Origin of the sequence: Rhodopirellula sp. UBA1907 (assembly GCF_002337565.1) — a bacterium.
GTDB lineage: Bacteria > Planctomycetota > Planctomycetia > Pirellulales > Pirellulaceae > Rhodopirellula > Rhodopirellula europaea.
Genome location: NZ_DDGH01000053.1, coordinates 57,672 through 104,780, shown reverse-complemented (window position 1 = coordinate 104,780; position 47,109 = coordinate 57,672). Strand labels below are relative to the sequence as shown.

Below are 47,109 nucleotides of genomic sequence, written 5' to 3'. Positions count from 1 at the left end.
ACATGGTTTTTACGCTAGGCCTTTGGCACACCGCTGTCGATTGTTCTAGTCGCCTACCGTTGGCGCAATTTCCGTAATTCAGACATCTCTCGCTTCGTTTAGGGCGGTGTCGTAGAAACCTTCCGTTAGCCCTCTAGGCAATAATCCAATGAGCATAGACCTATCCGATCTTCGTAACCTTCCGGTTTCGGAAAAACTCCGCATCGTCGAAGCCCTCTGGGACGACATCGGTGCTTCGGAAGAACCTATCGTGTTGCAACCCTGGCAGCGAGACGAGGCTCGACGCCGCAGCAACGAATTGAAAGCTGATCCTTCCATTGCAATTGATCGCGTTGAACTTTGGCGCCGGGTCAATGGCTGAACCACTTCGTTTCCACCCGCTTGTTGCCGATGACCTTGAAGCTGCAGCGAACTGGTGCGACGACATTTCGATCGAACTGGGTGACCGATTTCGGGCGTCGGTTGATTCTCGTTTTGACGCGGTAGAACTGAGACCGGAATCGTTCGGTATGGTCGATCCGCCGCTACGCGCCGCACGCGTCAATCGATTCCCTTACCTCATCGTTTTTGAACACTCTTGGAATGCCATCGATGTGCTCGGCGAATTCCATTCCGCATCCGACCCCAACAAATGGCGAAAACGCAAAGAATAACGCACGGGCACACAATATGGTTCTTACGCTAAGTCTTCGGCGCACCGCTGTCGTTTGTTCAAGCCTCCAGCTGGTGGCAGAATCTCTGGTAATTCATGCATCGTTCGCTTTTCTTAGGGCGATGAAGTAAAAGTCTTCCGTTGTGGAGGGCAGTTTCTCAGAAAGCAGAACGGTTATGTCCAAACCTTCGTTTCAATCCGCATCGCCTTACAAGGATGATGTTCTCGCTTTGCCGGTCGTCGATTTGAATGCTGCGTCCGATTGGTATTGCGAACACTTCGGAATGACCGAAGTTGAACGCGTTACCACGCCGAACCCTGCTGTGATCCTTGAACGCGATGGTGTTCGAATTGGTTTCGCGATCAATGGCGGTGACCCAGCTCAAGAGGGCGCAGCGATTCGCGTCAGTGATATCAATGGAATCAGACGTGAACTGGAATCCAATGGCATCGATGTCGCAAGCATTCGCGTGGATGAACGCGACGGCGAGAAGTTCAATCTGTTCTTTGTCGTTGCCCCGGATGGACTTTGCTACTATTTCAACGAACCGATCGTCGGCTGAACGTATCCGAGTAAGGCCTTCGAAAACGCCCCGTTGCATTTGAAGTCCGCGTTTTAAAGGGCGTTGTGAGAGACCGTAGTCCACGCTTTCTGACTACTGCGCGGAGGACGCATTGGTTTAACGATCAATCAACGGGAGTGTTCGCTGTTGAGCGGCACTTTGAATCGCGGTTTCGATGATTTGCTGGCCGATTCGAGCAACGGTGGGTGAAAGCGGGCCTTCGACGGGCAGGTCTTGGTTGAGCCGCGAAAGCGTGTATTCGATGCCGTTGGCTTCGCCCGCCGGGAGATCAGCGACTGGATGATCGTAGCCCTCCGGTCGCTCGTTCGTTTGGACGCGAAGGGTTTCTGCGTAGTCGTAGCTGGCAATTGTTCCGTGCGTGCCGCGAACGACGTAACCGCATTTCGGTTGCGGTTGATGGACCCACGGATCAGTGAAAGTTCCCCAGCGTGTTTCAAATTTGGACATGCCATCGGCGTAGCGTGCGATCGTGATGCTGTGTTCGTCGACCTCCAGGCCCTTTGTCCCGGTGGTCACGCAAGTCACGTCGATCGGTTTCTTGCCACCGTTGAACCAAGTTCCCATCGTGACGCCGTATCCGAGGTAGTCACGGAGCGAACCGCCTCCGGTTTCGAGGCTGTACCACCAACTGTTTTGTTTCTCTTCCGCGGTCGGTTCGATCTCGATCTTGTCGGCACCGTGGTAAAGAGGTCCGCGGTTGCCGCCGTAGTGATGCACTTCAATCACATCCCCGATCGTGTTGTCGTTGATCAAACACCATGTCGCGTAGTGGGATCGATCCCATCGAGCGGGCCAATTGATGATCAATTGCTTTCCGGTGGGACGCATCGCATCGATCATGCGATCGGCATCGGCCAGCGATGCGGCGAACGGCTTTTCGACCAACAGATGCACGTCCAGCGGAGCGATGCGTTCAACCCAGTCCGCGTGTTCGCCGGTGGGCGGGCAGAGGATCACCAAATCCGGTTTGGTGGCTTTGACGCATTCCAGTTCGTCAGTGAAAACGTTGTCCCCGGGGACGTTCAACGCATCAATGGTTGGTTGCATTGCTTTGGGATCGGCGTCGCAAATTCCCACCAACGCCCCGTCGGTGTGCTCGGTGACTTGCCGAAGCAGATCCCCCATGTGCATGTGTGAAAAATTGATTCCAGCGATGCGCCACGGTTTCATCATCGGTCACTCGAGTTCTGCGTTCCTGCGGGAAGCCGGCGAATTGCTTCGGCTTTTGTCAGGCGAGTTTAACGAACAGCGAGGAATTCGACACACCCGGTGGGAAAGCTACCGGTGAGTGACGCGGCAACCGGACGGGCTGCCAGTGTGTTGTGACTACGCTTTGCGATCGTTGCGACCACGTGCTCCGGCCACAAACTTTTCCATCGCACTGGGAAGTGGCGTGTCAAAGTTGACTGGTTCGCCAGAAACGGGATGAAAGAAACCCAGGGTGCTAGCGTGCAACGCCATTCGCTTGCGATGCCAACGTGCGTGCGTTGCTTCTTTGGGTTTGTAGCGCGGATCGCCGAGAACCGGATGACCCGCGTTGGCAAACTGCACGCGAACTTGGTTTCGCTTGCTGGTTTCCAACTGGGCTTCGATCAACGTTGTGTCTTCGCCGTGACTGGATTCTCGTTCCGCCAAGCGACGCACGACCTTGTAATGCGTGATGGCTTGGTCGGTGTCTTTCCCCGGTCGGGTTTCGTAACGATCCAGGTTGCTGCCGGTGGCCAAATGCGATTCGAACGTGCCTTCGTCTTCCGCAACGTTTCCAGCCACGATCGCGTGGAAGACTCGTGTCGGGCGACGATCCTTGAACTGCTCGATCAGCAAATCTGCAATCGGCTCATGTTTGCCAAAGACGAGCAAGCCCGATGTTTCGCGATCCAGGCGATGAACGACGAACGCTTCCTTCTTCGATTTGGAATAGCTCAAGTAGATCGAGACTCGATCGACAAGACTGTTGGGTTCACCGCGATCCGTCGGGACGGTCAGCGTGCCCGCCGATTTGTTGACAACGATGATGTGGTCGTCCTCGAACACAATTTCGAACGTGCGATCATCCCACTGACGCTTTTTCTCTCGATAGCGTTGATGCTTGTCGTATCGAATGGCGACGAGATCGCCGGGTTTGACCGTCGTTCCAACGCTCTTGCATGGCGAACCGTTGATCATCACGCATCCGTGATCGATCATCCCGCGAGCTTGGCTGCGGGAGGTTTCGGAGAGTTCTCGGACGATGATGTCGACACGTCCCTCGTTGGTTTCATCAACGGTGGTCGAAACGCTGGTCAGCGGCATGAAAGGATTTCAGAAGAAAGCGGCATCGGGATGAGGTCTGCGAAAGACGTTGTGAAAGTTTGCTAAACCTCGTTGTCGCCACAGTCTATTTCAGATCCGCAATAAATTGGATGGCCTGATTGGGCAAGATTGCATCGCTTTCGATTCGGATGTCACTCCCACTGACCGGTCCGCTGACGTTTTTGACCGTGAATATCCTTGTTTCACCGGGCAATAGGCCTCGAAGGGTTTGCTGAGAACGTTGGCCACGGGCCGCGAAAAAGGCGTCGCGATAGAGCGGTGCGACGCCTTCGTTGGTGACTTTTAACCCGATTGTCGAGCTCGAGTCCGATTTCACGAGGACAGCGTCAATCACGCGAAATCGGTAACCCATGGCCATCCCAGCCTCACGGATGCGTTCCACGGGCTGAAACTCGGGTTGGTCATTTCCGATCATGAACGAGACATGGAATTCGCGGCTGGATTCTTCGACCGAGACGCCATTGGGCCCGGATTCGGCCAAAGCCAGCTTTTGGTCGCGTCGGTTGTAGTAGCTGAATTCGCCACCGCCCGCGGTCCGTTTCCAGCGGTCATCGCCCATCGCGGCCCAGTTCTTCGCGTTCCATTTGGAATGCGATTTGGAAAGAAAAGAATCGTCGAACAAGCCGAAGTCGAGGGCCAATAGGGAGTCGTCGTCGGCGATGGGAGTGAACTCGTCATCCGCCGCATCAATGCTGATCATCCACGGAAGGGAGTCAAACTGCTGGTCGAGATGACGCAGGAATTTGGATTGGTACTCTGCCGACGGAAACGTTTTCCCGAGTTCCATCGGGCCGTCATAGATGTGGTATTCCGACCACAACCCGAATCCGGTTTGCAAGTACGCGATGCGTGGGTCGGAGTCGTATCGTTTGGCGAACTTGGTGTAGAAGTCCAGTGTGAATTGCTGCAGTTCGCCGCTGGACCAATCGCAGAAATGAGTTTTCTTGCCTTCGCTCTTGGCGATTGTCTCGTTGTATCCGTCGGAATTGCGAATGAATGCGGGGACCGTTGTGGTTTTGCCGGGGTACACAAACCGGAAACGCAGAACGGCTTGGTGTGACCGCGAGGCGATGTCGTCGAGAATTTCTTCGACCTTTGAAAAGTCCCATTTTCCGGGGGCCACGGCCACCTCGTCGTATCCGCAGTATCGAAACTCCAATGAGATCGCATCGGTGGCGGCTTTGTCATGGTCGTGCCACAGGACGACACCGGTCATCGGTTGAACCTGATCAATCGTGGACTGGATCGGCAAACGACCCTTTGACGTTTGTGCTCGTGCGGATTGGTCAATGCTGAAGAGGCAATGGATTAGGCAGGTGAAGACGAGGCAGTGAATCCATTGTCGTTGACGCATTGAATCCGTTGGGTTGGTGGTCGGGAGCATCTTGATAGAAGGAGCAGGGGCATTCGTGTTGTGGGTTGTGGGAACCGTGGCTAACGCCAATCGGCTAATGGGGTGGCCGTGGGTGACGCCGGGCGGCTGAGGGGTGCTGGTTGTCTGTGGTTGCTCAGGATCCTGGCCGCCTGGAAATCCCTGGCAGCTTAGAAGTCGTGTGGTTCTGCTTTAATCTGAGCGATGATCTCACGGGCCTTCTCGGCATCTCGTTCGAACGTTTTGACTTGGACCCATCCTGGTGCTTCCGCGACGAAGCCCGCCGTGAAGCCACCCACAGCGACGGCTTTGATGCCAGCGTCGGCGAGGATGTTGACCAACATCGTTGCGGCGGGCTCGGTCGGACGTTCCGCCACGGTGACCAATGTCGCGTCGTCATCCGAAGGCGGTGTGCCGTCCGGTGTTTGGGGGCTTTCCGGTGGAATCGATTGAGTCATCGGCTCGGTTCAGCTTGGGAGACAAGAGTTGAAAAATTGGCGAGGACGGCGATGTGGGCCATTCGCCAATGTCACTTCGAGGATACTCGATCCGGTCCAGTCGGTTCGTGTTCGTTGACGGTGTATCTTGAGCGATCCCGAGTAGCCGGAAGACCGTTTTCCTGCGGTGGCAGTGTCGGTTTGTGCAAGGTGGATGCGAGTTGATGAAAACTTGATGAGTTGCTTTTGACGACACCTTGGCCAGTGGTCGGGCGTGGCATGAGCACGATACAATTCAAGGATGAACAACGAATCGACCATCATTCTGGCTGGCACTGACAACGACATCCCATCGCCACCGCCGCACGGGCTGAAGCGGTACACGGGATTGCGTGAAATGGCGCGGGGTGCCACCGCGGTTTTGCAGGCCGGTGTCGACTCGGTGATTGGTCGCACCGTGGCGATCAAAAAACTGCTGCCGGAAATTCGAACGGATCGTTACGAACGTCGGCGTTTGCTTCGAGAGGCTCGCGTGACGGCCCAATTGCAGCATCCCAACACCGTGCCGGTTTACGAAATCGGCGACGATGATCTGCAAGGCGTTTACTTCACGATGAAGCGAATCTCAGGTGAAAACCTGTTTGAGTCGTTGAAACGAATTGCTCGCAAAGACGAACACGCGGTCGCGGCATTTCCGCTGCAGCGACGGTTGGAAATCGTCGCGGATGCTTGCCAAGCCCTCGCCTACGCACACGCTCGCGGCGTGATTCACCGTGATGTGAAGCCCGAAAATATCTGGGTCGGTAACTTCGGCGAAGTCATCTTGCTCGATTGGGGCGTCGCCAAGGTTTGGGGGCATGCGGATGATGCCCAGACGCTTCACCGCCAGCACATGCAGCCAGACCACGAAACGAAGACCGAGACCCAATTGCAAACGTTGACCGGTGGCGGCCAGCGTCCAGGCACGCCGCTTTATATGTCGCCGGAGCAAGTCAACGGGAATCGCGGCATCGACGAACGGACCGATATCTTCAGCGCAGGAGTTGTGCTTTATGAGTCGCTTGCGATTCGTGAACCATTCCGCGGTAAAACGATCGACGAGACGTTCGACAACATCAAGCATGCCGATGTGCCGCCACCGAGCGAGAAGTCGCCGCAGTACGAAATTCCCAAAGAAGTCGATGCGGTGGTCATGAAAGCAATCGCGAAACGACCGGCAGATCGTTATCAATCGATGCGTGAGTTGATCGCGGATATTCGGGCGTTGGCCGTTACGGTGTCGTGAGCGGACGGTACTTTGCACCTTACGGCAAAGCACCGGTGCACTATCCGATCGATGATCCGGCTCGGACGGGTGTGACGCCCGATCAAACGGAACTGTTGATTGTTGAGGGTGACAGTGCGGCGAAGTCGGTCAATCAGGTTCGAGACCCGACGCGGCAATCGATCCTGGCCTTGCAAGGCAAGCCGATGAACGTTGCCAAAGCAAGCCGATCGGTTGCGCTTCGCAATGAGGTTTTGATTCGGTTCGCATCCACGCTGTTGGACCAAAAGCTTTCCCCAAGCCAAGACTGGATCGAAGCTTTAAGGAAGGCAGATCAGTGTCGCTATGCCAAGCTGGTTGTCTTGATGGATCCGGATGCGGACGGCATTCATTGCGGCGTCTTGGTGCTCGGGTTTCTGCTCCGTTTTGCGCCCCAATTGTTCAAGGAGCGACGCGTGTGCGTGGTTCGCCCGCCAATGTTTCTGTTTCGCATTCGCGGCACCACTCCGGGGCAGACTGGCGTGCAAACACGAACGTTGGTTGCATCCAATCCGGATCACGCGCGGCGGATGGAGGCCAAGTTGACCGAGGCGGGCATGTTCGACTACGAACGTTTTCGCCATCGAGGTTTGGGCAGCATTCCGCCGGATGTCTTGCGGAATTGTTGTGTGGAGCCCAGTACACGTGCAGCCGACGAGATGAGCCACGAAGAAGCGGCGGACGCGGTGCGTCTATTCAGCGGCGGGTGAAGTTTCCGACGCCTCCATCTCCGCTTTGGGAAACGCTTCGTCTCGAAGGGCTTTGAGTTTCTGGCCGGCAACGTCCAGCGTCTTGGTTGGCAAGCGGTCGTTGTGGAACATGTTTGGTAGTTCGATCCAATCACGGTGTTCCAACGCCAGCGAATCGTAGAGGGCTCGGCCGTTCTTCCGAGGGACAATGCGATCGGGAGAGCCATGGATTTGCAGCAACGCTCCGTCGAAATTCGCGAGTGCTCGCACGCTGTCGTATTGGTTTTTCATCAGCCAGCGAACAGGCAAGAAAAAGAATCGGTCCGCTCCAACACTGGCGGCACTGTCAAAGGTGCGATCGAGACACAGTGCTTCGACCGAATCACCTCGTTCGTGTAGAGCAGCGATCAATCCGCAAGCGACACCGCCGCCGAGCGATCGGCCGTAAACCATGATGTTCGAGATGGGCGTGTTTGTGGTTTCTGAGAGCGTGTCGATTGCACTGACCGCATCTTCGATGGTGCTGGTTTCAGTGGGCGTGAATCCGTCGGACTGGAAGCCTCGGTATTCAGCGGTCAGGACGGTGGCGTTCCAGCTGTCAGACAATCGGCGAGTCCATCCATCCATCTCGTCAGCGTGTATCCCGTTGCCATGCAAAAATAGGATCACGTCTTCCGCCCCATCACGGATCAGCAAGCGGCCTTCTAAGTCAGAGCCATCGACCGCGGCATAGGTGATCGTCTCCACCGTTCCCGGCGTGGGGCGATCGGGTTCGAAACGGTTTGGATCCATCAAGATGCTCTTCTCCATGTATGCACCGGGGAAGAGCAACCGTGTTTCCATCACGACCAGTCCCACGCATACACCGACATAAATGATCGCCAGCAAACCCGTGGTGCGAAGGATGCGGTGACGAATAGTCGGTTTCGGTTTCGATGCACGCTGTGACCCGGCAGACGCCGCTCCGTCCGTTTCGCGATCCGCCGGGTTGGCTTGTTCGGGATGTGCGGCTGGTTCGTTGGGCATCGTGGACTCAGCAACGTGGTGAAGATGGCATTCAAGCGGAACAACTGGATCCGCATGCTATGTTTGATTGGACTCTCGTGCAGCCGTGTGGGATAGGCTTCCAGCCTGTCGTTTACATGACTCATACCCAACGCAAACGGGCTATTGGTTGAATGAGCCGCACCGCGTTAGCGGCGGTCGATCAGACGCCAACCGGGGCTAACGCCCATCGGCTAATTGTTCTCATTCGATATACGGCTAAATCAACAGTCTGCAAACGACAGGCTGGAAGCCTATCACACTTTTGGATTGTTGCTGGTCGGACACTCGTGTGTCCAGGACGTGATTCCGAGTCGCTCGTCACTAGAAATCGCTCGCCATGTGGATTCGCCGTTCGTTCTCCCAGCTCGATTCCAACGAGAACGCGATTTCGCGAATTCGTTGCGGTCGGATTGTGATGCGCGAAGGGCGACTGGAACGAATCGAGCAACATTGGCTGCGAAGCCCGGTCTCGGTGGCTCAGGTTTGGTGGCAAGCCAAATTTGCAGCGTTGGAAGGAGACGTTTGTTGTCTCGACTACCACGTGCCTCGCGGGATGAGTGCATTTGTGACGCTGGACTATGTGCGTAGCGGCGATGCAACTCGGTATGCGACCGCAATCGGAGCGTTTCAGGTGCTCGACGAAATTGCGAGGCTGCGGAAGTCGTACGCCATTGTCGCGCACGTGAGCAATTCCCGGATCACCGACCGTCATCTCAAACGAGCGGGATGGGAAAGACACCTGTTGGACTGGCCGGGCCGACACTTCATCCGGCGGATGCAGCCGTCGGTGTCGGTGTTCAGTTAGGTTCTTTCTGACACCCGAATGCCGGTGAGACATTTAGGGCGACGAATCAGAGGCGAAACTCGGAAAGAACTTCGCCTGGCAAAGACATCAGGATGCCCTAGAGCACGCCACCGTGAGTACGGATGGGGGTCATGTGCGAAGGCGAATCGAGGAACCAGAAGCGTTCCCACTCGTCTACCAATGAACGCAAGTCTTCCGAGGTGTAGAGCAATTGCTGCACACGGCGTTCTGGGCGGCTCGAGTAGATCGGCACGAAGCAGCCAACGGAGGTGGCAAGGCCGGCCATCAGAACGCATCCCAGAACCAAACGGCTCATGACGGATCGTTGGCCGTGACGGGCTGCGGAATCAGTTTTCGCGGTTGTTTGTGAGCTCTTCATCGTCAGTTCCTCCGTGAACTTGTCGGTGCGTTCTATTGCCAACTGCCCGACGGGCTGTTGGGGGGGCTTTTTGGCGGACGGTTCGGGTCGTCGGTTTCGTTCGGACGCTCGGCAGAACCCTCCTGAGGCACGTGATCCAGTGGCATGACCCAGGTGTCAGGCAGGTTGTCGCTGGACAGTTGCCGGACGCGTTGTTCCATCACCTTGCCGGGTTTGAACGTGACGACGTACTTTTCGGGCACGTCGACTTGCTGTCCCGTCTTTGGATTGCGTGCTTTTCGAGCAGCTCGCGGTTTGACTTCAAACACGCCGAAGTTCCTCAGTTCAATGCGGCCTTCCCGCACCAAGGTTTCGACGATCGAGTCAAACGTCCGCTGCACGACCTCTTTGGTTTCCTGCTGAGTCAGCCCGAGTTCTTCGGAAATGACGCGCACGATTTCTTTCTTTGTCACCCCGGATGGCTCCGTAAACCATTGTGATTGGTGGACTTACAGAGACAGCTTAGGTTTCAATGTGGGGCCGGTCAAGCCGCCGGGGCGAGCGTAGAACGGTCCACGTAGAACCGTATCGACCGTCATAACCGTTACACTTCAATCAAACCGACTTTTCTTTGCGTCGAATTTCGATTTCATCAAAACTGTACAGTTGTCCTTTTCCGGCCCCCGGGCAGACCTCGCAGGTTTCCGCCCAATCAGTGGGCCCGGCCAACGTGCTGTCCCAGAACGGCCACGTTCGGCACTGAATCGGTCGGGCGTTGTAAACCATACAACGTCGCGACTTCGGGTCCAGGAAAATGCAGTCTCCGTCGGGATATTCCAGCAAGCTGAACTGCTTTCCGACGCGGCGCAAAAATTTATCTTCAAACGCGTCGCGATCGAGCTTCATCTCTTTGGCCAAATCCGCGATTTCGTTCTCATCGACGAAGACATAGCCGGGGTCGCCGCTGCAGCATTCCCCGCACTGGGTGCACTCGAAACGCAATCCGTCCGCGTACCAGGGAGCGGACTTGGGTTTGGAAGCAGATTGAACGGGACGTTTGGCCACGGCGATCGTATGGAGATAAGATGCGAGAGAAGCAAAAGGGAAGCTTACCCGGTCAGATGCGTGTTCGCCAAGTTCGCCTGCCGCAGTCTGGTGTCATCCCCGGATGATCCCGGTAAACTCATCGCCGTCGTTTTGTGGGGCTCGCAGCAGTCGGATTCACCGAGCGACACGCCGTGTTGGAAAACTTTTGCATCGGAGTCATGAAATTGGCGGTTCACATTGTCTGACGCGTTGACCCTGGATCGCTTGTGCGTGTCGGCCGGCAAGCGAAACCTTCTGCGGGATGCCCATCTGGCGTTTCCGGACGGAAAGATCACGGTGCTGGTCGGCGGCAGTGGTGCGGGCAAAAGCGTTCTGCTGCGAGTCTTGGCGGGGATCTTACCGCGTCACGGCGATGCGATTCAGTGGAGCGGTGACATCCACTGGCGCGGCGAAGCGATTGATTCCGAATCGATGCCGCGAACCGGGATCGTGTTCCAGCAATTCGCTTTGTTCGATGAACTGTCGCCGACCGCGAATGTGCAATTCGCGATTGATCATCGTGCGGATCGAGATGACGAACCTCAACACAGTGCCTCGGATTGGCTTGAGTTTCTCGGTGTTCCCGCTTCGACGCCGGTCGCGGCTCTGAGCGGTGGTCAAAAGCAGCGATTGGCGATCGCTCGCACGTTGGCGTCGGCGCCTGAGATCATTCTTTACGATGAACCGACTTCCGGTTTGGATGCGGCAACGGGGAAACGCGTCGCCGAACTGATTCGCGAAACGCAAACGCGGTTTGGTCGAACCAGCATCGTTGTCACCCATGATTACGAGACGCTGCTGCCGATCGCCGACGAAGTTTTGTTGTTTGATTCGGCGGCGCAGACGATCCGCCGAATTGAACGAGCAGATTGGCCCAATGTGGCCGAGCAAATGGAGGCGGTCGCTCTGTCTCCTTCCCAATTGAATGACGCGGGATCGCAGCACTCATCCGGACCGCTTGCGATGCTGCGTCGTGGTGCGGAGCGTTTTCTCGATTCAACCGGACGCAGCTTGGTCGCGGCAGCAAGACTTCCTTGGGATGCACGGCCGGTTGTGCCGCGAATGAAGTGGGCGGGGCGGTTCTTGGCTCACTATCTGCGATTGGTCGGCGGGCCTTCGGCTTGGGTTTACTTGATCATCGCCGGTTTGATCGCTGGGTTCACGACGACCTATTTCACGCTGCGTTTCTTGCCGTTTCGGTTGTACACTCAGCCTTTGTTGATTGACGAATTGCTTTCTTCGATCGGGTTTGCGCTTTATCGGATTTTGGTGCCAGTCTTGGCGACCGTTTTGATCGCGGCTCGGTGTGGTGCCGCGGTGGCCGCTGACGTGGGTGTCAAACAGTATGGCGGCCAAGTTGACGCGTTTCGAACGCTTGGGATTCGAGCCCCGGCGTATTTGTTGATTCCCATTTTGGCGGCGTTCTTGATCGCAACTCCTATTTTGGAATGGATCGCTTTCACCGCGTCGCACTGGATCAGCCGGGTGACGTTCAATTTCTCGCATCCGGAAATTGGCGTTCATTTCTGGCAGCAACACTTCTTTCGCGCCATCACGCCCGATACGACCGGCGGATCCATCATCACATGGTGGAAAGGTTGGGATTGGGTGCTCGCAAAGAACTTGCTTTGTGGTTTCGGCACCGCGGCGATTGGTTACCATCAAGGGATTACCCCCAAGCATTCAGCCGGTGATGTCAGTCATTGCATCACCGCGACGGTACTTTGGACGACCTTGTATGTCTTGGTTGTTCACTTCATTGTCGCCTTGCTGGAATTTTGATTGCCCCGCAGGAGAAACCATGGACAAGAAGGCGAAGAAACGTTTGGACGTCATCAACAAAAAGCTGCAGACATTGCGTCCGCGACTGGCTGGTTCGAAAGAACAGGCCGATGACTTGGAAGAGCTGAAGGAACTCGAAGACGAAATCAAATCGCTCGAGGAAGAAGCCGCGAAACTGCGAGCATCTTAAGATCACGGCGAGTGGTCACGGAATTCACCCGTGATGCACGAAGCGGACTGTTGCGAGATAGCAAGATGAACAGCGTGTGGCGGCCGTATTGCCAGATGAAGACCGCTCCTCCGCCGATGAAAATCGTCGCGACGGAAGGCTGTCATCTGATCGGCAAAAACGGTGAACGCTGGATCGACGGAATGGCATCGTGGTGGTCTGCTTGCCATGGCTACAACCATCCGCACGTTCGCGAAGCGGTGACGGCGCAGTTGCAGCGAATGCCTCATGTGATGTTTGGTGGGATCACGCACGATCCGGCCGAACGTTTGGCAAATCGACTGGCCGAGTTGGCTCCTGATGATTTGAACCACGTGTTCTTCTCGGACAGCGGGTCCGTCGCGGTGGAGGTTGCGATGAAGATGGCGATTGGCCATTGGCGTCGTCACGATCGCCCCGGTCGCACTCGGTTCTTGGCTTTTGAAAACGCCTACCACGGTGACACCACCGGTGCGATGTCGCTGTGCGATCCTCAACGCAGCATGCATGCTCGCTACAGCGGAGCGATCACGCAGCAATTTCATGTGCCGCTTCCGCGGGATGAAACGACCGAGGCGAACCTGGACCGCGTGCTTGCGGAACATTCGGATTCGATCGCAGGTGTGTTCGTCGAGCCTTTGGTGCAAGGTGCGGGCGGGATGCGATTCCATGATGTCAACACACTCACCCGAATTCGCGATGCTTGCAGGCGGCACGATGTGTTGTTGATTGCCGATGAGATTGCAACCGGGTTTCAACGTACCGGCAAAATGTTCGCGGTCGATCACACCGCGGATCTGCATTCACCGGTTGTGCCTGACATCTTGTGTCTCGGCAAAGCGTTGACGGCGGGGACGATGTCAATGGCGGTCACGATTGCTCGGTCGCACGTGTTCGATTCGTTCTACAGCGACGATCCCGGCGCGGCATTGATGCACGGGCCGACGTTCATGGCGAACCCCTTGGCGTGCTCGGCCGCAAACGCTTCGCTGGATCTGTTCGAGCAGACTCCTTACGAAGTCGGCAACATCGAGAGCATCCTTCGCGAAAAGTTGTCCGTGCTGCGAGACATTGACAACGTTGCCGACGTGCGATGTTTTGGAGCGATCGGAGTCGTTCAGTTCCGTGATCCGCCCAACATGCAAACGGTTCAGGACGAGTTGGTTCGGCGAGGTGTCTGGCTGCGTCCGTTTGGCGATTGCTTGTACACGACTCCGCCGTTGTGCATCGGCGATGAATCGTTGCACCAAGTCTGCGACGCGATGGTTGAGGCAACCCACTCGGTCATGCCACAAAACAATTCGCGTGAAGTCAATCAGTTGCGGTAGCGTTCGTGGCATTGATTGCAGGCCTGCTTGAGTCGAGCCATCGACCCTCGCAATTCCTGCCAGTCCTCTCGTTCGACTTGGGATTCCATCCCATGAACCAAACGGACGGAATCGTGCATCCACGGACGCATTTCTTCGTTGCAAACGCGATGTGACTCTCGCAATGCCTCTTGCAGCAACCGAACGTCGCTCACCTTCCATTCGTTGGTCTTCATCGAATCCAACAGGACTTCGTACTGCAACGATGTATCGACCATGTGAGAGGCCAGCGTGCTGATCTCGGCGACTTCGACTAACTTGGGCAGTTCAGCCGAAGTTGGTTGCGGTTGAAAGCCATCGACGTCTCGCCAAAGACCTGCGTACTGCGATCCGGTGCCCGCTTTTTTAAGAAGTTCGACGGCTTGTTTGCGGTCCAGCCAACCGGCCGACTGCGCGATCACGGCGGCCATCGCCGGCCCGCGGTGTTTGCCGTGATGACAGTGCACGTACATGGGATCTTTGATCTGTTTGGTCAATGCTGCCGCGGCTTTGCAGGCATCTTCGTGGACGCCGTCATACCCAATCGGAATGTGGATGTAGCGCAGTCCGTGTTTGCGAGCGATTTCGATCTCGGGTCGTTGTCCATCCACGCTGACGACGACCTTCACGCCCAACTTGGCTAGCTCAGCAAAAGCTTCCTCGCCGACCGGCGCAGCACCAGACATCAGTTGCGGATGAATCTCGATTCGGTTCTCAAGTACGGATTCTTGTGACTTTGCTGGATCGTCGGCGATGGTGTGGACCGTGCCCACGAAGAATGCAAAGAGAAGGAATGCGACGAGCGTGCAAGACCAACCCAAAACCCGAATGATGCGACTTTGTGAATGAAACATGCGACATAGAATACCGCATATTGAAGCGCCGGTGAAAGCTTGCACATGCAAAGAGGAACGACGCACCAAGGGCGCCTGAGAACGTGTGTTCTCAGGCGTCATCGGTGCGACTTGCGATGGATCGCTTACCGTTCTCTTCCGTTGATAGACGCCATGGCGAGGCGGCTACTTTCGGTTCATCGGTCTTTTCGGCAAACGATGTGCTCACAGTTTCAACGAGCAATCGAGAGCTTTGGTGCCTATGATTTCATCAGTTCGATGGTGACGCTGTTTTCGCCTTCACTGACAACCGCTTGGATATCGGTCGTCGTTTCGTTCCAGTACTTCTCTGGAACGGATTCGTCAATTTTGACGGCTTCGGGGGAACCTTCTTCCATCGGAACGGTCTTCGGCGCGAGGTACACGTTGTAGGTTCCGGTTGGAATGGGATCCTTGAGTGCGAATTGGCCTCCGTCGCCAATGTCAGTTCCGGCGGCTTGGCCTGTGGAAGAGTCCAAGAACATCACCGCGGCGTCATCGTATGGCTTGCCATTCAAGCTGACGGTTCCTTCCACCGTGCCGACGGGAGGTGTGTCGCTGCATCCGAGTGAAAGTGTTGAGAGACAAGCTATTGCGGAAAATAGAAATGTGGATCGGATCGACGTGAACGTTTTTTGAGTCATCTGAGGAATCGCTTTGCTTCGAAAAAGTTGGTTTGGTTGATGGCGGTCGCGGGATCGCCGGTTGAGTCGACGAGTCCCGCGTGAAGTTCCGCCGGCTGAACATGTGTCGTGCGAAAACTATTGTGGGAAGGTGGTGACTTCACCGTCGTAGCGGCAACACAGTTGTTTCAGCAGCAAGAAGTCGATCGAATCGGTGATGAATTGCACGCTCGCATCGCCCATCACCACATTGATTCCGCCGGTGTGCATGGAGTTGATCACCGTGTTGTTTCGGTACATGCGATCGGTCGCCCCCGTTTGCACGATCTGCGAGTTCGGCGCAAACCGAACGCAGGTTGTTCCGGTTTGCCAAAGGTCCCAGCTGCTCGGTCCGTCAACCGGGCGAGGGTGCCTCGAACCCATCCAACCGCCGTAGTAGTTGGATGTTCGATTGACTCCGTCGACCCAGCCTGATTGCTCGGCAATCATGATTGCGTTGGTCGTTCCATCCACGACGTCTCGCATTTTGATTTTGCCGTTGGCGAACAACATTCCGTTGTTGGATGACCATCCATGTCCAAGGTCAGCGGTCCCTTTGTTAGGGTCACCGCCGGGAACAGGGCGAGCGGCACCTTGAATTCCGACATACATGACATTCATCGCACCTTCGGAATTGTTTGACACCGGTGCGTTCTCAAACATGTCGATGGCGGACGAAGGGCACGCGTAAGTTGGCACGGCGAGATACTTCAGGATTTCGTTGCCGAGAAGTGCATCTGCACCGGCGGCTCCACCGGCCATGAAGTGGGACGAATAGCTGAACTCAAGTTGTTCGTGGATGTTGCCTTGTTCGATGAATGGCAGAATCAACGCGCGCCAGTTCGATCCGCTGGCGGGCCATGCTTCTCGAAGGTTATAGGAACCAAGAGGAAAGCTTGACATCGTGTCGTGATAGTTGTGCATCGCTAAACCAAGTTGTTTCATGTTGTTCGAACAACTCATTCTTCTGGCGGCTTCTCGCGCAGATTGGACTGCGGGAAGAAGGAGTCCAACCAAGACACCGATGATCGCTATGACAACCAATAGCTCGACCAAGGTGAATCCAGAGTTTCCATGTTGCTTCTGACGCATCGACAATTCCTTAGGTGAGAGATTCGATGCCGTGATTGGACACGTGCAATCGAAACATAAGGTGAAGGAGGGAAGAATCCTTCCCGAAAGATCGCTTCGTCGAGTGAGTTTTGGACTCCGCCCATTCACTTGCACCACTCAGGCGAAGAGGTTGCGAAGGCAAAGGCAATGCCAAAGCACCACGGAGCTGGTCAGAACCAACGGAAGAGGTATGCGGCGGGAAGATGAGGCGCGGTGCGGACGCGCAATGCTGTCTCAGGGACCGTTAGCACTGAGCGGACAAGGAAGAAAGCAAGCGTGTCGCGAATCGTTTGCTGCCTATGACATGCGCACGGTCGTAGCATGCATGTCTTAATTGTGAGCAGCCCCCCGTGTCGGCCGGATGCATCTGAACAGTATGCGTCAAGGTCGTCGTCGGACGACTGAGTTGACTTGGCGTTTTAGGTAGATTGTGAACGCTCGTTTCAGACCACTCGGTTGCTTTGCCGGACATATACAAGCAATCAAAGCGTTAACATTTCCGCTTGCTCAGACTTGTCCAGTCGCGGCTGACTCAAACGCATCAAAGAGGCTCAATTGGACGGACTTGGGACGCAATCGATCACGCAGTCCAAGGCTGTCCAGGCTGAGTGGTTCCGGATGACGATCGGCGGTGATCAGAAAAGGGCGAGCCTTTTTGTACGACACGCCGATTCGAATCAAATCTTCATCTCGGATGGCGTGGTGACGGCGTGTGTTGAGAATTCGTTTGACGCCTCGTTCACCAATTCCCGGGACGCGTAGCAGCATCTCTCGCGAAGCACGATTGACATCGATCGGGAACCGTTCGCGGTTGCGAAGTGCCCAGGCGAGTTTGGGGTCGATGTCCAAGTCCAAGTTCTGCGATTCCGGGGTGGTCAGTTCCGAAGCATCGAAACCGTAGAACCTCAGCAGCCAATCGGCTTGGTACAAACGATGTTCACGCACCAACGGAGGCGACATGCCCGGCAGGCGTGCGTCCGCGTGCGGGATTGGGCTGTACGCTGAATAGTAGACCCGCCGCAATTGATGTGTGCCGTATAGCACCGACGAAGTGTTCAAGATGTCTTGATCGGTCGAGTCGGTTGCACCAACGATCATTTGGGTGCTTTGGCCCGCGGGCACAAACTGCGGCACGCGTAGGCCTCGTTTGCGATCCGATGTGATCTCGTCCCGTTTGACTTTGATCCGATCCATCGATTGTTCGATCGCCGGACGCTTCTTTTCTGGAGCGAGCGTTTTCAAATCGCCGACGGTTGGCAGCTCGATGTTGATGCTCAATCGGTCGGCGTATTGTCCCGCCGTTTCGATCAAGTCATCCGCCGCGTTCGGAATGGTTTTCAAGTGGATGTAGCCACGGAACGATTCTCGTTCGCGAAGAGTTTTCGCAACCTCGATCATTTGCCCCATCGTGTAGTCGGAGTCCTGAATGATTCCGCTGCTGAGAAACAAACCTTCGATGTAGTTGCGACGGTAGAAATCCATCGTCAGCTTGACGACTTGTTCCGGTGTGAACCGTGCGCGTGGGGTGTCGCTGCTGATTCGGTTGACGCAGTACTGGCAATCGTAGATGCAGTAGTTCGTCAGCAATATTTTCAGCAAAGAAACACAGCGTCCGTCGGGTGTGTAGGAGTGGCAAATCCCCATGCCTTCGGTGCTGCCCAGGCCGCCCTTCGACTCTCGTTTGGATCCGCTGCTGGCGCAGGAAGCATCGTATTTTGCTGCGTCGGCGAGGATCGCCAGTTTTCCGTTGATGTCCGATGGTGACGGCATGAAGTCTCGCGTTGAGTGGATACCGCAGGATCGTTTCCGCGGCGGATTCCGTTGGCACGGAGAACTTGCCAAACCCCGCGCCTGATGGTCTGATCAAATGTATCGGAGCGTCGAGAGTCGAACGCCGTCCATCCCGTAAAACCGTTAAAACCGGGCCGAGTTGACAGTTCGGGATGGTCGAAGTGGCGGTTTTTTCGAGAATCCTTTGACGCCGTCGAAAAGATTGGGTTTGCTGATGACTGGCCGCTGAAACTACGACGGCCGGTGCTCAACGAACAAGGATTCAATTTGTCTTTCTACGTCTTTTTGCTGGTCTTGGTATCGCTCTGCTGCGGTTCCGCCCCTGGTTGGTCGGAACCGTCGTTCCGGTCGGTGATGGCCAGCGTCGCGTTGGTTGCGGGATGGACAATCCTTTGTCACACGGCCGCTCGGATGATGGTTTTGCAGGTCAAGCGAGGACACATGCGAATTCGCGACGCGAGCCGGATGCTTGAGATTCAGCTGGACATTTTTCGCTGGCTGGGACTGCCCGTCGTGCTGACTTGCCTCGGTGCGTTTTCATTGGCCGCTTGGTCTCGCGAACAACCGATTTTGGAATCCAGCATGATGCTGCAATCCATCGTTTTGTTGATGCCTGGTATCACCATTCTGCTGGCGACCTGGTCCGCCGAGCATGTCTTCGGGGCTCGGCTGAGCCTGACTGACTCGTCTCTACGAAACTACTTTGTTTCGTTGTGGTCTGGACTTCGTGCCGGTCCCGTTTGGTTGATCATTCCAACCATGCTCTTTTTGTTGCTGGGTGATTTGGCAGAATGGAGCCAACCGATCGCGACGGGCAACGCGGTAGCAATCGGTATCGGCGTCGGCATCGCGGTGATCGCATTTGTGCTGCCGTGGATCGTTGGCCGAGTCATCCGGCAAGAAACAATGTCGACCACAGATCGCGAATCGATCACGTTGTGGCTCAACCGAGTCGGCGTAAAAACCGAAGGATGGACTGCGATGCGGATTGTCCGTTGGAACACAAGCGGACGTGTCTTCAACGCGTTGGTGGCTGGTTTGTTTCGTCCCGGTCGCATGCTGCTGTTGTCCGATCGCGTGTTGGATGAATTGCCCCGTGGTCAGTTGTTGATGGTCGTCATGCACGAAGTGGCTCATGTGCGTCGCTGGCACGTTCCAATTCGGATGGCTGCTGTCGCTCCAGCATGGTTTGTTTCGATCTGGGTTGGATCCTTGTTCACAAATGAATCTTTGGGAGCAACCGTTGGCGGGCTGACTGGATTGTTGTTGACCGTGGGAACTTTGAGTGCCGTTGCGTATTTGACGGAATGGGACGCCGACGCGGTCGCTTGCAAGTTGGCCGTCAAAGCCGGCGGGCAGGCTGAGGGGATGCCGGCGACGGAAGCCGAAGCGGCGGGAATGATGGCTGCGGCCTTGGGACGAGTCACGGCCGGACACCCCGCGGCACGTCGAGCGAGCTGGTTGCACCCCAGTTTGGCGATGCGAGTCAAACGGCTGGCCAAACCACCTCGCATGCATCTGATTTGATCGAAACTTGCTCGCATCTTCATGATGGTCGAGCTCAGATGGGGAAGGACTTGTAGAGGGCTTTGAGTTAGAATCGTGGTCCCCCACACGTTTCCCACCTGAAGAAGAGCCCTTTGCATGCGTTCCCGCCATCTTCTGTGTTTGTTCGTTGGACTGATGGCTTGGTCCAATTCGCTCGCACCCATCCCAGCCAACGCGGCAGACTCCGCCCGCCAGCCAAACATTCTCTTTGTTTTGTACGACGATCTTGGTTGGGGCGATTTGGGGTGCTACTACCAGAACGAATCCAAGCACGACAGGACGCACCAAACACCGCATTGGGATGCGATGGCGGCAGAAGGCTTGCAGATGCGGAACCACTACTGCCCGGCCCCCGTGTGTGCTCCCAGTCGCGCGTCGCTGCTGACCGGTGTGCATCAAGGCCATGCGTCGATCCGAGACAACCAGTTTGACAAAGCGTTGCCAGACGTTCCGACGGTCGCATCGGTGTTGAAAGACGCTGGTTACGCGACGGCTCTGGTCGGAAAGTATGGTTTGCAGGGCGAAGGCAGCAGTGCCGGCAATTGGCCGGCGTATCCGACCAAGCGTGGGTTTGACGAGTTCTTTGGCTACGTGCGTCACCGCGACGGGCACAATCATTATCCCGCCGACAAATGGCCGATCGCCAATGGCGAAGCCCACGCCAACCCGGTTGAATTGTGGCACAACGACGACGAAATCTCATCGCAACTGAAAGGCTGCTACACGGCCGATTTGTTCACCGCGAAAACGAAAAAGTTCTTGGTAGAACACAAATCGCAATCGGCGGACGAACCGTTCTTCGTGTTCCTTTCCTACGACACACCTCACGCATCGATCCAGTATCCATCGGCGCCCTATCCAGAAGGCATGGGCGTCAACGGTGGCGTGCAGTGGCTCGGCGAGACCGACCGGATGATCAACACGGTCGGGCCGATTGATTCGTACAAGCACCCTGACTATGCCAACCAAGGTTGGACGGATGCCGAAGTACGCTTCGCGACCAGCGTCCGACGGCTCGACGACTTGATGGGCGACCTGCTGCAAACGCTTCGCGATTTGGAACTCGACGAAAACACGCTGGTGGTCTTCTCCAGCGACAACGGTCCGCACAGCGAATCGTATATCCAAAACGTGAATTACGACCCGGCATCGTTTCAATCGTACGGTCCGTTTGATGGGATGAAGCGAGATTGTTACGAGGGTGGGATCCGTGTTCCGACCATTGCCTGGTGGCCCGGAAAGATTGCACCTGGAATCGATCAAAGCCCAAGCCAATTCCACGATTGGTTGACCACGTTTGCCGATTTGGCGGGAGCGACCGTTCCAGCCCGAGCAGACGGTGTTTCGCTGGTTCCCACGCTGTTGCAAGATGGCGAACAAGCGACGCCGACGACCTACGTTGAGTATTTCAACGGCGGCAAGACTCCGAACTACAAAGACTACGAGCCATCTCGCCGGGGAGCTCGTCGCGGTCAAATGCAAGCGATCTTCATGGACGGCTACAAAGGCGTTCGGCACAACATTCAATCGCACTCGGATCCGTTTGAAATCTACGACGTCGCGAAAGATCCCGGCGAAGCCAATAACTTGGCCGGAACGTCGCCCGAAATGAAAAAGCTGCAACAACGGATGCACGACCGCGTGCTTCAGCTTCGTTCAGCCAACGCGACCGCCGAGCGTCCCTACGACGGCGAACCCATTCCCGCGGACGATTCCCTGAATGCGGACGACGCGATGGTGGTCACGTATTGTCCAACCAAGACATCCTTTGTTTCGCGTTTGGATCCTGCTCAATCGACCAAGGTGGATGTCGAAGGATTGGATCTCGCCGACGCAGTTCGCTCCGCCGGCAAGGGCAACGCACGCGTGCAAACGGTTTTGAATGTCGCGAAAACTGGGCGATACGAGTTGCGATTGACGGCGACCGGCGATGCTGTTTTGCGTTTGCACGACGCGGCTTTGATCGACACGACCGGTCAGGACAAGACGGATGCATCGGTGGAAGTCACGCTGCAAGCCGGCACGCACCCGGTTGACATGATCGTCCGTTTGGCGGGCAATGATTCCGTTCCCGCATTGGAACTGAACGAGCTGCCAGACGCTCCGAAAAAGTCACGCAAACCAGCAAAGAAGAAAAGGAACTCCAAATGAATGCTCCCGCCGAACCACTTCGTTATGCAATTCTAGGAAGTGGTGCGGTGGGCGGTTTGTATGGAGCCATGCTGGCCCGATCCGGATGCGACGTGCACTTCTTGTTGCATTCGGATTTTGACCACGTTCGGGAAAATGGGTTTCGAATCGACAGCGTGCTCGGCGACTTTGTTTTGGAGTCGCCTCAAGTCTACGACTCGGTTGAAACGATGCCGAAATGCGATGTTGTGATCATCGCGTTGAAATCGACTCGCAATGCGTTGTTGGACGAGTGGCTGCCGCAAGTGGTCGCTGACGACGGCGTGGTGTTGACGCTGCAAAACGGGTTGGATGTCGAAGCCGACGTGCGACGGACGGTTCCCGCCGGACGAGTTCTCGGTGGATGCTGTTTCCTGTGCAGCAACAAGGTCGGACCAGGGCACATCCATCACTTGGATTACGGGCGGATCGCGTTCGGTGCCTACCAAGAAACCGGCGTCGATCCCTCGTGTGCCAATGAGGTGGGGCGCCGCATTGAGACGGACATGCAATCAGCGGGGATCGACGCGAATTGGAGCGACGATCTGGCCAAGACTCGCTGGCGAAAGTTGATGTGGAACATCCCTTTCAACGGATTGTCGGTGGTACTCGATGCGTCGACGGATCGAATCATTGGATCTCAACCTGGTCGCGACTTGGCGAACCAACTGATTGCCGAAGTTCACGCCGGCGCCGCTGCTTGCGGCGTTGAGATTGATGAAAAGGCGATTCGGGCGACGATGGAACACACCGAGACGATGGTTCCGTACGACAGCAGTATGCGGTTGGACTTCTTGGCCAAACGCCCCATGGAAGTCGAAGCGATCTTTGGTAACCCGCTGCGAGCGATCGGAGATCGTGCGAGCGAGATCGCCCCGTCGATTTCAATGCTGTATCAGCAACTCGCGTTTTTAAACGAAGCGATTTGCCAAGACGCGTGAAGGTCAACCAAGAGCCTTCTTGGAGACCGCGATGCGTTTGCGATCCAGGTCAATCTCGAGGACTTTGATTTTGACCACGTCGCCGACCGAAACGACCTCGGAAGGATCGCTGACGAATTGGTTGGCCAACTGAGAGACGTGGATCAACCCGTCTTGGTGGACACCGAGATCGATGAACGCACCGAAGTGCGTCACGTTGGTGATGACGCCTTCCAGCACCATTCCTTCGCGAAGATCTTCCATCGATTGGACGGAATCATCGAACTGGGCGACCTTGAATTCGCTTCGAGGGTCGCGACCGGGTTTGCCAAGTTCCGCGATGATGTCACGGATGGTTGGAATTCCGAAGCGGTCGTCCACAAACGAATCAGGTTGCAGTTTCTGGCTGAGCGTCGCATTGCCAACGAGCGTTTTCACATCGGCATGCAATTGCTTGGCCATGCGGCTGACCAGCGTGTAGCTTTCGGGGTGCACGGCTGAATTGTCCAGCGGCTCATCACCGCCGCGAATTCGCAGAAAGCCGGCTGCTTGTTCGAATGCCTTCTTTCCAAGTTTGGGAACCTTCGTCAGTTCCTTACGGCTGCCGAAACGCCCGTTCGTGTCTCGGTATTGAACGATGTTCTCGGCCAATTTCGGTCCGATGCCGGCGACTCGCGACAGCAATGGTACGCTGGCCATATTCAGGTCCACGCCGACGTGGTTCACGCAGCTTTCGACGGTTCGGTCAAGGCACTTGCGAAGCTGAGGTTGGTTCACATCGTGTTGGTACTGTCCGACACCGATCGATTTGGGGTCTGTTTTGACGAGCTCTGCCAACGGATCTTGAAGGCGACGTGCGATGCTGATGGCGCCACGAACGGTGACGTCCAAATTGGGGAATTCCTTCCCAGCCAATTCGCTGGCCGAATAGATTGACGCCCCCGATTCGCTGACCATTACCTTGGTGACATCCAACTTGTGATCGCGAATCAGTTGGCCGACAAAGGCATCGGTTTCTCTGGAGGCGGTTCCGTTGCCAATCGCAATCAGTTCAACATGGTGTTTCTGTACCAGGGCCAAAAGCTGCTTTGACGCTCCGGCGGTGTCGGATTTGGGAGGCGTCGGATAGATCGTTGTGTTGGCCAGGAACTTTCCAGTGCCATCGACCACGGCGACTTTGCAACCAGTGCGAAAACCAGGGTCGATACCGATCGTCACGCGAGGTCCGGCGGGAGGCGACATTAGCAGTTCGTGCAGATTCTTGCCAAACACATCGATGGCTTCTTCGTCGGCCTTCTCCTTCAACATTTGCAGCACGGTCGACTGCGTTGCCGGTTGAAGCAAGCGTTGAAAACAGTCTTCCGCGGCTGATTCAAGTTCTCGAGCGAATTCGAACGATCGGTTTTGGATGAACGTGGATTTGACGTGCGAGATGGCACGGTCTTCTTCCATTTTCAGCCCAACACGAAGGATGCCTTCCGCTTCGCCACGCAACATTGCGAGCAATCGGTGACCGGGAATGCGAGCGGCTGATTCGGCACGATCCAGGTAGGCTTCGTATTTGTCCGCTTCGTCCTTCTTGCCGCGTTTGACCGCTGAAGTGATCTGCCCGAACTTGGTTCCTTTCTCGACCATCCACTCACGAACCGACGCATCTTCGCTCCATTGTTCAGCAACGATGTCGAGTGCGCCGGCCAGAGCCGCGTCGGTGTCGGCGACATCCAAATCTTGATTGACAAATCCTTGGAGTGTTTGCTGTTTCGATTGAGGCAGCTTGGTTTGTTTGAGAAGCAGATCAGCCAGCGGTTGAAGCCCTTTTTCGCGTGCGATCGTTGCTCGCGTGCGGCGTTTCGGTTTGTAGGGCAGGTACAAAGCCTCGAGTGATCGCAGATCCGTGCAGGCGTCAATCTGTTTGCGAAGCTCAGCGGTCAACGCACCTTGTTCTTCGATCGTTTTGAGAACGGTTGCCTTTCGAGCCAACAAGGCGTTGTGCTTTTCGAGAGCGTCTTCGATCGCGCGCAGAGCGATTTCGTCCAAACCGCCGGTGACCTCTTTGCGATACCGGGCGATGAAGGGAATCGTGTTGCCGGCTTCGAGTAGCTCGATGACCGCGGCGACTTGTTTCTCTGGAAGATTCAGTTCACGAGCGATGGATTGCATAGGACGAATTGTCAGTGCTGCGAAAGGTTGCGAAGTCGATGGTGGATCGGTGAATCATTTCGGATGAAACGATCGAGCGGCAGTGATACTCAAGCGTGTCGTCGTTGTGCCATCTCAAAATGGTGTTTCACGGCGCGGCCGCTGATGGTTGTCTTTTCTAACAGCTCATTGGTGATTGCGCGGATCGCTTCGAGGTTGGCTTCGTCGTTGAGAATGTGTTCTGTTTTGGAAAGCATGCGTTTGAGCAGTGTTTCATGCTGTCGCTGGGACGCGGCTCGTGTGCACAACCGTGCCGAGACCTCTCGCAAGTCCTGCGACGCACCCGCCGCGCAATAGACTCCTGTGAAACGCGATTCGGAAACCATCCCGGCCAGCAAAACCAGCACGTCGTCTTCGAGTTGGTCCTTGCTGCCTTTGGATCGGCCCTTTTTGATTTCGCAGGTGCCAAGACGTGATCCACCGAACTGCAGCTTGCCGGGAGCAATGGTGACCTTTTGAATGCTTCGTCCGACGGCCATCGCCATCACCGCGTGGCCGGCTTCGTGATACGCGGTCGCGATGGTTTCTTTGGAAGCGGTGGGGGAGGGAGGTGATTCCCCGTTTTCGGTCGTGTCTTCGTTCGGTTTCATCGCGGCAGTATAGGTGAGATGAAGCACAGCAGCGATCACCTAATCATTGGCCTCATTCTTGCCACGGCCGCCAAAGCGAGGAGCTTTTCGAAGTGTTGTGAATTGAGTTTCAAACGAATGCGCTGTGGTGGGGTGTTCCGTAGGATTTGGGATCAATCCTCCCTCGCAATTTTCTGGGGCGACGTTGGTTGCAACGCCGGGCTGCTCCGCTCTGTTAAAATGTGCGGTCCAGGGGATCTGCCACGTGCCGATTCCCCCGCGTCTGTTTGGTCGCTCCCATCCCCATCCCCACTCAGAAGATTGCCATGGAACGCCGTTCTTTTCTTGCCGCCACTGCCGCTGCTGCCACCGTTGTTGCCACTCAATCAAATCCCGCTCAAGCAGACGAAAAGCGACGACCTCGCCGCGTCGCCTTGATCGGATGCGGTTGGTACGGCAAATGTGATTTGCTGCAGCTGATCAACATCGAGCCTGTTGAAGTGGTTTCGTTGTGCGACGTCGATCAAAAGTTGCTGGATGAATGTGCCGATCTGATCGCCTCTCGACAGAAGTCCGGCAACCGTCCCGAAACATTCGCGAATTATGAACGCTTGCTTGCCAAAAAGAACGTGGACATCGTTTTGGTTGACACGCCGGATCACTGGCACGCGCTGCCGATGATCGCCGCGGTCGAAGCAGGCGCCGACGTCTACGTGCAAAAGCCAACGGGTGTCGACACGCTCGAAAGCAAAGCGATGTTGGACGCGGCACGCCGGACCGGACGCGTTGTGCAAGTCGGCACCCAGCGCCGTAGCACGCCGCACTTGATCGATGCGAGGAAGAACGTTGTCGATGCTGGGTTGCTGGGCAACGTCGCGTTCGCCGAAGTCTGCTGCTATTACCACATGCGAGCAAATTCGAATCCGCCTGCGATCGATCCGCCTCCGCACTTTGACTACGAAGCTTGGACAGGTCCGGCCCCGATGCGTCCCTACACCGAGCTGACTCATCCACGCAAATGGCGAGCGTTCATGGAATATGGAAACGGCATCGTCGGCGACATGTGTGTCCACATGTTGGACTTGGTACGTTGGCAATTGGATCTTGGTTGGCCCAAGCGAATCAGCAGCGTGGGTGGCATCATGGTGCAGAAGGATTCACTCGCCAACATCACGGACACACAAACGGCGACGTTTGACTTTGATGGCTTGGACGTGGTCTGGACTCACCGAAGTTGGGGCAGTGCTCCCGATCCCGAGTACCCGTGGGCGGCCAAGATCTACGGCGACAAAGGCACGCTGAAGTTGAGCGTGAACAAGTTTGAGTTTGAACCGCGCGGTGGCGGCAAGAAATTGTCCGGCGAAGCAGTCATTGAGACTGACAAATACCCGACCGATGTCACCGACAAAGAGAAGTGGGCACTGGAACTGCACGTTGCTTCGGCAATTCGCGGTCACATGCGAGACTTTCTCGACGCGATTGACAACCGTTCCAAACCGGTTGCTGACATCGAACAAGGTCACATCAGCAGCGCGTCATGCTTCATGGCGAACGTGGCAATGGAACTCGGGCGAACACTTGAATTTGATCCGGAAACGCACACGATCGTGGGTGATGAAGAAGCAACCAAAAAACTGAAAAGAAACTATCGGTCGCCTTATCAGCACCCCGCCGATCGGGCATGATCGTCTCGCGGATCAAGATCGCCTGGATGGTAGACGCGAGCCACTGAATGGTTTCGGTGTCTTGCATTCGTCATGGTTGTCGCATCAAACTTGGTGCGAATGCTGAACTTCTAAACGCTTAATGTTTCCTTGAGGGTGTGTGATGAATCGAAAATGGATCCGAGGTCTACTTGGCATCGTGGTTGTGGTTTCACTTGCGGCGGATCGTCACGCGGCAAACGCTGATGATCCGACACCTGGGTACAACCACAAGATCCCTAAGAAAATTCTCACGCCAGATGTGGTCGAAACCAAGTTGCTCGGCGAATTGAAGTTTGATGATGGACGACCTGACGAAGCGACCAATGAGAAACTTTATGACTTCCTCACCGTGATACGCGGCACAGAAGCCTTCCTGAACGGGATCCCCGCCACTTCCATCGAAGGGCTTCGGTTGGGGCATGTTGAAATGGGACTGGAAACATCCAACCAGTTCATGATTTTGGATCGCCTTTTAGATTCCAACCCGCTCTTTTTGACCGGCAACACCGACACCGTGTACTGCTCGGGATTCTTGGATCTCAAGCGGGATGGGCCGACCGTCGTGGAGGTGCCCGCCAAGTGTGGTCCTGGCACAGTCAACGACGCGTACTTTCGGTTCGTGGTTGATATGGGAGTCCCGGGGCCAGACCGAGGAAACGGGGGAAAGTACCTGATTCTGCCACCCGACTACGACGGCGAATGGGAGGGACCGATTGGAGGAAAGGCAACCGAAATCGATGGGGAAAACTACTTCGTCGTTCAGTCAACCAGTTGGGTGAACTGGGTGATTCTTCGCGGCTTTTTGGTTGATGGAAAACCGGATGCTTCCGCCGAGATGTTTCGCAACGGTCTGAAGGTTTACCCGTTGTCGAAGAAGTCGAACCCACCAGCGATGAAATTTGTTAGTGGGTCGGAGAAGAGTTTCAACACCATTCACGCCAACACCTTCGAGTTCTACGAAGAGTTGGCGACGGTGATCCAACGAGAACCGGTGAGCATGCTCGATCCCGAGCTGCGTGGGATCTTTGCCGCGATCGGTATCGAGAAGGGAAAGGAGTTTTCTCCAGATGAGAAGGAGAAACGACTGTTGACAGAGGCGGTTGCGATTGGCAATGCCACCGCTCGGTCAATTGTTTTCCGGCCGCGATTGACTGGCGTCAAATATTACCCTGGCAGCGCGTGGATGACCGCATTCATTGGGGGCGACTATCAGTGGTTGAAAGACGGCGGTCAGGGTGGACGCAATCTTGATGCAAGAACGCTTTTCTTTTACCAGGCAACGGTCAACACGCCGGCGATGGTTTTGAAGATGACCGGCAAGGGCTCACAATATGCCTACGCTGTCGTCGACAAGGAAGGACGATATTTGGACGGGAGCAAAACCTACAAGCTTCATCTTCCCGCCAACGTCCCAGTGAAAGACTTTTGGTCCGTGGTCATCTACGATCCGCAGACTCGGTCCGAGTTGCAAACCGGGCAACCGTTCCCCAGCAAGAATAACAAGCGGGACAATCTGCAGACCAACCCAGATGGTTCGGTTGATCTCTATTTCGCACCGGAGAGCCCAGCCGGAAAAGAATCGAATTGGATTCAAACCGTCTCTGGAAAAGGCTGGTACACGCTGCTTCGTCTGTATGGACCGTTGGATCCTTGGTTTGAAAAGACTTGGCGTCCCGGCGAGATCGAACTCGTCGATGACGCCGACTGAGTTTTCGATCTGGATGCTATTTGTCCGACCATACACCGAACTCGTTTCCGGACGGTTCGGTGAAGTGGAAACGGCGGCCTCCGGGAAAGGAGAAGATGTCCTGGATCACGGTTCCACCCGACGTCTGGACTTTCGCCATCGTTGCTTCCAAATCATCGCTATAGAATACGACGAGCGCGGCGCCGTTCGACGTCAGCGATGATTTGTCGGACTGATAGAAACCACCGTCCAGGCCTGTCGATTTGTCGAAGGCGGTGTACTCGGGTCCGTAGTCGGTGAACTTCCAACCAAAACAGGTTTCAAAGAAAGCCTTGGTTTTTGCCATGTCTTTGGCGGGGATCTCGATGTAGTTGATCGATTCGTGTTGGTTGCTCATGCGAAGTCCTCAGGCGTGAAAGGGAAACGACGCCGCAAACCTAGCAGGTGGATTGCCGACAGGGCACACCGGATTCATTCGACATGCATCAAGTAAGCGATCAGGTCGGCCATCGCCTGCGGATCGAGTTGTTCTTCCAGGCCTTCCGGCATGATGGACATCCCGGTGCTTTGCAATCGTTCGATGTTGACTCGAAGTAGCGAATCTTTGGCCGATTCGGCACGCTGCAGCGTGATCGAAGTCGCTGATTCTTCGGTGATCATCCCTGTCAGCGTTCGTCCATCGACGTCCAAGGCAACATAGTTCAGATACTGAGGGTTCACTTCGCGGTTGGGATCCAAGACGTTGGTGAGGATGAAGTCGGCTCCGCGAGTTTTGACCGTCGCCAAATTCGGACCGATCTCATGACCGCGATTTTCGAGTCGATGGCAATTGGCACAATGTGTCGAGAAGAGCTTGCTGCCACGAGCGACATCACCTGACAATTGCAGTGACTCTTGGTAGGCCTGAACGACTTGTTCGCGGTTCTTTGATCCGCTTGACTCGAGCAGCTCGGACGCGAGTTTCTGAGTCGATGAGTCGGTCGATTTGGCAGCGAGTTGCAAACGCGATCTGGAGACTTCGCTGAGAGGGATATCTCCCGATTCGATCGCGTTTAACAAACCAAGCAAACGGTCAGGCCGCGAAAACAGGATTTCGCTGGCCGTTTCGCGAAGGCTGGGGCTGAGGCTGCTCCACTGCGACAACAAGGTTTCGGTGATGTCGCTGGAATCAAAACGGCCCCAAGTGATCATGGCCGCGCGTTGGATCGCGATGGGATGACGGCTGTCGATCAAGTTTGGCAAAACAGCTGACGCCCGAGACGCGGAGGCGTAACGCAAATTCTCAACCGCGCGAACGCGAACATCGACGGGTTCGGATTCATCGAGTGCGACTCGCTCAAGTCGTTCGAGCATCTCGCTCATCACGCGATCAATCTTTGTGAGCTCACCGGATTCTTCGAATTGATGAAGCAACGTGTCCTTGCGTGAGCGAGATTCCAGTAGCTTGCCGAGAATCGGAAGAGCAAAGTCGCCATCATCGGGTGTCAGGTCCGACACCGCTGCGATTGCCATGCGGATATCGGTTGGACTGTTCTGCTGAGTGATCTGAGACGCCAAACGACCGACAAATTCGCTGAGTCGGTGTTCAAACGGCGTTGTGAGTAGCTCGGCAAACAATTCACCAGCACCGTCGGCAACGGAACTTTGCACCGCCGTTTGCATCCATCGGTCAGTGGGGTTTCGGCGAATGATCTTGGCAAGCGTTTGTGTCTTCTCGAATCCGGCAATCGATCCCGCGGTGAAAGCGAGCTGGTAGCGGACTTCAATCGATGGATCGTCGGTTTGTTCCGCGAGTTTGTTTCGCAAAGCTTCGCTCGACGGCAGTTTCTCCGTCAAGCGAATCGCTTGTTTTCGAATGGAAGGATGAGGATCGTTCAGTCTCGGAATGATGGTTTGTTCATCGAGTTGTTCGAGACCGTCCAGGACTGCTAACGCGTGCAAGCGTCCCAGCGGTGTTTCGGGGTGGTTGGCCATCTGTTTCAGTTCGGCGATGCACTTCGATTGTCGTTCGAACAACAGACGGCTTGCCGTTTCGCGATGCCAAGCGTTGGGGTGAGCAAGTATATCGACCAATTCGAGATCGCTTGCACGATTCAGATTCGGTGTTGGGCGATGTTGGAATTCGTTTGGCACGAGTCGGTACAGACGGCCTCGATCGCGTCCCGAGGTCAGGTCCAAGTGCTGCTTGATTTCAGCAGGCAAACTTTTGGGGTGTTCAATGACTTCGCGACAAACATCGATGATGTGCAGCGAACCATCCGGCGCATTTGCGAACTGAGCCGGCCGGAACCAGATGTCGGTGGAGGTGACCAGTTCGCTGTTGGTGTCGACTCGTTTGCCGATCCATTTCAATCCGCTGGGATGGAGTCGTTTGCGATGGATGAGGTTGCTTCCCACATCGCCGATGATTGCCATACCTTGAAAAGCCTCGGGCCAAGCGTCTCCGCGCACAATCGTGACTCCGGTTGCACCGGTGAAGTAGCCCGCCGCTCGACCGCCACCTTCAATCGGTCCGCGTGCCTTGCCGCTGACTCGCAAACGCGTGCGGACAATCCGCCAAGGTTCCACGGGGCTGGTTCGAAACACTTCGGCTTGCGGTCCATCTTCGGCAATCGACACCCTCGCTGCAGCGGGCTGCAGAAGTGGATTGCGACCGATGTAGTGATCTTCGTACATGACCTGCTGAAGGTGATCGCTGTTGGACGAAACAAATTTGCGACCCCAATCATCGAAACACATTCCGTGTTGAGCCGCACCGCTGGTCAATTCAAATTCACCCGTCCGGGGATCCAACGCGATGTCACGGCCTCGAACATTGATCGCGTCCGATTCAGGTTGCCCCGGCCGCAGAATCATTCCGCCCGTGCTGCTGCACGCGATGTGAATACGATTGTCGAGTCCCCATCGAAACGAGTTCATGAGGCCCTGGACGTTGGATGTGCCGAATCCGGTCAAGACAGTGTCGCGCTGATCCGCTTTTCCGTCGCCGTCCGTGTCGCGAAAATAGTAGAGGTTGGGTGCATCACCGACGAACAGTCCACCGTCCCACGGGAACAAACCGGTCGGCCAAAGAAGCCCTTCCGCGAAAATGGTGCTCGAGTCATAAACTCCGTCTTGGTTCAAATCCCGCAAATGGGAAATTCGCGAGATGCCTTTGTCACGATCTTCGCTGTAGCCTCGCATTTCGCAAACGAAAAGCGATCCATCCGCGGCCCATTCCATGGCCACGGGGCTGGTCACCAACGGTTCACTGGCGATCAATTGGATTTGAAAACCATCGGCAACTTGGAAGTTTTGCAGTGTTTCCGAGGGAGGAGTTGGTGGTACACGTGGGAGCTCGTCGGAGTAGTCATCCTGCGTGAATGCTGAAACGCTCACCAGCGAGAACGCGAGGGAAAGGCTGGCGATGAACGTGCGAAGTATCAAAGAACGATTGGCTAGCATCATCGTGTTTCAACCTCTACTGGCGACGAGGTATCGGTCTCGACAGTTGACTCTTCGACTGATTCTTCGGCGTTGACTTCCAGAAGCTCTCTCACGCCATTGATCAGGACAGTCTCGACTTCGGGAGCCACCTTTGATGCGCGCTGGCTCGTTTCGTAGCCGCCTTGTCCATACGCTTCCTCGGTTCCGATGTATCCCGGCCCGTAGTCGCCGTACGCTGCCATAGCAATTTTTAAGTCTGGTCGCATTGCCTTCGCGGCCAACTGGTATTCGACGAAAAGCTCGCCTGGCATGTGCAACAGACGAACGTCGGCGATCGACAGACAACTCAGTTCAACCTTGTGTCCGTTCTGGCAACGCAGCAGCCACGCCAAGTCATCGGGACTGCCCCAATAGTCGGTCGTGTTCCAATCACCCAACTTTTGTCGCAGTGTATCGGCGTCCAAGTGAGGAGCCGGCGGAAGCGAAACTGGCGTGAACGTCCAGTCAATATCATCTGTCGTGATGGCAAACTTCGTTGTGTTGTCGGCTGATTCTTCCATCGCATCCGCGACACGGTGAGCCAGCCTCATGCGGTTGGCAGGCGAACCATCGTTGTACTTGCCCGCGCCAATGTTTCCGCCGGCACCATTGAAATGAACGTGAAGCACATTGGGGCGTGCTTGACCACGAATGAATCGAGCCAGTCCGGGGAAATCAGGGCTGGGAACACCCGTTCGATAGTAGCTTTGTGGATGACACGCGTAGTGCGTGATCACCGCGAGGGCTTTGTCGCCATTGAAAAACGTCAGCGAAGTCAGTTCGGGATCGATCGTTCCAACGGGAGCGGCGATCATCTTGGGATCACGGCAAGCGGTGCAGCGAGTCGCGATGACCTTGCCCGTCTCGTCTTGTAGACGGCGGTTGGATGCGACGTCCTTCACTTCAGCCGATCCCCAACCCGCGTGCGTGACCTCGGTCGCTCCGTTGATTCCTTCCTTGACCGCATCGGACAAACGATTCAAAACTTCACGCGCGAGTGAACTGTCATATGGGCCCAGGTCGGACTTTCCCGCTTCGTTGACCAGCCGTTCCGCAGTGAAATCACAACGAGGTGCGTCGTGTTGATGGAGCGTGTGCACGGCGACTCGTTCGGGAGTTGTACCCGCGGCTGCCGCTAATCGACTGCGAAATTGGTCGTGTCCTTCGTTGCCAATCCCGATCCAATCAACCGCACACAGCACGATTGGTTCATCGGCACCGAGTAGGACGATGCCGCGAGCCCGAAGTGTCATTTCCTCCACCCGTTTGACGCGGTCGTAGGCCATCATTGAGCCGACCGTTGGCGTCGCATCGACGTCGAATCTCGCCAACCGAATTGTGGAAGCTTCGGTCACCGGGTTCGGTGCTTCGTCCTGTGCCGACACGTTGTTCGGAACGATTAACGCGGTCACTATCCAAGCGACCAGTACGTTGGCGACAAGGACGCTCAATGGAGGACGGGATGTCATGGTGGGTCTCCGGGCATGTCGCCGAGCACTCGTGGTAGACCGACTAACTCCGCAGCGAGCTTTTCAACACAACTAAGCTCAATTGAGATCGTGTGTGTGTTGAGGGTGCCAAACTGACGAGCTTCGTCGTTCCATTGGAGATGGATGGCGATCAGGGGTGGGACTTGAGGCGGGAGCCACCGCTCGAACAAATGGAGTTCCATTGCACCAGCGGGCTGGTCTTATAGTAGCAGATCGCACCCTATGAGATGGGGCGATGTACGCAACTTTGCGTTTGCCGAACGACTGCTCAGCCAATAAAGGGAGGTGCGTCACAAACGGAGGCTGCAGTGGCATTGATGATCGATGAATGCGAATGCAACGTCACCAAATACGAAGGAGCGGCCAGATTGCCGCCCCGATGAGCAGTTGATGACAACTGCCTTTGGCATGAGTGAAGACTGACAAGCAGACATAGCACGTTGATATGGCAATGCCTCGACTAAGTCTGCTCGATCGTTCTTGGAACGAGATCAGATCAGTTTCGTTTTGCCTGGGATGGCGTAGCTAGGCTCAGGACGACTGCCGTCCCACTGCAAGTCTTTGGGGAAGAGGTCCAGTTCTGATTCGTTGGCGACGAAGTCCCAAGTCACCTTCTTGCCGGTGTAAGCAGCCATGCGGCCCATGACGGCAGTCAGCGAACTCTTGGCGGTTTCGAGCAACTCGACGATTGGTTCGCCGCTTCGGATCGAATCGATCAAGTCCTTGTGCTCTTGGCGGTAAGCATCCGCGATGCTTCCTTCGAGTTTCAAAGTTTCCTTGCCGTTGCGGTCCAGGAAGGTTGATCCGCTGCTGCCGGCACCGATGACGGCGAAGCCCTTGGTTCCGCGAACGGTGCTGCCGTTTTCGGCGGTTGAACCAGGGATTTGGCGACACATGAACGAAACCGGACGCTCGTCGGAGTACATGTAGTCGATCGACATGCTGTCCCACATTTCGCTGTCGTCGGGACGGGTGAAGCGTCCGCCGGAACCGTAGGCGCTGACCGGTGGTCCTTGCATGACCCAGTTCATCAGGTCGATGTTGTGAACGGCTTGCTCCGCGATTTGGTCTCCGGACAACCAAATGAAGTGCATCCAGTTGTTGAGTTGGTATTGCGTGTCGCTGACGCCTTCGGCTCGGTTCTTATACCAAATGCCTTGGCTGCAGTATCGCGAGGTCATGCCGATGATGTCACCAATCTCACCGTCGTGAATCCGCTTGACCGCTTCCATGTAATTGGATTGGCGACGGTACTGGGTTCCGGTGACGATAGCCGTGCCATTCTTCTCGGCTTCTTCGTGTGCGGCGACGCAGATCCGATATCCGGCGGGATCGACGCAGGAGGGTTTCTCAGCGAAGACATGCTTGCCGGCTTTGACAGCTTCGGCGATGTGAGATGGACGGAAGGCTGGTGAAGTCGTCAAGAACACAACTTCGACTTCAGGGTCTTCTAGAACCGCCTTGTAAGCATCCAAGCCTGAGTGAATGCGATCGTCGGCGACATTGATCTTGTCGCCGTGACGACGAGTCATTCCCTTGCGAAGTCGTTCCGCGTTGCCAGGATCCAAGTCCGCGATGGTGACCAATTCGATGTTATCGTTGATCGAAAACGAGTCGTTGACCGCACCCGTTCCACGTCCGCCCGCTCCGACGATTCCGATTTTGATCTTGCGATTGGGATCAGTGGACGCGGCGTGAGTGTGAACCATTTGGCTGGCACCAACCGTTGCTGCCAACGCGGCGGAAGCGGAAGCACCGCGACGCAGAACTTCGCGACGGGAGGTGGTTGGTTGATTAGAAGTGGTGCGGTTCAGCTTGTCATTCATATCAGGCTCACTCGGAAACAATCACAGGGAAGAACTGCGGGACGCAATTCGGAAGGTTGGAAATCAGGTGGGATGAAGGCGGAAAAGAATCTGGTGGGAGGGAAGTAATGCGAATGGGAATCGGACGAGGCCACCGGTCATCTTCGGGCGCAAATCAAGCTGTCTTGGTGACCTCGTCCATCCCATCCGATTGGTCCACAAAGTGGGCCAACCGAAGTTTAGTTTAGTTGGGGTGTTTGGTTGGATTGGCTGTTCGGGCGTTCGGTATGGTTTTGTTGCTGGAACCGGGGCTAACGCCCAAACGGCTGACTCGGTCGAGATGCTGGCCCGCTAAGTCGTGCGTCTAAGTACTAATGGTTTCGTTGGTTTCTAGTTCGATGGTTTTGCCCGTTCGGAAGGATTCGTCCGCAGCCGCGACAATTTTCATTGAGTTGACGGCGTCTTGCAGGTGAGCAGTCAAATCGTTGTCTTGTTGTATCGCGTCAAGGAAGAACTGTTGTTCTCGATGGCACAGACCGTCGTGATCGGGTTCGTCTTCCAGATGGATCCATTCGTCGTCGCGGGCGAAGTTGCCTTCCGCGTTCAACTTTCCATGGTGCAAACGAATGGACTCTGTTTTGGTGTGAGCATCCACGTTGTCGCTTTGTCCCGTTGAAGAGGCCGATTCAGCGACGATGGAAACCGAACCGTTTGGTCCGACAACGTCTTTCACGAAGAACGCGGTCTCGCTCATCATTGGGCCCCAACCGGCTTCGTACCAACCAACTGAGCCATCTTCGAATGTGACCTGGAGTTGGCCGTAGTTGACCATGCCTTCGGGGAGTTCATCGGTCAGTCGCGCGCCGATTCCGGAAACTCGCACTGGACGCGAACCAGTCATTTGGCACATCACGTCGACGTAGTGAACACCGCAGTCGACGATGGGCGACACGGTCGACATCAATCGTTTGTGTGTTTCCCAAGTGGCACCCGATGATGATTGATTCAGGTTCATCCGCATCACCAACGGTTTGCCCAAAGTGTGAGCGATCTCTATGAAACGGTTCCAACTCGGGTGATGTCGCAGGATGTAACCCACAACGACTTTGCGATTGGTCGCCAATGCGGTGGCTGCGATTTCTTCGGCGGCTTCGACGGAATCGGCCAAAGGCTTTTCAACAAACACGTGGCAGCCCGCTTCCAAAGCCGTTGTCACGAAGCGTGCGTGGGTGTCGGGCCAAGTCGAAACGCAAACGGCGTCTGGTTGGGTTGCCTGAAGTGCTTCGTCGAAGTCTTGATAGGTTGGATAGTCGCTGCCCAATTCTTCGTTCAGCTTTGCACCGGACTCTTTGGACCGAGTGCAGATGCCGACGATTTCAAACCCATCGATGGCTTGGTAGGCCAACGCATGAGACCGGCCCATGTTTCCGGCACCGACGCACAGGATGCGAATGCGTTCTTGGTTCGTAGCAGAATCACTCATCGGATTGTTTCTCCCAGCGTGGCCGAGGACAAACAATCAGCCGCCGCGTCGTCGAGCAGGTATTGCACGTCGCCGTGTGTTTGCAAGTAGGTGGCAGGAATGGTGGAGCTGATCCGGCCTTCAATGGCTCGCTGGACGATGTCAGCTTTGTGTTCACCGAACGCGAGCAAGCGAATTCGGCGTGATTGCAGAATGGAATCGACTCCCATCGTGATCGCGAGCAGCGGAACATGCTCGATGCCGCCGAAGTCCTTGACCGCATCCAGACGAGTCAAATCGTCCAGTTTGACCATTCGAGTCCGCGTGTCTCGCGTGGCACCCGGTTCGTTGAATCCGATGTGTCCGGTGCGTCCGATCCCCAGCAATTGCAAATCAATTCCACCGGACGATGCGATCAGTTCGTCGTAGTCTCGGCAGTACCCGGGAACCGCTTCCAACTCGATGGTTCCCTTGGGGATGTGAACGTTGGCACGGACAACGTCGATGTGATCGAACAGGTGCTGATTCATGAAGCGAACGTAGCTTTGCGCCGCGTCCGGTTTGATCGGGTAGTACTCATCCAAATTGAATGTGACCACGTTGTGGAAGGACAATCCTTCTTCGCGGTGCATACGCACCAATTCGCGATAAACGCGAATGGGAGTTGATCCGGTGGCCAATCCCAAAACGCAGTTGCGATGTTGGGAGGCACGGTGACGGATCAATGATCCGATTTCTCTCGCAACCCGTCGGCTGGCGTCACCGGCGCTTGCCATTCTCAGGACGGACAGCCCCGACGTGGATTGGGTTGGGTTGTTTAACGGCGAGGGACTTTCCAAAGTACTACTCATGAGTGTGTCGCTTGCAAGGCAGAGTTGGTCGAGTGAGAAGAGTGTTGGATCGGAAAGAGAGCCGAGAGTACGTCATCGCCTGGGTGCCCGTGCCCGCGATGTTGTACGAACGCTTCGGCGGCTCGCGTTCCGATGTCAGTGCCCCGCGCTTGGCTGTGTTCACGCATTGCGGTCAAGTACTCGTCGATCCCGTTGTGTGAACGCAACCATTCCAATTGGCTTTTGTGGTAAGCCAGCATCCGTGTTTTGGTTTCGAGTTGTTCGCTGATATCGACGAACGTTGTCGGTGTGATCGCATGGCCCATTCGGTCTTGGCCATCGTGTCCGTCGGTGTAGTACAAATAGGGAACCTGCGAACCTTCGATGACCGGTTCGGAAGAGGCATTCGGGGCGGCGTAAACAAAACTCGCCGCTCGTCCGAGTTGGCCGGTGATTTCATGATCGGCGTGGTAGTCCGACATTGGCATGGTGATTACCAACGTCGGTGCGATGCGCCGGAAAATATCAATCGACTTTTGCAATGATTGGCGGTCGTAGACGAGGCGACCGTCCGGTTCGTTGAGTGTGTGGAAAGTTGCACCAATCAACTCGGCCGCGTTGGTGCCTTCGGCGAATCGAATGCGTGCGGTTTCATCAGGGCCATCGTTCATCGATCCGCAGTCACCCGCGGTGACGGAGACGATATGAACTTCCCAACCTGAATCCTGCAGTCGAATCAGTGTGCCGCCACAAGAGATCTCCGCATCGTCGGGGTGGGCCATGAAGGCGAGCGCCACTTTTCGATCAGGAACGGAGGGACGGGTTGGCATGGCGGGGCGACTCACGGTTAGGGGATGCGATCTGTCGGGCGTCATTCTGCAGACTCAGGGCTTATGTTTCTCCACAATGATTGCCCTTTTGTGGTACTCTGTTTGCGCGGTCACGGGGCCGATTATGAAACTACGCGCATTTTTCCAGGAAGTAATACTTTCTGCGCGCGAGCGTCGCTGGCATGGCGGTGAATGGATCCAGCCGGCAATTTCCACCGAACGGCGTCTCCAACCATTCCATTGCAACGTTCTGACTGACTCGAACCATGGCGTGTTCATGAAAGCCTCCTACGAAAAGCTGGTTCCCAACGACGGCCAATCATTTCGATGTTTTGACCGTGCTTCGTTGCAGTCGCCAGTCAAATGGCACCGGCACCCCGAGGTTGAATTGACCTACATTCCGTCGGGCGTGGGTTCACGAATGGTGGGTGATCACATCGGCAGTTACACCGATCATGATTTGGTGTTGTTGGGATCTGAATTGCCGCACACGTGGGCATCCGACGAATACCGAGGCCAGGTTTACGATTTGCATTCCGCGATGGTGTTGCAATTTCATCCTGACTTCTTGGGGCCCGATTTCTTTCGACTCAACGAGATGGTGGAAGTCCATCGTTTGCTTCATCGTGCCAGTCGCGGGCTGTGGTTCCCGGCAAGGATGGCGGAATCGATCGGTAGCCAACTGATCGATTTGGAAAAGCAGCGGGGAGCGAGACGTTTGGTAACACTGCTTTCAATCTTGGATCAACTTGCAAGTTGCACCGAAGCCGAACCTCTAGCGTCGCATCTGTATCGGGCCAGCAACAACGAAGAAGTGGAGACTCGCATCCAGGTGATTTGCGACCACATCACGCACCATCTCACCGATCCCGAATTGACGCACAGCGAGTTAGCGGAACTGGCGGACATGAATGCTTCCGCGTTCAGTCGGTTCTTCAAGCAATCGACCGGGCGAACGGTGTCCGCGTACATCAATGAGTTGCGGATCGGGTTCGCTTGTCGATTGCTAACCGACACAGACGATTCGATTTTGTCGATCAGCCAGCAATCGGGCTATCAAAATTTGTCGAACTTCAATCGACGATTTCAGCAACACCGAAAGATGACACCTCGTGAGTACCGCAATCGAGTTCGAATCGCGGTTTGAACGATCGATCTCAGTTGGAAGATTCTTCCTTCGAAATTGCTTGTGTCAGTTTGACCTTCATTTTCAGTGACTTTCGCCGCCACTTCGCCGCTTCTTCTTGGTCACCGCCTTTGAGGAAGGCGTCCGACACAACCATGAACGCCTCTGAGAGGATTTTGGGATCTTGCGGATCTTTGGCTTCCTGAATTCGACGCACAAACTGATCCATTTTTTCGCGAACTTCCGGCAACGCACAGATCCTCTCTCCATCTCGCGTGGAACAGCCGAAGACGATTCCCGCCAGCTTGTCGTAGTCGCCGAGCAAGTCCGTTCCCTTGGGAACCAACCGCATCACGATTGAATTTTCGGAGTCGTTGGGGACTTCCATCTTGAAATTCCGGCGTCCGAGCACGATGGGTACCTCGTAGCGATCGTCGTCAACGTAAAGCTCCCAGGTGCCAACAGGCAATTTGATCCTTGCGATGCCATCCTCGTCGGTTTGGTCGATAAATGTCGATGGATAGCGAGGCTGGTTTTGTTGATTTTGGAAGTACGCGAGCAAGTCGGGGGTATCAAAGAAGTCCGCACTCCGCGTTAAAGGTGTGCCGTAAACTTGTGATCCCCAATTGGTCCACGAGACGTTTGGATAGGCGGTCACTTTCACGTCGCGAAGCGGTTTGTCGTCCATGCTTTTCACCTGGACCCGGCATGGATGCAATGATTCCAACTCCAAAGTGATCGGCGTGTCCAACGGCGGATCAAAGATGTGAGGGTGACCGTGACGACTGTTCAGCGTTTGGGCTGCTTCCGGGGAACGGACTCGGTGATTTTCGGTTAGCCCGATAATTTGAATGGATTGATCTCTCGGCCAGCCTTCAATCAGAAAGGTCCCTTCGGCGTTGACTGGGACCCAAGATGACCAAGTCACCCGTTCCCGAGCTGACTTTGGCGGAACGGTCATCGCCAGAACACGGCCATCGACGACTGGACGCGGAACATTGTCTGCAAGTTTTCCGGAGACGGCCGTGGCGGAATGAAGCGCAACATCCATCGGCGTGTTTGCGCCAGGGGTGAGTTCGACTTCGAAAATTCCACTGAAGTGCGTGGGTTCCCCATCGACCAGACGAACCAAGAGAAAGTCGCATTCACCGGGGAACAGATTATCAACGCGGACTTGGTCGCCTTGGATCTCCCGGCGGAAACTATTTTCCCAAGAACCGATGTCGGAACGAAGGACTTGGATTTGGTCCATCGCGAAGTCGTTGTCTGGCTCGATGCGCGGCCGGAAAAGGATGCTTGCTGCCGGCTGCATTTCGATTTCAAACACGTCGTCGGACGGTACGTCCATGTGAATTGCATCTGCCAAACAGAATGACTCATGTCGAACATGCACAGACACTTGCAGTGTTCGTGATTTTTCGGCGACATCACGATAGAACGGGTAGGAGATATTCGCGATTCCGTGCTTGTCCGTTCGGGCAGCTTCCGGCTTCATTTCGGAAGCGTCTTTGCCATTGCTGAGCCAATGTCCGTGGCCCTGCGAGTACCGAAGTGCCCACGGAGTCACCACCGCACCTTCGATCGGATCGTCATTGGGATCGGTGACTTGAACAGCAATCGTTTGTGTCGTTTGTTCGCCCACGATGGTGAACAGATCGTTCTCGTCCGCTGAAAGCGAACAACGGTCGGTTACCGCAAACAACAATACAACGGCAGTTAGCAGCGATAATCTCATCACAAGTGGCCCTCGAGGTTCGCGAGTTCAGGCGTCAATTCACATGCGATGCCTGCTGGAATTATAGGGGAGCCACTGAGGCGATAGTGGAATTGCCGCGTTCAGAAGAGATCTTTCTCCAGCCATCTCCAAGCTATGTACTGCATTCTGGGTAAATGGAACGGCCCTTTCCAAAGGTTACCTTTCAGTTCGCTGCTCAGGCTTCCGTCGCGGTGCAAGTATCCGAACCACTCGCCGTGTTTGTGATCGGGGAAGTGAGAGTAGGCCCAGTCGTGTGCCTGCCGGTGCCACTGCGCATATTTGTCTTCGCCGGTCAGCAGGTGAGCAAGAAGCGTTCCCAGGATGGTTTCGTTTTGCGGCCACCAGAACTTCATGTCGTGCCAGTACTCTTGCACGGGCAAACCTCGTACATCGACGAAGTACAGGATTCCACCGTGCTTCTCGTCCCAACCGCGGTTCCACATCCAGTCGAGCATTTGGCAGCCGGTTTCGATCAAGCTCGTGTCACCGCGCAAATGACCTTCCCACATGATGAACCAAGCTCCCTCGATCGCGTGTCCCGGATTGAGCGTGCGTCCGTCGAAATGATCCAGGAGCTGACCATCGACTCTTACCGTTTCCATCACACACTCAATGTCTGGCTTGAGGTGAAATTCGCGGATGGTGGCGATACTACGGTCAATCCATTGATCGGCATTCACCAAACCAATTGACTGCCGCATTTCTTGAGCGGTCGCGATGGTCATCATCGGGAAGCCCATGCCTCGCGACGGCCGAGTCGCGGTGAATTTTGAGCTCGCTTCGACGCTGTTCAAATTGTGGTCGACAAACCGGTTGAAAGCCTGAATCGCTTGCTCGCGGTAGTGAGCTTCTCCGGTGGCCAAGGCGAGTTCGCCATATGCGATTGCCGCGAAGCATTCCGAGTACGCGTAACGTCGTTTTCGAATCGGTTGGCCGTCTTGGGTGACATGGAACCACATGCGGCCATCGGCCAAGTCATAACAATGCTGGTCCAAGAACGATGCACCGCGGATAGCCAGTTGCAGCCATTCGTCCCGAGGCTCCACGTTGTTGTACAGTTCAGCGAACAACCATGTTGCTCGAGCTTGTTGCCAAACTCCTTTGTCCGTGTCGATGATGGTTCCATCGCGATTCAGCGAGGTGAAGAACCCACCGTCTTTGTAATCGATGCCGTGATTGCACCAGAATGGAATGGTGTCACGCAGCAACCCATCTCGGTACACATCGATCAATGCTTGACGTCGCTCAAGATCCACTGGTCAGCTCTCCACCGGAGCGACCGTTGCGGCGGACGCGGACGTGCCGAGAGTGTGAATGGTCAATCCTGCCAAAGAATCTGTTGGCGGTGATGTCAGCAGGCTGGCAAAATAACCTGATGCAAAACAACTCGTGATGCCACAGGTTGTGTAGAGATATACGTTGACGTCGGTGAATCGCCAGAGTGTGAACATTGTTGCTGCGCCGATGGTTGCCCCCACCATCGCTCCGATCGAATTCGCTCGCGTGGTCAATCCACCGAGCACGAAGAGTCCGCCCAAAACGCCCATGAACAGACCGATCACAACGATGAAGGTATCGAACAGGGATTTGATACTCGGGTCGACGAATACCAAACCAAGCAGTGTGCCCAAAACACCAAGTAAGAATGTCAGTGTGCGAGCGGCGATCAAGTAGCCGCGTTCGCTGCGACACAATCTCAGCGGTCGAAAGAAGTCCGTTACCAACGCCGTCGCGGTGGAGTTCATGCTGGTCGATACAGTGGACTGAGCCGCCGCGAAAACTCCGGCGACGATGAGGCCCGCCAATCCGATTGGCATCTCGCGAGCGATGAACAACGGGAAGACTTGATCGGTCGTGATCGCTGGTGATAGCCGCTCGGGATGCGAGTGATAGAAACCATGAAGCGCTGTGCCGATTCCGAAGAAGAGGATCGTCGCGGGAATCGTGAGCACCGCATTGGTCCAAATTGATCGAGCGGCAAGCGACTGCGACGCCGTCGTCATGTAACGCTGGACGACGGCTTGATCGGCGGTGTAGGACGAAAGGTTTTGCCCGATCGCTCCTACCACGATGACCCACAATGCGATTTGCGCGTGCGTGGGGCTGAAGTGCAAATTCGCCAGTCGCATTTTGTCTGCGTCCACGGCATGTTCCCAACTGCCGCCAAAGCCGCCATCGGTCCCCATCAGCATCAAGACGATGGCCAGGAACGCGCCCCCGAGCAACACGACGGTTTGAATGGTATCGGTCCAGATGACGGCCTCGATTCCGCCAAGCGTGCAGTAGGCAATACTGAGTCCGCCCATCAGCAAGACGGCTTGTTGTGGCGTGAGCGGCGTTGCGACCGACAATGCGAGTCCGGTCAATGACATCACCACCGCCATCCGGAAAACGTGGAACAACGAGAAGCTGAGGCTGCCAAACCAACGAACCATTCGGTTGAATCGTTTCTCGAGGTACTCGTAGGCACTGGTCGCATCAATCCGGCGAAAAAATGGCATTGCTACATAAACAGCAATGAACGCGACCAATGGAATCGTGAAATTGCCGATCGAGTACGTCCAGTCCTGGGCGTAGGATTTGGATGGGATTCCGGTGAAGGTCACCGAACTGAGCATCGTTGCGAAGATGCTGCACCCGGCCGCCCACCATGGAATCTGGCTTCCGCCGCGAAAGTAGTCGTCGGTCGTTCGGTTCCGGCGAGCGAAGTAAACGCCAACGCCCAACATGGAAGTTAGGTAGGCAAACAAAACGAAGTAGTTCAGCGTGCCAAAGCTGCGTTCCGATTCAGCGAGTTCGATTTGATAAACGGCCGGCGAGCGAACACGTGGTCGTACCTCACCCGATGCGACGATGACCGAATCGCCCCAGTGCACGGCTGTGGTCGTCACGTGGTTAGCAGGACTGGTGCCGGCTTCGGTCCAGGTGTCGGTGATCGTGTGATAGGCGAAAGTCTTCTTTGGGAAACCGGGATGGTCGTCTTTGAGCTGGTCGGCCTGGCCGAACAGGCTGCCGTCGTCGCCACCGAGCACCACAATGTGACTTTGTCCGATGTGAGTTGCCGTTCCTGCCATCACCGATTGCGGGACGTCGGCTTTCTGCTGCCAGGCGTTCGTGCTTGGGCGATACGCCCAATTGTCCGTCAAAAATTCAACGCTTGATTGCGATTGCCGGCGACCGCTGATGGAGTAGAGGCATGTTTCGTAACCATCATGCTGTGCCGCGGTCACATGCAAGGCACGCGGGGGGCCAGGGCAATCGGCCAGTCTGGCCCAGACAAGCGAAGCTGGATCATCTGATTGGCTCAAGTCTAACGCCCACAAATGGGATGTCGCGGTGGAGAGATCACTGCCGCTCTGTCCGCCGACGACGTAGACGGTTTTCCCAATGAGTTGAGCGGATGCATGGACGCAGGGTTCCGGCAAAGCGGGAAAGTCAATTCGCTCGATGAGCCGCGAAGATGGATCCCATCGCAGCAGATAGACGTCGCGGAAAGTGGCGTCGGAATCATTGCCTCCCAGACATAGCACACCGTGGTGAGCGGACTCGGATGAAGGAATTGAGACGGACGCCCCGTAGGCGGTCGGACTCGGCAACTTTCCCGCTTCGATCCATTGAGGGCCATCGTCCGTGCTGCTCTCTGAGGAACGAGGTAGAACATAGATCGAATCGTGCCAGACTTTGTCGTTGTCCCAAACCGGGGTCGGAAAGTTGGCACCGCCAGCCACAATCAACGCGTCTTCGTGCACTCCAACAAACGGCCCCGCCACACCGAGGGAATTGGGGATCGGAGGGAGTTCGCTCCATTTTAACCACTCGTCCCTTTCCGTTTGAGCGTGTGAGATCGCTGGCGAAATTGCCAGCATCCAAGTCGCGATGGAAATGGCCAGCAAATTCAGCGTGATGGACCGTGGATGCTGGAGTCGGACGCGAGGACGCAGCGGGCGATGTCCGATCATGCGTCACTTGGCTTGCTAGAGTCTTCACTCCATTGGAAGAATCCGATCTCTGCGAGCGATTCTCGCAACGATGCAACCTGCGATTGCGAAAGTGATTCCAATGGCAATCGGCACGGCCCAACGTCGAGGCCTTGCATCGCCAAGATCGCCTTCATCGCAGGATGAAACGGGTAGCGGCCGATGGTGCAGATCATCTCGATGGATTTGGATTGCCACTTGCGAGCGGATTCCAATTGCCCGCTGGCCAATGCCAATGTCATCTGCCGATAGATCTTTGCGGCCAAGTTGTATGTGCTGCCGATCGCGGCGCGGGCTCCGGTGGCGGTCGCGCCCAACAACATCTCGTCACAGCCCCAAACGACATCAAACTTTCGGTTGGATAGTTCCAGGCAACGTTGAAACTCGAACAATTTCGTGTCGGTGTACTTCAGTCCGACGAGCGTTGGGATGGCTTCATCCGCTTGAGTGAGGAAGTCCACCATGTCGATGCTGGATCCGGTCAGCATCGGAATATGGTAGTAGTAAAAAGGAGTTTCCGGCGCCGCCGACGCCAACTCTTGCATGCAGAGAGTGAGTGACTGCACGTTGGCAACTTTGAAATACGATGGGCAAGTCGCGGAGATCGCATCGGCGCCGATTTGCTGGGCATGTTTGGCCAGTTCTTGTGCCTCACGCAAACTGTTGTGCCCGACCTGAACGATCACCGGAACTCGACCGGCGGTCGCATCAACAAAGGCCGAGGCCACCAGTTGGCGTTCTGGCGTGGTGAGAGACATTCCTTCGCCGGTGCTGCCGCAGACGTACAGTCCGGAGACACCGTCGTTTAGCAGTTTCTCGACCATGGCGGGGACAATATCTAGATTGAGATCGCCGCACGCTTTCATTGGGGTGTAGGTCGCGGCGATCAATCCCGATAGTTTTCGGCCGGACATCCGCTGCATCATCAGAGATTCATCGACCATCAGTTCTCCTCCTTGTCAGTGGCATCCGAACCGTTTTGCGATCCCGAGCGTTCCAGTTCGCTCAACGAGATCGCGGTGAAGCTGATCGTCTTGTAGTTGTCTCGTTCGAAGAGGACACCGATGCGACCGTCCTGCATTCGCGTCAAACAAGAGTAGGCGAAATCGCCGGCGTAGATGTTCGTTTGATCAGGCCAAGTTTGACCCTC

The 47,109-nt window shown here is 55.7% G+C and carries 41 protein-coding genes (1 of these 41 cut by a window edge); 15 read left to right on the top strand and 26 right to left on the bottom strand.

The window, feature by feature from the left end:
• Positions 1–148: 148 nt before the first annotated feature.
• The 3 genes from B2R17_RS11430 to B2R17_RS11420 all read left to right on the top strand — a co-directional run bounded on the left by B2R17_RS11430 (position 149) and on the right by B2R17_RS11420 (position 1,215).
• Positions 149–361: an addiction module protein gene (locus tag B2R17_RS11430; protein ID WP_286764088.1), complete on the top strand. Its 213-nt coding sequence runs from the start codon at positions 149–151 to the stop codon at positions 359–361.
• On the top strand, positions 354–653 hold the full coding sequence (locus B2R17_RS11425; protein WP_286764087.1) for a hypothetical protein: 300 nt from the start codon (positions 354–356) through the stop codon (positions 651–653). Before B2R17_RS11430 ends, B2R17_RS11425 begins: the two co-directional genes overlap by 8 nt.
• 175 nt (positions 654–828) lie before the next feature.
• Complete coding sequence (locus B2R17_RS11420; protein ID WP_286764086.1) at positions 829–1,215, top strand: VOC family protein; 387 nt, start codon at positions 829–831, stop codon at positions 1,213–1,215.
• A 117-nt stretch (positions 1,216–1,332) separates the two neighbouring features.
• On the opposite strand, the gene B2R17_RS11415 is transcribed toward B2R17_RS11420, so the two are convergent.
• The 4 genes from B2R17_RS11415 to B2R17_RS11400 all read right to left on the bottom strand — a co-directional run bounded on the left by B2R17_RS11415 (position 1,333) and on the right by B2R17_RS11400 (position 5,379).
• Positions 1,333–2,409, bottom strand: a complete 1,077-nt coding sequence (locus tag B2R17_RS11415; protein WP_286764085.1) for a Gfo/Idh/MocA family protein — start codon at positions 2,407–2,409, stop codon at positions 1,333–1,335.
• Between the two features lie 153 nt (positions 2,410–2,562).
• Positions 2,563–3,528 carry an RluA family pseudouridine synthase gene (locus tag B2R17_RS11410; RefSeq protein ID WP_286764084.1) on the bottom strand — a complete coding sequence of 322 codons (966 nt, stop codon included), beginning with the start codon at positions 3,526–3,528 and terminating at the stop codon, positions 2,563–2,565.
• Between the two features lie 85 nt (positions 3,529–3,613).
• Entirely contained in the window at positions 3,614–4,903 is a 1,290-nt protein-coding gene (locus B2R17_RS11405; protein ID WP_286764083.1) for a DUF4832 domain-containing protein, read from the bottom strand.
• Between the two features lie 188 nt (positions 4,904–5,091).
• A complete protein-coding gene (locus B2R17_RS11400) occupies positions 5,092–5,379 on the bottom strand; it encodes a putative signal transducing protein (RefSeq protein ID WP_286764082.1) in 288 nt (95 codons plus the stop codon).
• Between the two features lie 280 nt (positions 5,380–5,659).
• On the opposite strand from B2R17_RS11400, the gene B2R17_RS11395 reads away from it, so the two are divergent.
• Positions 5,660–6,643: a serine/threonine-protein kinase gene (locus tag B2R17_RS11395; protein WP_286764081.1), complete on the top strand. Its 984-nt coding sequence runs from the start codon at positions 5,660–5,662 to the stop codon at positions 6,641–6,643.
• Complete coding sequence (locus B2R17_RS11390; RefSeq protein ID WP_286764080.1) at positions 6,640–7,371, top strand: toprim domain-containing protein; 732 nt, start codon at positions 6,640–6,642, stop codon at positions 7,369–7,371. Before B2R17_RS11395 ends, B2R17_RS11390 begins: the two co-directional genes overlap by 4 nt.
• Here the strand turns inward: B2R17_RS11390 and B2R17_RS11385 are convergent.
• Positions 7,354–8,376 carry an alpha/beta hydrolase gene (locus B2R17_RS11385; RefSeq protein ID WP_286764079.1) on the bottom strand — a complete coding sequence of 341 codons (1,023 nt, stop codon included), beginning with the start codon at positions 8,374–8,376 and terminating at the stop codon, positions 7,354–7,356. The genes B2R17_RS11390 and B2R17_RS11385 overlap by 18 nt on opposite strands.
• Before the next feature lie 358 nt (positions 8,377–8,734).
• Here B2R17_RS11385 and B2R17_RS11380 point away from each other — a divergent pair, with 358 nt between their 5' ends.
• Positions 8,735–9,202, top strand: a complete 468-nt coding sequence (locus B2R17_RS11380; protein WP_286764078.1) for a hypothetical protein — start codon at positions 8,735–8,737, stop codon at positions 9,200–9,202.
• Between the two features lie 97 nt (positions 9,203–9,299).
• Here the strand turns inward: B2R17_RS11380 and B2R17_RS11375 are convergent, their stop codons facing one another.
• The 3 genes from B2R17_RS11375 to B2R17_RS11365 all read right to left on the bottom strand — a co-directional run bounded on the left by B2R17_RS11375 (position 9,300) and on the right by B2R17_RS11365 (position 10,625).
• Positions 9,300–9,518 carry a hypothetical protein gene (locus B2R17_RS11375; protein ID WP_231846276.1) on the bottom strand — a complete coding sequence of 73 codons (219 nt, stop codon included), beginning with the start codon at positions 9,516–9,518 and terminating at the stop codon, positions 9,300–9,302.
• Positions 9,519–9,613: 95 nt separating this feature from the next.
• The gene (locus B2R17_RS11370; RefSeq protein WP_008654451.1) at positions 9,614–10,033 is read right to left on the bottom strand and encodes an HU family DNA-binding protein; all 420 of its coding nucleotides are present in this window, start codon (positions 10,031–10,033) and stop codon (positions 9,614–9,616) included.
• Between the two features lie 142 nt (positions 10,034–10,175).
• Positions 10,176–10,625: a YkgJ family cysteine cluster protein gene (locus B2R17_RS11365; RefSeq protein ID WP_286764077.1), complete on the bottom strand. Its 450-nt coding sequence runs from the start codon at positions 10,623–10,625 to the stop codon at positions 10,176–10,178.
• A gap of 219 nt (positions 10,626–10,844) precedes the next feature.
• Here B2R17_RS11365 and B2R17_RS11360 point away from each other — a divergent pair, with 219 nt between their 5' ends.
• The 3 genes from B2R17_RS11360 to B2R17_RS11350 all read left to right on the top strand — a co-directional run bounded on the left by B2R17_RS11360 (position 10,845) and on the right by B2R17_RS11350 (position 13,964).
• Complete coding sequence (locus B2R17_RS11360) at positions 10,845–12,428, top strand: ABC transporter permease (protein ID WP_286764076.1); 1,584 nt, start codon at positions 10,845–10,847, stop codon at positions 12,426–12,428.
• Positions 12,429–12,447: 19 nt separating this feature from the next.
• Positions 12,448–12,618: a hypothetical protein gene (locus tag B2R17_RS11355; RefSeq protein ID WP_007328828.1), complete on the top strand. Its 171-nt coding sequence runs from the start codon at positions 12,448–12,450 to the stop codon at positions 12,616–12,618.
• A 65-nt stretch (positions 12,619–12,683) separates the two neighbouring features.
• Positions 12,684–13,964, top strand: a complete 1,281-nt coding sequence (locus tag B2R17_RS11350) for an adenosylmethionine--8-amino-7-oxononanoate transaminase (protein WP_286764075.1) — start codon at positions 12,684–12,686, stop codon at positions 13,962–13,964.
• Here the strand turns inward: B2R17_RS11350 and B2R17_RS11345 are convergent.
• The 4 genes from B2R17_RS11345 to B2R17_RS11330 form a co-directional block, all read right to left on the bottom strand.
• On the bottom strand, positions 13,952–14,836 hold the full coding sequence (locus tag B2R17_RS11345) for a hypothetical protein (RefSeq protein ID WP_286764074.1): 885 nt from the start codon (positions 14,834–14,836) through the stop codon (positions 13,952–13,954). The two genes, B2R17_RS11350 and B2R17_RS11345, sit on opposite strands and share 13 nt — an antisense overlap.
• 239 nt (positions 14,837–15,075) lie before the next feature.
• Positions 15,076–15,498 carry a carboxypeptidase regulatory-like domain-containing protein gene (locus B2R17_RS11340; protein ID WP_007339310.1) on the bottom strand — a complete coding sequence of 141 codons (423 nt, stop codon included), beginning with the start codon at positions 15,496–15,498 and terminating at the stop codon, positions 15,076–15,078.
• 117 nt (positions 15,499–15,615) lie between these two features.
• Positions 15,616–16,608: a DUF1559 domain-containing protein gene (locus tag B2R17_RS11335; protein ID WP_039961857.1), complete on the bottom strand. Its 993-nt coding sequence runs from the start codon at positions 16,606–16,608 to the stop codon at positions 15,616–15,618.
• Positions 16,609–17,136: 528 nt separating this feature from the next.
• Positions 17,137–18,399 (bottom strand): putative DNA modification/repair radical SAM protein, encoded by a 1,263-nt coding sequence (locus B2R17_RS11330; protein WP_286764073.1) that lies wholly within the window; start codon positions 18,397–18,399, stop codon positions 17,137–17,139.
• A gap of 264 nt (positions 18,400–18,663) precedes the next feature.
• On the opposite strand from B2R17_RS11330, the gene B2R17_RS11325 reads away from it, so the two are divergent.
• From B2R17_RS11325 to B2R17_RS11315, 3 genes are all read left to right on the top strand, one after another.
• Positions 18,664–19,947 carry a M48 family metalloprotease gene (locus B2R17_RS11325; RefSeq protein ID WP_286764072.1) on the top strand — a complete coding sequence of 428 codons (1,284 nt, stop codon included), beginning with the start codon at positions 18,664–18,666 and terminating at the stop codon, positions 19,945–19,947.
• Positions 19,948–20,064: 117 nt separating this feature from the next.
• Positions 20,065–22,119 carry an arylsulfatase gene (locus B2R17_RS11320; RefSeq protein WP_286764071.1) on the top strand — a complete coding sequence of 685 codons (2,055 nt, stop codon included), beginning with the start codon at positions 20,065–20,067 and terminating at the stop codon, positions 22,117–22,119.
• Positions 22,116–23,078, top strand: coding sequence for a putative 2-dehydropantoate 2-reductase (locus tag B2R17_RS11315; protein WP_286764070.1), 963 nt, complete (start codon positions 22,116–22,118; stop codon positions 23,076–23,078). The genes B2R17_RS11320 and B2R17_RS11315 overlap by 4 nt, the downstream gene beginning before the upstream one ends.
• Positions 23,079–23,081: 3 nt before the next feature.
• On the opposite strand, the gene B2R17_RS11310 is transcribed toward B2R17_RS11315, so the two are convergent.
• Together B2R17_RS11310 and B2R17_RS11305 are read right to left on the bottom strand one after the other, a co-directional pair.
• Entirely contained in the window at positions 23,082–25,217 is a 2,136-nt protein-coding gene (locus B2R17_RS11310) for a Tex family protein (protein WP_286764069.1), read from the bottom strand.
• A gap of 89 nt (positions 25,218–25,306) precedes the next feature.
• Complete coding sequence (locus tag B2R17_RS11305; RefSeq protein WP_286764068.1) at positions 25,307–25,873, bottom strand: cell division protein FtsH; 567 nt, start codon at positions 25,871–25,873, stop codon at positions 25,307–25,309.
• 278 nt (positions 25,874–26,151) lie between these two features.
• Here B2R17_RS11305 and B2R17_RS11300 point away from each other — a divergent pair, with 278 nt between their 5' ends.
• A complete protein-coding gene (locus tag B2R17_RS11300) occupies positions 26,152–27,510 on the top strand; it encodes a Gfo/Idh/MocA family protein (protein WP_286764067.1) in 1,359 nt (452 codons plus the stop codon).
• A gap of 142 nt (positions 27,511–27,652) precedes the next feature.
• Positions 27,653–29,239 (top strand): DUF1254 domain-containing protein, encoded by a 1,587-nt coding sequence (locus tag B2R17_RS11295; protein WP_236625438.1) that lies wholly within the window; start codon positions 27,653–27,655, stop codon positions 29,237–29,239.
• Between the two features lie 16 nt (positions 29,240–29,255).
• On the opposite strand, the gene B2R17_RS11290 is transcribed toward B2R17_RS11295, so the two are convergent.
• The 7 genes from B2R17_RS11290 to B2R17_RS11260 form a co-directional block, all read right to left on the bottom strand.
• The gene (locus B2R17_RS11290) at positions 29,256–29,615 is read right to left on the bottom strand and encodes a VOC family protein (RefSeq protein ID WP_286764066.1); all 360 of its coding nucleotides are present in this window, start codon (positions 29,613–29,615) and stop codon (positions 29,256–29,258) included.
• Positions 29,616–29,689: 74 nt separating this feature from the next.
• A complete protein-coding gene (locus B2R17_RS11285) occupies positions 29,690–32,665 on the bottom strand; it encodes a PVC-type heme-binding CxxCH protein (protein WP_286764065.1) in 2,976 nt (991 codons plus the stop codon).
• Complete coding sequence (locus B2R17_RS11280) at positions 32,662–34,095, bottom strand: hypothetical protein (protein ID WP_339887939.1); 1,434 nt, start codon at positions 34,093–34,095, stop codon at positions 32,662–32,664. The genes B2R17_RS11285 and B2R17_RS11280 overlap by 4 nt, the downstream gene beginning before the upstream one ends.
• A 569-nt stretch (positions 34,096–34,664) precedes the next feature.
• A complete protein-coding gene (locus B2R17_RS11275) occupies positions 34,665–35,999 on the bottom strand; it encodes a Gfo/Idh/MocA family protein (RefSeq protein WP_286764063.1) in 1,335 nt (444 codons plus the stop codon).
• A gap of 343 nt (positions 36,000–36,342) precedes the next feature.
• A complete protein-coding gene (locus B2R17_RS11270) occupies positions 36,343–37,461 on the bottom strand; it encodes a Gfo/Idh/MocA family protein (RefSeq protein WP_286764062.1) in 1,119 nt (372 codons plus the stop codon).
• The gene (gene nagB, locus B2R17_RS11265; protein ID WP_286764061.1) at positions 37,458–38,291 is read right to left on the bottom strand and encodes a glucosamine-6-phosphate deaminase; all 834 of its coding nucleotides are present in this window, start codon (positions 38,289–38,291) and stop codon (positions 37,458–37,460) included. Before nagB ends, B2R17_RS11270 begins: the two co-directional genes overlap by 4 nt.
• On the bottom strand, positions 38,288–39,100 hold the full coding sequence (locus B2R17_RS11260) for a PIG-L deacetylase family protein (protein ID WP_286764060.1): 813 nt from the start codon (positions 39,098–39,100) through the stop codon (positions 38,288–38,290). Before B2R17_RS11260 ends, nagB begins: the two co-directional genes overlap by 4 nt.
• A gap of 277 nt (positions 39,101–39,377) precedes the next feature.
• Here B2R17_RS11260 and B2R17_RS11255 point away from each other — a divergent pair, with 277 nt between their 5' ends.
• Positions 39,378–40,247, top strand: a complete 870-nt coding sequence (locus B2R17_RS11255) for an AraC family transcriptional regulator (protein WP_037254690.1) — start codon at positions 39,378–39,380, stop codon at positions 40,245–40,247.
• A 10-nt stretch (positions 40,248–40,257) separates the two neighbouring features.
• Here the strand turns inward: B2R17_RS11255 and B2R17_RS11250 are convergent, their stop codons facing one another.
• The 5 genes from B2R17_RS11250 to B2R17_RS11230 form a co-directional block, all read right to left on the bottom strand.
• Positions 40,258–41,961: a hypothetical protein gene (locus tag B2R17_RS11250; protein WP_286764059.1), complete on the bottom strand. Its 1,704-nt coding sequence runs from the start codon at positions 41,959–41,961 to the stop codon at positions 40,258–40,260.
• Positions 41,962–42,062: 101 nt separating this feature from the next.
• The gene (locus B2R17_RS11245) at positions 42,063–43,238 is read right to left on the bottom strand and encodes an AGE family epimerase/isomerase (RefSeq protein ID WP_286764058.1); all 1,176 of its coding nucleotides are present in this window, start codon (positions 43,236–43,238) and stop codon (positions 42,063–42,065) included.
• A gap of 3 nt (positions 43,239–43,241) precedes the next feature.
• Positions 43,242–45,941 carry a sodium:solute symporter family transporter gene (locus B2R17_RS11240; protein WP_286764057.1) on the bottom strand — a complete coding sequence of 900 codons (2,700 nt, stop codon included), beginning with the start codon at positions 45,939–45,941 and terminating at the stop codon, positions 43,242–43,244.
• Positions 45,938–46,903 (bottom strand): N-acetylneuraminate lyase, encoded by a 966-nt coding sequence (locus B2R17_RS11235; protein ID WP_286764056.1) that lies wholly within the window; start codon positions 46,901–46,903, stop codon positions 45,938–45,940. Before B2R17_RS11235 ends, B2R17_RS11240 begins: the two co-directional genes overlap by 4 nt.
• Positions 46,903–47,109, bottom strand: the 3' end of a protein-coding gene (locus tag B2R17_RS11230; RefSeq protein ID WP_286764055.1) for a sialidase family protein. Its footprint extends 1,023 nt past the window's final position; 207 of the gene's 1,230 nt are visible here — the last part of the coding sequence; the start codon falls outside the window, past its right edge — the gene reads right to left on this strand; its stop codon occupies positions 46,903–46,905. Before B2R17_RS11230 ends, B2R17_RS11235 begins: the two co-directional genes overlap by 1 nt.

What these genes read in the sequence shown, in the direction of transcription:
- B2R17_RS11430 (WP_286764088.1), top strand. Translation starts at nt 149, where the DNA reads ATGAGCATAGACCTATCCGATCTTCGTAACCTTCCGGTTTCGGAAAAA.
- B2R17_RS11425 (WP_286764087.1), top strand. Translation starts at nt 354, where the DNA reads ATGGCTGAACCACTTCGTTTCCACCCGCTTGTTGCCGATGACCTTGAA.
- B2R17_RS11420 (WP_286764086.1), top strand. Translation starts at nt 829, where the DNA reads ATGTCCAAACCTTCGTTTCAATCCGCATCGCCTTACAAGGATGATGTT.
- B2R17_RS11415 (WP_286764085.1), bottom strand. Translation starts at nt 2,409, where the DNA reads ATGATGAAACCGTGGCGCATCGCTGGAATCAATTTTTCACACATGCAC.
- B2R17_RS11410 (WP_286764084.1), bottom strand. Translation starts at nt 3,528, where the DNA reads ATGCCGCTGACCAGCGTTTCGACCACCGTTGATGAAACCAACGAGGGA.
- B2R17_RS11405 (WP_286764083.1), bottom strand. Translation starts at nt 4,903, where the DNA reads ATGCGTCAACGACAATGGATTCACTGCCTCGTCTTCACCTGCCTAATC.
- B2R17_RS11400 (WP_286764082.1), bottom strand. Translation starts at nt 5,379, where the DNA reads ATGACTCAATCGATTCCACCGGAAAGCCCCCAAACACCGGACGGCACA.
- B2R17_RS11395 (WP_286764081.1), top strand. Translation starts at nt 5,660, where the DNA reads ATGAACAACGAATCGACCATCATTCTGGCTGGCACTGACAACGACATC.
- B2R17_RS11385 (WP_286764079.1), bottom strand. Translation starts at nt 8,376, where the DNA reads ATGCCCAACGAACCAGCCGCACATCCCGAACAAGCCAACCCGGCGGAT.
- B2R17_RS11380 (WP_286764078.1), top strand. Translation starts at nt 8,735, where the DNA reads ATGTGGATTCGCCGTTCGTTCTCCCAGCTCGATTCCAACGAGAACGCG.
- B2R17_RS11375 (WP_231846276.1), bottom strand. Translation starts at nt 9,518, where the DNA reads ATGAGCCGTTTGGTTCTGGGATGCGTTCTGATGGCCGGCCTTGCCACC.
- B2R17_RS11355 (WP_007328828.1), top strand. Translation starts at nt 12,448, where the DNA reads ATGGACAAGAAGGCGAAGAAACGTTTGGACGTCATCAACAAAAAGCTG.
- B2R17_RS11350 (WP_286764075.1), top strand. Translation starts at nt 12,684, where the DNA reads ATGAACAGCGTGTGGCGGCCGTATTGCCAGATGAAGACCGCTCCTCCG.
- B2R17_RS11345 (WP_286764074.1), bottom strand. Translation starts at nt 14,836, where the DNA reads ATGTTTCATTCACAAAGTCGCATCATTCGGGTTTTGGGTTGGTCTTGC.
- B2R17_RS11340 (WP_007339310.1), bottom strand. Translation starts at nt 15,498, where the DNA reads ATGACTCAAAAAACGTTCACGTCGATCCGATCCACATTTCTATTTTCC.
- B2R17_RS11335 (WP_039961857.1), bottom strand. Translation starts at nt 16,608, where the DNA reads ATGCGTCAGAAGCAACATGGAAACTCTGGATTCACCTTGGTCGAGCTA.
- B2R17_RS11330 (WP_286764073.1), bottom strand. Translation starts at nt 18,399, where the DNA reads ATGCCGTCACCATCGGACATCAACGGAAAACTGGCGATCCTCGCCGAC.
- B2R17_RS11320 (WP_286764071.1), top strand. Translation starts at nt 20,065, where the DNA reads ATGCGTTCCCGCCATCTTCTGTGTTTGTTCGTTGGACTGATGGCTTGG.
- B2R17_RS11315 (WP_286764070.1), top strand. Translation starts at nt 22,116, where the DNA reads ATGAATGCTCCCGCCGAACCACTTCGTTATGCAATTCTAGGAAGTGGT.
- B2R17_RS11310 (WP_286764069.1), bottom strand. Translation starts at nt 25,217, where the DNA reads ATGCAATCCATCGCTCGTGAACTGAATCTTCCAGAGAAACAAGTCGCC.
- B2R17_RS11300 (WP_286764067.1), top strand. Translation starts at nt 26,152, where the DNA reads ATGGAACGCCGTTCTTTTCTTGCCGCCACTGCCGCTGCTGCCACCGTT.
- B2R17_RS11295 (WP_236625438.1), top strand. Translation starts at nt 27,653, where the DNA reads ATGAATCGAAAATGGATCCGAGGTCTACTTGGCATCGTGGTTGTGGTT.
- B2R17_RS11290 (WP_286764066.1), bottom strand. Translation starts at nt 29,615, where the DNA reads ATGAGCAACCAACACGAATCGATCAACTACATCGAGATCCCCGCCAAA.
- B2R17_RS11285 (WP_286764065.1), bottom strand. Translation starts at nt 32,665, where the DNA reads ATGATGCTAGCCAATCGTTCTTTGATACTTCGCACGTTCATCGCCAGC.
- B2R17_RS11275 (WP_286764063.1), bottom strand. Translation starts at nt 35,999, where the DNA reads ATGAATGACAAGCTGAACCGCACCACTTCTAATCAACCAACCACCTCC.
- B2R17_RS11270 (WP_286764062.1), bottom strand. Translation starts at nt 37,461, where the DNA reads ATGAGTGATTCTGCTACGAACCAAGAACGCATTCGCATCCTGTGCGTC.
- nagB (WP_286764061.1), bottom strand. Translation starts at nt 38,291, where the DNA reads ATGAGTAGTACTTTGGAAAGTCCCTCGCCGTTAAACAACCCAACCCAA.
- B2R17_RS11260 (WP_286764060.1), bottom strand. Translation starts at nt 39,100, where the DNA reads ATGCCAACCCGTCCCTCCGTTCCTGATCGAAAAGTGGCGCTCGCCTTC.
- B2R17_RS11255 (WP_037254690.1), top strand. Translation starts at nt 39,378, where the DNA reads ATGAAAGCCTCCTACGAAAAGCTGGTTCCCAACGACGGCCAATCATTT.
- B2R17_RS11250 (WP_286764059.1), bottom strand. Translation starts at nt 41,961, where the DNA reads ATGAGATTATCGCTGCTAACTGCCGTTGTATTGTTGTTTGCGGTAACC.
- B2R17_RS11240 (WP_286764057.1), bottom strand. Translation starts at nt 45,941, where the DNA reads ATGATCGGACATCGCCCGCTGCGTCCTCGCGTCCGACTCCAGCATCCA.
- B2R17_RS11235 (WP_286764056.1), bottom strand. Translation starts at nt 46,903, where the DNA reads ATGGTCGATGAATCTCTGATGATGCAGCGGATGTCCGGCCGAAAACTA.